The organism is Clostridium algifaecis (assembly GCF_017874415.1).
GTDB classification, from domain to species: Bacteria; Bacillota; Clostridia; order Clostridiales; family Clostridiaceae; genus Clostridium_B; species Clostridium_B algifaecis.
This window is the reverse complement of sequence record NZ_JAGGLM010000001.1, coordinates 461,374-519,044: the sequence shown is the minus strand read 5'-3', so window position 1 is coordinate 519,044 and position 57,671 is coordinate 461,374. Positions and strand designations below refer to the sequence as shown.

Genomic DNA, 57,671 nt, shown 5'->3' with positions numbered 1-57,671 from the left:
CTATGACTGGTACTCCTATTGAAAATAGACTTTCAGATCTTTGGTCACTATTTGATTTCTTAGATCCAGGACTGCTTGGAAGTGCTAAGGAGTTTACAAATTTCACAAAGAAGATGAGAGATAATAGCAGTAATTATGCAAAGCTTAGAAATATTGTTAATCCATTTATACTTAGAAGATTAAAAACAGATAAAAATGTCATATCTGATCTTCCGGAGAAGATTGAAATTAAAGAGTATGCCTCTTTAAGCAAAAAACAAATTGTTCTTTATAATAAGCTTGTAAAAGAGCTTGAGAGAAAATTAAAAACTTCAGATGGAATAGAGAGAAAAGGCCTTGTGCTTGGAAGTATAATTAAGTTTAAACAAATATGCAATCATCCTGATGAGTACTTGGGACTTAACGAATACAAACCTGATTACAGCGGTAAATTTGAGCAGCTTGAGGATATTTGTGAAAATATATACCAGAAAAGAGAAAGAGTTCTTGTATTTACGCAGTTTAAAGAAATGACAGAGCCTATAGCGGCATTTCTTGAAAAAATTTTTAAAAGGGAAGGTTTAGTTCTTCACGGAGGGACTTCTGTTAAAAAGAGAAGTGAAATGGTTGAAGCTTTTAACGGTGAGGAGTATATTCCATTCATGGTGCTTTCACTTAAAGCAGGCGGTGTTGGTTTAAATCTTACAGCAGCCAATCATGTCATTCATTTTGACAGATGGTGGAATCCGGCTGTGGAAAATCAGGCAACGGATAGAGCCTTTCGTATAGGACAGACAAAAAATGTAATGGTACATAAATTTATTACAACAGGAACCATTGAAGAAAAAATAGATTTAATGATAGAAGAAAAACAAAAATTAGCTGGTGATATAATAGGTTCATCAGGTGAAAATTGGATTACAGAGCTTGATAATAAAGAACTTATGGAATTATTTAGATTAGGTGGTGAAAAATAAATGAGTCACTATGGATTTTTTGAATATGTTCCAGTTGCTGAAAAGAAGGAGAAAGCTAAGAAAAGTCTAGAAAAGCTTAAAAAGACAAATCCAGATATTTCACCGGTTATCATTGAAGGGAAAAGTATTGCAAGTAAATGGTGGGGCAAGGCATGGAATAAAAACTTAGAAAGCTATGCTGATTTTAGCAATAGAATAGGACGAGGCAGATCATATGTAAGAAATGGAGCTGTGTTAGATTTAAAGATTAAAGAAGGAAGTGCGGAAGCTTTAGTTCAAGGCAGTGGCTCAAAACCATACAAGGTTGTAATTACTATTGATAAATTAGACAGAATTAAATGGCAAAAGATGACGGAAATTTGTAATCATAAAATTGATACTATGGAAACTTTACTTTCAGGAAAATTTCCTATGGAGTTTGAAGAGGCTTTTAGTTCTTCTAAGGATGGAATGTTTCCAACATCAAAGGAAATTCATTTTAGTTGCAGCTGCCCAGATTCGGCAATTATGTGCAAACATGTGGCAGCAGTATTATATGGAATTGGTGCGAGATTAGATGCAGATCCAATTCTGTTTTTTAAGTTAAGAGATATTAACTTCCAGGAATTACTTAAAAAATCAATGGAAGAAAAAATGAAAAATATGCTTAAGAATTCAGATAAAAAGAGTAAGCGTACTATTGATGATGCAGATGTATTTGATTTATTTGGAGTGTGAGATTGAAGCTTTTAGTTTAATATGAATATAAATAGCAATTTTAAGTGATCTGTAAATTATGAATTAAAATGTAGAATAAAGGATAAAATAATTGCCTAAGTATATTTATTTAATCATTTTATATGATATAATATTTCATGAATATTTTTACATAATCAAATATAAGGAGGAATTTTTATGAAGGCTGCATTATGGTATGGAAGAAAAGATGTAAGAGTTGAAGAAATAGAAGAACCTGAAGTTAAAAAAGGAATGGTAAAAGTTAAAGTTAAATGGTGTGGAATTTGTGGATCAGATTTACATGAATACCTTGGAGGTCCTATATTTATTCCTGTTGGAAATCCTCATCCATTAAGCGGCAATACAGCACCTGTAGTTTTAGGACACGAATTTTCAGGTGATGTTGTTGAAGTGGGCGATGGCGTATCAAAATTCAAACAGGGTGATAGAGTTATTGTAGAACCTATAGTTGCGTGTGGTAAATGTCCTGCTTGTCTGGAAGGAAAATATAATTTATGTGAATCATTAGGCTTTCATGGATTATGTGGAACAGGAGGAGGATTCGCAGAATATACTACATTCCCAGAAGAATATGTACATAAGATACCTGATACTATGTCTTATGAAGATGCAGCACTTGTTGAACCTATAACAGTTGCACTACATTCTATAAGAATAGCTAATTTTAATATTGGTGATACAGCTTTAGTACTTGGAGCAGGACCTATAGGACTTGCAACAATTCAGTGTTTAAAGGCAGCAGGGGCAAGTTTTATAGCAGTATTTCAAAGGAAATCCATAAGGCAGGAATATGCAAAAAAATTTGGTGCTGATGTAGTACTTGATCCAAATGAAGTTGATGTAGCAGCTGAAATTAAAAAAATGACAAAAGGTGTTGGAGTAGATGCCGCCTTTGAAACTACGGGTGCAAGCGTCGGATTTAATACAGGTATAGAAAGTATAAAATATGAAGGAACTATGGTAATAACTAGTATATGGGAAGACAATACAAGTTTTAATCCCAATTCTATAGTGTTTACAGAGAAAAAAATAATTGGAACTATAGCATACAGGCATGAATTCCCAGCAGCAATATCTATTTTAAACAGTGGAAGAATAAAAACTGATGGATACATAACAAAAAAAATAAAGCTGGATGATATTGTAAAAGAAGGCTTTGAAACATTAACTGGACCTGAGAAAAAGAAACAGGTTAAGATATTGGTAACTCCGGATTCAATATAAATTTTCACTAAATAGGGTACCCTGAAAAATTCAGGTACTCTATTTCAAATTTATTTTTCTAATGAGTAACAACTTAATATTTCTCCATAATATATAGTATGATAATCACTATTGCTATAACTTTGGCTGTCTATTTTTTTATTTAAGAAGTCAGGCTTTATATTTGATTTGTATAGTGTTTTACATTCAAAATATATTCCGCATCCGTCTATAATTGGAGTAGATATAGTTTCTCCTTGAATTAATTTTAAGTCGCAGTCTTTTATTTTGTCAAAGTCTCTGCCTGATTTTGATCCACAAAATGATAATGCCTTTTTTAAATTGTCATTTACAGGAACACTTACAGTAAATTCTCCTGATTTTTCTATGAATTTATGAGTGTATCTTGATTCTCTGACAAATGCGGTAAATACAGGCTTTCCCCATACGATTCCACCGGTAGCCCAACCTATTGCCATAGTGTTTATTTTATCTTCAAGTCTAGTAGTTAGAAAAGCGCTCCTTTTACCAATGTGTTTTATGGTTTTATCCAGACATTCTGTTAATTCCAAATGTACGTGATTCATATCTATAACCTCCGATCCTTATTATAAATTGTTTTATTACCAATTAATTATCATTTACGATTATATCATAAATTAACTTATTTAATCTAGAATTTTAATAAATAGATCTAAATATATAATGTTATAATAAGATAAAGACAGCATAATATTAATTTATAGGAAGTGAAAAAAATGGATATTGAATATTGTATAAAGGAAGCGGCAAATTACATATTAAAAAATACCAGATATAATCCTAAGATAGCAATAATATTAGGTTCAGGACTTGGTGAAATAGCAGATGAAATAGAAGACAGTGAAATTTATAAATACAGTGATATACCAAATTTCCCTGTATCTACAGTTGAAGGACATAAGGGATGTTTGATTATAGGAAGACTTGAAGGAAAAATTATCTTAGCCATGCAGGGAAGATTTCATTACTATGAAGGTTATAATTTGAGACAGGTTACATTTCCTATTAGAGTTATGAAATCAATTGGAATTGAAAAAATTATAGTTACAAATGCTTCAGGTGCGGTAAATTTAAATTATAGACCGGGGCAGCTTATGCTTATAAAAGATCATATAAACTTGTTGTCAGCAAACCCTCTTATAGGCAAAAATGTGGATTCATTTGGTACGCGGTTTCCTGATATGTCAAATGCATATGATATTGAACTTAGAGAAAAAGTAAAAAAAATAGCAAAAGAAAATAATATAGAATTAAAAGAAGGGGTTTATGTATGTATGAGTGGACCGAGCTATGAAACTCCTGCTGAAATAAAAATGATTCGTGTAATTGGCGGAGATGCAGTTGGCATGTCTACTGTACCTGAAGTAATAGTGGCCAATCATAGTGGAATTAAAGTTATAGGAATATCGTGTATGACAAACATGGCTGCTGGAATATTAGATAAACCTCTTGAGCATAGAGAAGTAATTGAAACTTCAAAAATTGCAAGTACAAAGTTTAAAAAACTTATAAGGTGTATTATTAAATCTTAGAAATTATTTCCACAAATCTTTGTAATACAATTCTATTTTATGTATAATAAATCTATGAGTCAATTATGTTATAGTATTAAGATTGGAAGTGAATGTTATGAATAGTATTATAAATGTTGGACTTATAGGTTATGGGATGGCAGGCCAGGTATTTCATGCACCTATAATTAGTAGTATAAAAGGTTTTAATTTGTATAAAGTTTATGAAAGAAAACAAGAAAATGTACAAAAATTAAAAAATAAATATGGAGATGTACTGTCTACTTCTGATCTGGATGATATATTTGGCGATAAAAATATTCAGCTTGTTGTTATTGCGGCACCTAATGCAGTTCATTTTGACCTTGCATCAAAAGCTTTAAAGAGTGGAAAAAATGTAGTGGTTGAAAAACCATTTACCGTAACTTCGGAACAAGCGGAAACATTAATTAAACTTGCAAAAGATAATGGAAAAATTTTAACTGTAAATCAAAATAGAAGATGGGACAGCGACTTTAGAACTGTTTGTAAAGTTATAAATAATAACTTACTGGGAAATATAGTTGAATATGAAGCTCATTTTGATAGATATAAGAATTGCTTAAGAGAAAGTACATGGAAAGAAGAACAATTTCCTGGTTCTGGAGTATTATATGATTTAGGGTCTCATCTTATAGATCAGGCACAATTTTTATTTGGACTTCCCGAGAAAATATTTTCAAATTTAAATATTCAAAGGGAAGGAGGAAAAATTGTAGATAATTTTGAAACTATTTTAGACTATAATAACTTAAAGGTTACACTTAAGGCGGGTATGCTTGTGAGAGCAAAACTTCCACACTTTATTGTATTGGGCAAAAGTGGATCTTTTATTAAATATGGAATGGATACGCAGGAACAGCTTCTAAAAGAAGGCAAAATCCCCAAGTATGTTGAAAATTGGGGAGTGGAGTCAAGAAGAAATTGGGGAACAATAAATACTGAAATAAGAGGATGCCATTTTGAAGGCAATATTGAAAGTGAAATTGGTGATTATAGAGAACTATATAAAAATGTATATAATGCAATAATGAAAAATGATGGTCTTGAAGTAACTGCTGAACAGGCTAAAAATACTATAAAAATTATTGAACTTGCAATTAAAAGTAGTAAAGAGAAAAAGTGGATTAATTTTAACTAATATAAAAAAATGAGGGGTGTTCTATATTATTAATAAAAATAAAAACAAAAATTTTAACTTGAATGATGGAATAAGAGCTTCTGAAATTAGACTTGTAGGAAATGATGGAAGTAAAATAATTAAAACTAAAGAAGCTTTAGCACTGGCTAGAGAAAATAATTTGGATTTGGTGGCTGTTTCACCTTCTGCTAAGCCTCCTGTATGTAAAATAATGGACTATAAAAAATTTGTTTATGATAAATCTAAAAAAGAAAAGGAAGCTAAGAAGAAACAAAGTATCACTCAAATAAAAGAAATAAGGTTAAGTGCAACAATTGAAGAAAATGATATAAGTATAAAGGCAAAAAATGCGAAAAAATTTATAGCCAAGGAAAACAAAGTTAAGGTATCTATGAGATTTAGAGGAAGACAGAACAATTATAAATCTTTGGGAAAAAAAGTATTTGATACATTTTTGGATAAAATGGGCGATATTGTTGTAGTTGAAAAATCTCCTAAGTTTGAAGGCAATACCATGACTATGGTGATTGGACCTAAAAAGAATTAATATTAATGTGCTAAAAAAGAGTCACAATAAAATGGGTGACTCTTTTCAAATATATTATTTATAGTATTTTTTTTGCCTTTGAATAAAATATTTTTATAAATCGTTTTGTATTTATATGAACTGGACTTTTTAAGAATTCAGGTCCTTTTTCAAGTTCAATCATTTTTTTTCTAACTTCTTCAAATTCAAAAAACTCAGAGGAATATTCCTCAAATTTAGGATTAGAATAATCTGTAAGACCTATGGAAGCAACATGATTTAGAGCTTGCATTATTGTCCTTCTGATTCTTTGTTCCGAGGCCTTAACTTCCTTTGTCAAATTATATGAAGGTGTGTTTTCACCTAGCTTTTCTTTTGCAATATCTATAAATAAATCTTTGAGCTGGGGAAAATTATCGTAATCTGAAAATTTATTCTCATTATCATATAGGTATTTCATAATAGATAATAAATCTTTGCTTCCGCTTTCACCGGGTATGCCCAATTCGTTTAAGAGAAATTCGCTGGAGGTCAATATGTTTTTATTCGAAACTTTATTTTTATGCATATCATTTAATTTCAAAAAGTCCAGAGCATCCTGAATTTTATCTATAGATTTTTCTAATTTTATTTGTTCAATTACTTTATGTATAATTCCAACTACTTCCAATCTATTTATAGGTTTTGTAATATAATATTGTATTCCGATTGAATAGGCTTTTCCTATAGTATTTTTGTCTTCTAATTGCGATATCATTATAAATTTTCCACTAAATGTATCTTTTAAATCTTTAACTATGGTAAGACCATCTTTGTTAGGCATTAAAAGATCAATTAAAAGTATATTTACATTTTTCATATTGAGTTCAGTACTATCTATAGTGCTGCCATTATCCAATTCACCTACCACATTTCCTAAATCATAGTCTTCTATTATATCGCATAACATGGATCTCACAACTTCATCATCATCTATAATAAAAAAATTCATTTTATCATCCTTTCTTTATAATTGAAGTAATAGGAAGTTTTATCTTAAATACTGTTTCATTTGAATTATTAAAATTAACTGAAATAGTGCCATTTAAACCAAGTATAAGCTTTTTAATATAAGGAAGTCCCATACCATTTGACGGTTTTCCTGATTTATCATATTTTGTAGTATATCCAGGTTTGAATATAATGTCTATCTTTTTTTTAGGTATGCCTGGACCGGTGTCATGAACATCAATTTCAATATAGTTTACATCAATTTTTTTAAAGAATATTTTTATGATACCTGTACTTTTTATAGCCTCCAAAGAATTTGAAACAAGATTGTTTATAACTGATAATAAAGTATAAACATGAAATTTAGGGAGTGAAGTATCAACTTGACTTTTAAATTCTATATCCTTTTTTAGAAGTAAGGCATATTTTTTATTTACATCAATAGCTATATTTACTATGTAATCAGCGTACATATAATCTTCATAGTTTTCAGATGACATCATTTTAGAAAGGCCGGAATAAATTCTCAGGTTGTCTTTTTTAATTTCATGTATTTCTCCAGCTATACCCAATAATTTTTCTGAAAAATTTTTAAAGTCAATGGAATCTATAGTACAATCTTGAAGCTTTTTATATAGATTATAACATTTTGTAGTTACATCTTCAGCATATGTTATAGACTTTTTGAGCTCAAAAGTTTCTTCATATAAATTAGAAATTAAAAATAACATATATTTATTTTGTTCTGACTGCTGTTTATTTTTTTCACGTACTTCATTTAATTTTATTATATTGAAGAAACCAAGAACAAAAAAACTTCTTATTATAGCTATTATAGAAATCAGTCCTAAAGTGGATATTAATATGCTGTCCTTGAGTAAGAAATGTCTTATGAATATTTCTAAAGTACATGAACAAATGTCGCTTATCACTGCAAAGAATCCTATCAATATAGGACGATTTTGAAAACTATTTATTTTTGTTATATAAAATATAAAAGAAAACGTCAGGTAATAAAAAAATGCAGGAGTATTTAACAAAAAATTATTATAAAAGTCAAAATTGTTTTGAAGCATAAAAGCTGCCATAATACGAAAAAATACTACGGAAAGTCCTGCTGATATTCCACATATTATAATTGGAATTTTCTTTATCCAGAGCATTGAAAACAGAAATATTGTAGTACTAAAACTTACACGAAAAGTATCGTGAAATGGATAAAATTTTAATTCCCCAGTTAAAGGTACGGATATTATAATTATTAGTAGTATAAATATATCATTTTTAGTTTCATTTTTATCCAAAATGTACACACTCCCTAAAATATATTATGTATATAAAAATTATATCATATAAGATACAATTAATTGATTTAATTCCGCTTTAAAATAATTAGCAAAATTATATATTTTCAGAAAAAAGATTTTAAATCAATCATATATTCTCTGAAAAAGTTTTTTAAAATTAATATTTATATTTTATAGTAGTATTTTATAGTTTTATGTAATTTTATAATTATAATAATAAATATTAGTTTATTAATTATATTATTTGAAAGATTATATGAAAAAACTTGTAAATAAAAATAAAAAATAAAAAATAAAAAATCACTATATTGAAACAGATTGATTAAAGTATTTCAATATAAATATAATTTTAGAATTTTTATAAAGAAGGGAAGTAAAAATATGAAAAAAATTAAGATCGGACTAGCTGCTCAAATTGTAGTAGGTCTAATACTTGGAGTTATAGTAGGTGCAGTATTTTATGGAAATCCTAAAATAGTAACATATCTTCAACCTTTTGGAGACATATTTTTAAGACTTATAAAGATGATAGTAATTCCTATAATTATTTCATGTCTAGTAGTTGCTGTAGCTGGTGTAGGTGATATGAAACAACTTGGAAAAATTGGACTAAAGACATTAATATATTTTGAAATAATGAGTGCAATTGCAATAGTGCTTGGATTAGCTGTAGCGAATATATTTCATCCTGGTACAGGAATAGATATGAGTGGACTTTCTAAAACTAATATAAGCAGCTATGTTAATACTGCAAAAGGTGTATCACATCATGGTTTTGCAGATACTATTGTAAACATAGTTCCGGATAATTTCTTTAATTCAGTATCAACAGGAAATATGCTTCCTATTATATTCTTTTCAGTTATGTTCGGACTTGGAGTTGCAGCTGTTGGCGAAAAAGGTAAGCCAGTATTAAAATTTGCAGAAGGTGCAGCAGAAGCAATGTTTTGGGTAACTAATCAGGTAATGAAAACTGCCCCTATTGGAGTTTTTGCTTTAATAGGAGTAACTGTATCGAAATTTGGACTGTCATCATTAATTCCTCTTGGAAAGTTGGCGGTAACTGTATATGGATCTATGATATTCTTTGTTATTGTAGTTATGGGGATAGTAGCAAAATTAGTTGGGAATAGTGTTTTTAACATAATTAGAATACTAAAATCAGAGCTTATATTAGCTTATAGTACATCAAGTTCTGAAACTGTTCTTCCAAAGATCATGGAGAAAATGGAAAAGTATGGTTCACCAGCTGCTATATCTTCTTTTGTAGTACCAACAGGATATACTTTTAATTTAGATGGATCTACATTATATGAAGCTATTGCATCTATATTCATTGCACAGATGTATGGTATACACCTATCGATTTTTGCACAAATAAATCTTGTAATAGTTCTTATGATTACATCTAAAGGAATAGCAGGGGTGCCTGGAGCATCTTTTGTAGTACTATTAGCAACACTTGGTACAGTTGGAATTCCAATAGAAGGACTTGCTTTTATAGCAGGAATAGATCGTATTTTAGATATGGCAAGAACTGTTGTAAATGTAGTTGGGAATTCATTAGCTGTTATAGTTGTTTCCAAGTGGGAAGGAAAATATGACAACGAAAAAGGAAAAGAATACTTAAAATCAATTGCAAAAAAAAACAATGAAAATTTAGATGCTGAAAAAGAAGCTGTTTAAAAGTTCATATAATAAATAAAATATATAGTGTTTAGCTAAATTATTAATTTAGTTAGGCACTATATATTTTTATATGCTATTATGATGATATAAATTATAAATTTTTAATTTATTGAGAGGAAGGTAGCAATATGACAAAATATGTTATTGGAATTGATTTGGGAGGCACTAAAATCAGCGGGGCAGCTTCTGACTTAAATGGAAATATAATTTATAAGTATACTGTACCTACCAAGGCATTTGAAGGAGAACAGGCAATAATTGAAAGAATAAATTCTCTTATAGATAATATAATTAAAAGTTCTAAGCTTATGTACAAAGATATATTGTGTATAGGAATAGGATCACCAGGACCTTTGGATTCAGAAAAAGGTGTGATTGTAACTACTCCAAATCTCCCATTCAAGAATTTTAATATAGTTAAGCCTATAAGTAAAAAATTTAAATTGCCTGTATATCTTGATAATGATGCAAATGTAGCGGCCATAGGTGAATACAAGTTTGGTGCAGGGAAGGGTACAACTAATATGGTCTTTATAACAGTGTCTACTGGAATAGGCGGCGGTGCAATATTGAATGGAAAAATATACAGGGGACATACCAGCAATGCTTTAGAAATAGGACATACTACTTTAGAAGAAGATGGACCAAAATGCAATTGTGGCAATTATGGCTGTGCAGAAACATTGGCTTCAGGTACTGCAATACAAAGAGATGCAGTAGAAGCTGTTAAAAGAGGAGATAATACAAGCCTAACTAAATATGATAAAATAACTGCAAGGGAAGTTTTTAAGGAAGCTGAAAATGATGATAAAATATCTAAGAATATAATAGACAGGGCTTTAACTTATCTTGGTATACTTGTTGCAAATATAATTAATACTTTTGATCCTGAAGTTATAGTAATAGGCGGAGGAGTTTCAAATGCAGGCAGTATTGTTTTTGATAAAGTTAATGAAGTAGCTTCAAATAGAAGTTTTAAATTATTATATGAAAATACGAAAATTGTTCACGCAAAACTAGGAACAGATGCCGGGGTTATAGGTGCAGTTGCATTAGCAATTATGGAAAGTAAAGATTTTAAATAATATAAATTTTGGAAATAATATGGATAAAATATCTAAAATTATCCATATTATTTTTTTTATATTAAAAAATTTTTAAATTTTTGTTTTTAATTTACCGCCTGTTTCTAATATAAGTTGTTTTAATTTAGCCATATCGTTAGTTAAATTGGAATTTATTACTACCTTGTAGCTGGAATTAGGAATATCTTGAAAACCTCCGCTGCTAATTGTATTAGACTTGTATGAGTTATTTGAAAATCCTCCCGAATTTATTATTGCATCTGAAAAATTATATTTATAATTGTCAAAATCTATATAGTTGTCATTTAAGTCTACAGCAGAATTATTAAAACCCTGATTTTTCAATGTTTCAACTGCATAATTGGCACTTTTTAGACCGTTGTAATAAGCTTCAATTCTCATAAAAACGCCCCATTTCTTATAAAAATATAATTACTTACAAAAGTATCTTTTGTATTTTAAATGAAAATTATTCATTAAATTATTTATATGTATATAATTTCATGAAAATTTGTTTTGGAAGTAGCCGTCTATTTTTATCTACATATTTATAATATTGAGGTGATGTATAGATGAAGATAGATGTGGTGTTCGATGGTGGTGGAGTAAAGGGGATAGGTCTTATTGGAGCGATATGCTGTTTTCAGGATCATGGATACGAATTTAATAGACTTGCAGGTACATCGGCAGGTGCAATTATAGCATCCCTTCTTGCAGTTGGATATAGCGGAGAAGAATTAAAATCAATAATGATGGAATTGGATTGTGATATGTTTTTTAAAAAGAAAAGAATATATGATATGAATATATTAAAAAAATCAATAAACTTATTTAAGGATAAAGGTATATATTCTGGAGATAATGTAGAAAATTATATAAGAAGCTTAATTTTAAAAAAATGCCAGAATAGGTTTTCTGATATAAGTAAAGATGGGGTATCTAGACTGAAAATAGTTGCATCGAATGTTACTGAAAAAGATATTATGATATTACCTGATGATTTAAATAAATATGATATAGATCCAATGAATTTTGAAATATCAAAGGCTGTGAGAATGAGCCTTAGCATACCTCTTTATTTTAAACCGGTGAAATTTTATCATGATAATGATTGCAGCTATGTAGTTGATGGAGGAATACTTAGTAATTTTCCTATATGGATATTTGATACTAAAAATACACCTATAAGACCAACTATTGGATTTAAATTGGTGGATGTCAGTAAAGAATATAAAGCATCCAAAAGAATGGATTTTATATCTTATATATTTGATATAGTTGGAACTATGATGGACAAAAATGAAGAGATATATGTAAAAGATAAAGATGCGGTCAGAACTGTTTTTATTCCAACTTTAGGAGTAAAAACCACGGAATTCAATATATCCCGTGAGATGAGAATGCAGCTCTTCAATTCCGGTTATGAGAGTGCGGAAAAGTTTTTGAAATTTTGGGATTTTGATAAATATGTGAGAGATTATTGCATATAATAATTGAATTATTTTATTATTATGGTAATGTTATATAATAGATGAAATTTATATGGTGTTTAGAATAAGGGGAGCAGATAATATGGATTTTTATATTTACAACACTATGTCGAGAAATAAAGAAAAATTTATTCCTGTAAAAAAAGGAAGAGTTGGGATGTATACTTGCGGTCCTACAGTTTATAATTATGCACATATAGGTAATTTAAGAACATATATATTTGAAGATGTTCTTAAAAAATCACTTGATTATTTTGGCTACAATGTTAAACATGTTATGAATATAACAGATGTAGGTCATCTTGAATCAGATGCCGATACTGGAGAAGACAAAATGGGACTTGGAGCAAAGCGAGAAAATAAAACAGTATGGGAAATTGCAAAATTTTATGAAGATGCTTTTTTTGAGGACTGCAGAAAACTTAATATAAAAAGACCTGATGTAGTATGCAGGGCTACGGACCATATTAACGACATGATTAATATGATAAAGATTTTAGAAAAAAAAGGATATACTTATATATCTGATGGAAATGTATATTATTCTATTGACAAATTTAATAACTATAATAAGTTAGCCAATTTAAGCATGGAAGAGCTTGAGGCTGGAAGTAGAGTTCAAGTAGATAAAAATAAGAAAAATCCGCTTGATTTTGTACTGTGGTTTACTAAATCAAAATTTAAGAACCAGATAATGCAGTGGGATTCGCCATGGGGAAGAGGATTTCCTGGGTGGCATATAGAATGTTCCTCCATGTCAATAAAATATTTGGGCGATAATATAGATATACACTGCGGAGGGGTAGATCATATTCCAGTTCATCATACAAATGAAATAGCACAGTCAGAAGGAGCACTTGGACATAAGTGGGTCAATTATTGGATGCATGGAGAATTTTTAGTACTTGACGGAGGAAAGATGTCTAAATCAAATGGAGATTTCTTAACTGTAGACAGCATTGAAAAGCATGGCTTTTCTCCGCTTGATTATAGGTATTTTTGTCTTCAATCCAGATATAGAAAGCAGCTTTTATTTAGTTTTAATGCATTGAAGGATGCGGAGATTTCTTATAAAAAACTTAAAGACAAAATAGCAAATATAATTTTGCAAATCAAAGATACGGATAAGAGTGAGATTGACGAAAAAGTTATGTCATATTATAAGGAAAAGTTTGCAAATCAAATTGGAGACGATTTAAATATGCCGAATGCTCTTACGGTTCTTCAGGAAGTAATAAAAACAGATAAACTTTCAAATATAGAAAAGAAAAATTTAATAGAAAGCTTTGATAGTGTATTATCTCTTGATCTTATAGATTCAAAAAATAATTATGAAAATTCCAAAGGCTATAAAGACTATAATAAGATAAATAAATTTATTCAGGAAAGAAATGAGGCAAGGTTAAATAAAAATTGGGATAAGGCTGATGAAATAAGAAATAAACTTAATTCTATGGGAATAGAATTAATAGATTCAAAAGGCAATACCACATGGAAAATAAAATAGCAGTTTTGTATGTAAATTATGCTGCGTAAACAGGGGGAATAATAATGAAATATAAAATTGGACAGGAAATTAAATTTGAAGAAGATTTCTTATTGCCATTGCAAAATGGCAATAAGGTTAAAGTATTAAAAGGTGATACGGCAGTTGTTGTTAGAAAAATAGATGATAATTCAGGTGAAATTTTGTATATGACAGGTAAAGCTTCAGGCAAAAGTCAGGTTATAAATATTGAAGTGGATAGCAATATAGATTCTGATTATATAGCAAAAAAAATAATGGGAGAACTCTAACAAAAAATTGAATTTAAGAATACTATTGAGTATATAAGAATACAATCATTATATAGAAATAACTATATAATTTGAGGTATATATGAAGTGGTATGGAAAACGAAATTTTATGTTTTTGCTTTTTTTTATATATATTTTTGTATTAGTCATATTTGGGTTTGTATATTGGAATATATCAAATTACTCGGGAGGGGATTTTTTTATATTTCAAAATGATATTGATACGGATATAAAAATCAACACATTTAAAAAAGAAATGAATATAAAAGCTTATAATAGAGATATTAATATGTCAATAAAAAATTTAATCGTTTCTAATGAATATGTAAGGCCAATTTTAAAATTGGATGTTTTAAATAATAACAATAAATCTATTTTTGTAGTTGACAAAACTTTGGGAAGTAATTGGGCTAATTATTACTATTCAACAAATATAAATAAAGGTATAAACTATATGAGTATATATAATATGGGCGAGGATAAAATAAATGGCAGATTTAATACATGTAAAATAAAGGTGTGCTTTTATAAATTTAAAAATGATAATTATAATATGCAAGATATACAAGCAGAATATGGTAAAGAGTTTTCGAATAACTTTTATAAAGTTGATACCTGGTATTTATGGGTAAACAATTATGAGACAATAAAGAAAAACTACTTTAAACAGAAATATTATTTTTACCCTTTAAATTTTTTCTTTCAAAAATTAATGACAAATTCAATTAGTTTTCCAGACGAAAGTCCTATAGTACTGCAGAAAGTATCAAATGGAAACTTTAAATATTCAATATGGAATTTTATATATTTTAGTGCTGTTACTATAACTACACTGGGATATGGTGATATACTTCCAAATTCGACCATGGTTCGGATTATAGTTGTAATAGAAACTATGATGGGCATTATTATAACAGGTATGCTTGCTTCATGTGCTTTTTTAAACAAAAAATAATATATAAATAAGGGAAATTTATAATTTCCCTTATTTATATATTATTGACTTTATTGCCTCTCCACCCAATATCATTCCTGCTACAGGTGGAACAAAAGATATACTTGCTGGAATTTGTCTTTTGGCAAGACATTTTCTCGAACCTCCAGAGCAAACGCAGCCTTCTTTACAGGTTACAACTTCATCTATTTTGGGTTTTAGAGGAATTTCTTCAGAATATACAACTTTTAAACTTTTTATTTCTCTTTTTCTAAGTTCATGTCTCATTACTTTAGCAAGCGGGCATATTTTTGTATCATATATGTCTGCTACTTTAAATTGAGTAGGATCCAATTTATTCCCTGTTCCCATACAACTTATTATATTTATATTATTTTTTTTACACCAGACTACAAGTGATATCTTAGACGATACTGTATCGACGGCATCAATTACATAGTCTGTATTTTCAGGTATAATTTCATGTATATTATCTTCTTTCACAAATACCTGATATGCTTTTATATTACAATTTGGATTTATATCTAAAACTCTTCTTTTTAAGACTTCAACTTTAGGTTTTCCTATGGTTTTAAAATTGGCATGTATTTGTCTATTTATATTAGTTAGACAAACAGTATCATCGTCTACAATTATTATATTTCCTACACCAGCTCTTGCTACTGCTTCCAATGCAAAACTGCCAACCCCACCAAGCCCAAATATTACTACAGTACTTTTTTTTAATTTTTCTAAGGATTCTTTACCAATCAATAGTTCAGTTCTAGAAAGTGAATGTTGTTTCATTTGCCGGTTTTCAGCTCCTTTTTATAAATAGAAAGATTATTTGCTTAGATATTAAATACAATACTATATTATAATACCATAAAGTTTGCAGCGTTTTTATAATCTATGTGATAATTATATATATATTAATATATTTTGCAAAATTAATTAATAAAGTTGTGCTTGATTGGTTAAATTAATATTAAACGCTAAAATAAAATATTAAATATTTTTTAAGATAGTTAAAATAAACTAATATTTAGATCCGTATTAGTGATATAATAATTGTAAAATATAAAAATTGTTTATTGATGTTCTTAAATAATTAATCAGAATATTTTAATATATAAGTAATGGGTTAAATTTTTTGACAATATGTGATACTATTATATAGGTTATTTTGATTTTATGTAAGTTATATTTTATTATATGGAAAGACATTAAAGAAAGGATTTTTATGATGAAAGAATTTATTTTCAATTGTACATTTGTTTTTCAAATATTTGTATTAATAATTACGCTTTATTATTTAATACTTTCTTTATTTGGGATATACAAAAAGAAAGATGATGGAGCTAAAAATTGTGCTCCTAAAAAAACTTTTGCACTTTTAGTTGCAGCCCATAATGAAGAAGTTGTTATTGAAAAAATAATAGAAAGTTTGAAAGATATTGAATATCCAAAGGATATGTATGACATTTATGTTATTGCAGACAATTGTACTGATAAAACTGCGAGTATTGCAAGAAGTTGTGGGGTAAATGTTTGTGAAAGAAAAGTACCTGATAAAAGGGGAAAAGGATACGCATTGGAATGGATGTTTAATAAAATATTTAAGATGGACAAAACATACGATGCTGTTGGTATTTTTGATGCTGATAATTTAGTATCTAAAAATTTCTTAAATGAAATGAATTATAAATTGACACAGGGATATAAGGTTGTTCAAGGCTACATAGACAGCAAAAATCCAGATGATTCGTGGATAACAGAATCATATTCTATATCTTTTTGGACAGTAAACAGACTTTTTCAACTTGGAAGGTCAAACCTGGGACTTTCAAATCAGATAGGTGGAACTGGTTTTTGTGTTGAAACATCTATACTCAAAAAATTGGGCTGGGGTGTTACATGTCTTACTGAAGATCTGGAATTTACCAGCAAACTAGTACTAAATGGATATAAAGTTGGATGGGCTCATAATGCAATTGTATATGATGAAAAACCACTTACTTTAAAACAATCATGGAATCAGAGAAAAAGATGGATGCAGGGTTTTACAGATGTAGCTTCGAGATTTTTTTTCAAACTACTTAAAAAATCAATAATAAGCAGAAGTCTTACTACATTTGATTGTGCACTTTATACAATTCAACCATTTATTACTTTACTTATGGGAATCACAGCAATAATAACACTGCTCCAAAACAGCAACAAAAATGGTTTGAATATTTTTGTAATAAATTCTTTATTTACAACTGATTTTTGGAAAACCATATGGCAGCTGTTCAGTATAGCACAATTTTTATTTACTCCATTTGTTATGCTGCTGGAAAAGAAGTTATCTAAATCGATGTTTTATGTATTTGGATTGTATTCTTTGAATGTAATAATATTATCGCATATATTTGATTCACCTACTTTTTCACAAATGATAATTTCAAATATTATTTATTTGTTGGCATTTGTAGTTGCAATAGGGGTTATTGGTAAGAAAAAATCACTTAAGCTATTCATATGGTATCTTTTGTATGGAATATATACTTTAACATGGATACCAATTACAATACAGGGCATATTGGACAAGAACAATAAAGAGTGGAGCCATACAAAGCATATTAGGCAGATAGGAATTCAGGATGTAGAATAAATGTTAAAAGTTGATTAATATTCTCGAAGCATGGGAAGGTTAATCAACTTTTTTATATGATAAATAATTTTAAGAAGGTGATAAGATGATAGAAAGGTTACAAAAATATATGGCCCATTGTGGTGTTGCTTCTAGAAGAAAATGTGAAAGTATAATAATTCAAAATAGGGTTAAAGTGAATGAGGTAATAATAAATGAACTTGGATTTAAAATTGATACTTCTAAAGATATAGTAAAAGTAGACAATAAAAGAATAAATATAGAAGAGAAAAAAGTGTATATAGCTTTAAATAAACCAGAAGGATATGTCTCTACAGTTAAAGATGAGAATAATAGAAAAACTATACTTGATATAGTAAAAGTAGACGAAAGAGTTTATCCAATAGGAAGGCTTGATTATGATACATCTGGATTAATACTTCTTACAAATGATGGCTATATATATAATAAAATAATACACCCTAGATTTGAAAAAAATAAAGTTTATATTGCAGAAATTAGAGGAATTCCTTCTTCAGAGGATATAAAAAGATTTGAAGGTGGACTGGATATAGGAGGTTACGTAACAAGTAAAGCTAGTATCAAAATAATAAATAGTTATAAAAATATGTCAAGAGTTAGGATAATAATACACGAAGGTAAAAATAGACAGATAAGAAGGATGTGCAGCTTGATAAAGCATCCTGTTATTTCACTTGAGAGAACAGAAATAGGAAAAATTAAACTGGGAAATTTAAAAAAAGGAAAATGGAGATATCTAACTAGTGATGAAATTAATTCGATATAAGTTTAATAAACATACTCATTATTATGTAAAGTAAAAAATAAAGTAAACAAATAAAATTAGATTTGAAAAATAAGCAAAATACCAACAAATGAAAGTTAAGTTGATAATATGTTCAATAGATGTTAAAATGAAATAAATATTGCAATTAGAAGAGGATATAGGAAAGGAATGAATTATATATGGAAGAAATAAATAAACTTGATCTAATGAGAACTATTCAGGTTAAATTTCCACGATTAAGTAAAGGCCAAAAGTTAATAGCTGAATACATATTAAAACACTATGATAAGGCTGCTTTTATGACTGCTGCAAAATTAGGAATAAGTGTAGGTGTAAGTGAATCAACAGTAGTTAGATTTGCAAATGAACTTGGATTTTCAGGATATCCTAAATTGCAAAAATCGCTTCAAGAACTTATAAAAAATAAATTAACTACAGTACAAAGAATTGAGCTTTCAAATGATATAGTAAGTCATGAAAGTCCGCTAAAAGGTGTACTGAAAGCCGACATGGAAAATATAAGGGTTACTCTTGAAAAAATAAACCATAAAACTTTTGATGATGTAATAAATAGTATATTTAAAGCTAAAAAAATATATATAATAGGACTCAGGAGCTCTACTGCAATTGCAGATTTCCTTGGATTTTATTTAAATCTTATATTAGACAATGTAAAAGTTGTAGGATACGGAATAAGTGATATATTTGAACAGATGATAAATTTAACCGGGAATGATTTGGTAATTGGTATAGGCTTTCCACGTTATGCTGCAAGAACTATAGAGGCTTTAGCCTTTGCTAAAAGTAGAAATGCAGAAGTTGCTGCTATAACAGATAGTTTACTTTCCCCGCTTGCGTCAGCAGCAGATTATACTTTGATTGCACAGAGTAATATGGCATCTTTTGTTGATTCACTGGTTGCTCCATTAAGTGTTATAAATGCACTTATAATTGCAGTAGGGCTTAAAGAAAAGGAAAAAATATCTTCTACTTTTGCTGATCTAGAAAATATATGGCAGGAATATCAAGTATATTCATTTAAAGAGCAAAATTAATTAAAAAACTATTTAAATTTTTTTGTATAAATGGTAGTATATTCATTGTGAGCAAATTTATTTTTAGTTCTTAATTAAACAAATAGGATTGGTGAATTCATGTCAAAAGTAATAGTAATTGGTGGTGGGCCAGCAGGAATGATGGCATCCATAGCAGCTTCCACACATAATAATACATTGTTAATAGAAAAGAACGAAAAGCTCGGTAAAAAGATGTATATATCGGGCAAGGGAAGATGTAATGTTACAAATTCAAAAGATATAAGCGAGTTTTTTGATTATATTCCAGGCAATGCTAATTTTTTATATAGTGCATTGTATACTTTTACGAATGAAGATACTATTAAATTTTTCAATGATTTAAATGTAAAACTAAAAACGGAAAGAGGAGATAGGGTTTTCCCTGTTTCAGATAAATCATCTGATATAATTAAAGCTATGGAAAAGAAGCTTCAAGAAAATAAAGTTAAGGTTTTGTTGAATTCACATGTAAAAAAGCTTTTATCTACTGATGATCATATAGAATCAGTGGAACTTTCAGATGGTTCTATTATAAAAGGTGATTATTTTATAATTGCGACAGGTGGGAAATCATATCCGCAAACTGGATCCACTGGTGAAGGTTATATTATGGCGAAAAATCTGGGACATAACATAACTAGAATAATGCCATCCCTTGTACCTATAGAAATTAAAGAAAGTTTTGTAAAAGATCTTCAAGGTCTATCATTAAAAAATGTAAGATTGGATATTAAAAATTCAAAAAATAAGATTTTATATAGTGATTTTGGAGAAATGTTATTTACTCATTTTGGAATATCAGGTCCAATAGTATTAAGTGCAAGCAGGACAGTGTCTAAATTCGATAATTTAAAAGCAGTTTTAAATTTAAAGCCAGCACTTTCTGAAGATGAATTGGATAAAAGAATACAAAGGGATTTTGAAAAGATTCCAAATAAAAGCTTTAAAAATTCTTTAGATGATCTTCTTCCAAAGAAGATGATACCGGTTATTATAAAAATATCCACTATAGATCCTGATAAAAAAGTGAATTCTGTAACAAGGGAAGAAAGAAAGAAATTAGTTGACTGTATACAAAATTTAAAATTATCTATAAAAGGACCAAGACCTATAGATGAAGCAATAATTACAGCCGGGGGAGTAGATGTAAAAGAAATAAATCCTTCTAATATGAAATCCAAGTTGGTTGATAATTTGTATTTTGCTGGTGAAGTTATTGACGTGGATGGATATACCGGAGGTTTTAATATTCAGATTGCACTATCTACAGGTTTCAGTGCTGGAAGTGAGGTTTGAAAAGAGTGATAGCATTAAGAGGAGCAACTACAGTTTCTAAAAATAGTGAAGTCGAAATAAAATATGCTTCTATTGAATTATTTTCAGAAATTATTAAAAAAAATAATATAGAACTAGAAGATATAATATCTGTTGAGATTTCTTGTACGAAAGATATAAATAAGGCTTATCCAGGTAAATTTATAAGAGAATATTTCAAATTAGATCATACAGCTATAATGCACTTTAACGAAATGGAAGTTGACAAAAGTTTAAATGGTTTTATTCCTCTTTGTATAAGATTACTTATATTAGTAGATGTAAATAAGACTAAAAAAGAATTTGTATATTTAAATAATGCAAAAAAACTTAGAAAAGATTTATTAAATAAATGATATTAAAAAATAGAGGATTTTATGATATTTTATAGAATATAAATGTTAAGCAAAATGAATTGTTATTTTCCTGTTTGAGAGGAGAGATTTAACTTTGAACATATCTGTGGCAATAGATGGACCAGCAGCAGCAGGAAAGAGTACTATAGCAAATATAATAGCAAAAAAATTTAAATTTATGTACATAAATACAGGCTCTATGTATAGGGCTGTTGCTTTGTTATGTATGAAAAATGAAGTTGATTATAAGGATATAAATCAAGTATGTGATTTAGTAAAATCTATGGATATATATTTTAAAAATGATAGGATCATAGTAAATGAGCAAGATTTGGAAGATGAGATAAGAAGTGTAGCTGTAAGTAATAATGTATCAAATTATGCAGCTATTAAGGAAGTACGTACTATACTTGTGGATATTCAGCAGAAAATGTCAGCCAAATATAATGTGGTTATGGATGGACGTGATATAGGTACGGTAGTTCTTAAAAATTCTCCTCTAAAATTTTTTTTGACTGCAAGTGCAGAGGCAAGAGCTAGAAGAAGGTATTTGGAATTAAATAATAATGGTATTTTAGTAGAATACAATAACATATTAAATGATATAATAAAAAGAGATTACATAGACTCAAATAGGAAAGAATCACCACTTAAAATGGCTCAGGATGCAATAAAAATAGATTCATCGGGTCTTTCAATAGATGATGTGGTAAAAATCATATCAGATCATATAAAAAGGTATATGGCAGAGTTGAAGGTGATATAATTATGAAAGTTGTTTTAGCAGACAATGCTGGTTTTTGTTTTGGAGTAAAAAGGGCAGTAGAAGAAGCTTTAAATTCTAAAAATAAATATAGTGAAAAAAGAATTTACACTTTGGGACCGTTAATTCACAATAATGATGTAGTAAACAGATTAAAAGAGAAGGATATATATCCTATTGAGCTTGATGATATAGATAATATAGATAAAAATAGTGTAATTATAATACGTTCTCACGGTGTATCTAAAAAAGTTTTTGACATTATTAAAGAAAAAGGTATTTCTATAGTAAATGCTACCTGTCCATACGTGTTAAACATACAAAAAAAGGTTCAAAAATATAGTAATTTAGGTTATTCTATACTTATAGTAGGAGATAAATATCATCCAGAAGTTAAAGGAATAAATGGATGGTGTAAAAATAATGCCATAATATCAAAAGATGGATCAGATTTAAGCAATCTTCCTGCTAAACTTTGTATAGTTTCTCAAACTACAGAAAAACAAATTAATTTTCAAAAGGTATTAAATGTAGTTGTGAAAAATTGCAAGGAATTTATAGCTTTTAACACTATATGCAGTTCTACAGAATCAAGACAGGAATCCGCTGATATATTATCTAAAAGAGTTGATATGATGGTAATATTAGGTGGCAAAAATAGTTCCAATACCACCAAGCTTTATGAAATATCTAAAGTCAATTGCAATAATACAATTCATGTTGAAAATTCAGGACAAATACCTGATGATATAATTCATTCTAACAAAATAAAAACTATAGGTGTTACAGCAGGAGCTTCGACACCAGATTGGATAATAAGGGAGGCAATTTTAAAAATGAGTGAAGAAAAAAGTTTAGAATCAAACGAACAATTATCTTATATGAATGAAAATGATAAACAAATAATATTAGGTGAGAAGATTACGGGAAAGGTAATATCCGTAAATGAAAAAGAGGTATTTTTAAATATAGGATATAAGTCAGATGGAATACTTCCTAAATCAGAAATAACTAAAAATGAAAACGAAAATTTAGAAGAAATAATTCACGAAGGCGATGAATTAGAAGTAAAAGTTATAAGAAGACAAAATGAAGATGGTTACGTAGTATTATCAAAATTGGAGCTGGAAAGAGAAAATGCATATAATGAACTCAAGGCTTCAAATGAAAATGGAGATATATTAAAAGTAAAGGTAAAGGAAGCTGTAAAGGGAGGACTTGTTGCGAATTATAAAGGAGCACGAGTGTTTATTCCAGCATCCCATGTTGAACTTTTTCATGTAGATGATCTTTCAGTATATGAAAATGCAGATTTCGATGTAAAAATAATAGAATTTAAAGCAGAGAGAAAAGGTACCAGAGTAGTAGGTTCAAGAAGAGATTTATTGAGACAGGAAAAAGAAAAGAAGGAAGAAGAAACATGGAGTAAACTTGAAAAAGATACAATAGTTGATGGAGAGATCAGAAGATTGACTGACTTTGGTGCATTTGTTGATGTACAAGGAGTTGATGGATTACTTCATGTATCAGAACTTTCCTGGGGAAGAGTTGGAAAACCAAGTGATGTTTTGAAAGTAGGTCAAAAATTAAAAGTTTATATACTTGATGTTGATAAAGAGAAAAAGAAGTTATCTCTTTCAATAAAAAAACTTCAAGAAAATCCATGGATAAATGTAGATGTTAAATATCCTGTGGGTAGTGTAGTCTTAGGAAAAGTAGTTAGATTTGCAAACTTTGGTGCATTTGTAGAATTGGAACCGGGTGTTGATGCACTTGTTCATATATCTCAAATAGATCACAAGAGAATAGAGAAACCTGATGATGTTCTTAAAATTGGTCAGGAAGTAAAAGCAAAAATTCTAGAAGTAAATAAAGATGATGAAAAAATAGCCTTAAGTATTAAAGAAGTAGATGAAATTTAAAATTTAATTTAATTAAAATGCGTGTGAATATTATTATACTTAATGCACGCATTTTTTATATAAATTATTATGTCGGAGAATAAGCATATGTATAAGTGTGTAAGATTAACCAAAAAAAATCTAGCTTGTTTTAAAAAATTAAATGATAAAAGAATTTATTTTAACCCTTTAAATAAAGATTTTTTTAAAAAATATTATAATTACAATTTTGGAAAACAACTTCTAATGAGACGAAAAGTGAGACTTATAAAAGATAATTTTAGATACATAGGTTATATTTGGGCTGACAGTAATTATAAAAAGGATTGTCGTATAAATGCCATAAACATTGTAAATGAAAACATGACAGATTTCCTTCCTTTTAAATATTTAATAAATTCTATTAAAAAAAATTTTACTACAACTTATCTATGTCAAAAAAAAAATGATAATTTTTTTATATTAGAATCAATTGGATTTAAAAAAAAAGAAGGAACTTTAATTTTAAAAATGAAAATTGATAAAAATATACCATTAGAATTAAATACAAAATTGGATTTTCATATATTTCAGAAAGGAATAGATGAAGGCTTGCGCTGCGATATACAAAATAGAATTTTTTATGATGAACACAGAGTGCCTTTAACTTTAGAAGATATATATTATGATGAACTTCAAAATTATTATTTTGAAAAGGGTGCAATATTTCTAAAAAAAGATAATAAATTTATTGGTTATGGACAGATTATTTTAGAAAATAATTTTATGCCTGTAATTGTAAACTTTGGAATAATTAAAGAATATAGAGGATGCGGCTATAGCAAATATCTTCTAAAATATTTATTAAAAATAAGCTATTTAAATGGCTTTAATAAAATAAAAATAAAAGTAAAAAGTTCTAACTATATAGCAGTGAATTTATACAAGTCTATGGGTTTTAAAATTGAAAGTGAAATATACAAATTTATTTTATAAGATTTTCTGTAGGTATATGGATGGACTTTAATTCAAACATACTATAATATTGTATCTGCTTGAAATATGACCTATCGCAGATACAATCAGCTCTTAATGTATTTTTATTTTTCTGTAATTCTTCAACAATTTTTACATCATACATATAAAACAACTCCTTTTAAGAAAAGCTTTCCCTTAAAAATTTTTTTTATGCAAATAAAAAATATATTATTTATGAATAAAAATATGTTTTTTACAGATCATAAATACAAAATGGAGGTAGCAAAATGAATAAAAATACAAAGATATCTATAATAGGGGCTGGATTTGTAGGCTCATCTATCGCATTTGCCATAATGAACGGTGGACTTGCATCTGAAATAATTATAGTTGATGTAAATAGAGATAAAGCGGAAGGCGAAACAATGGATTTGGCGCACGGTGCAGCTTTTGTTAAACCTGTAGATATAAGATCAGGTGATTATAAAGATACAAAAAATTCAGATATAATCATTATAACTGCAGGTGCAGCACAGAAGCAAGGAGAAACGAGGCTTGATCTAATAACTAAAAATTATAATATATTCAAATCCATAACTCCAGAAGTTGTTAAGTATAATCCCAATGCAATATTACTTGTTGTTTCAAATCCTGTAGATGTGCTTACATATATAACATATAAATTTTCAGGATTTCCTAAAGAAAGGGTTATAGGCTCAGGCACTGTTCTTGATACTTCAAGATTCAGATATATGTTGAGTGAACATTTTGAAATTGATACAAGAAATATCCATACATATATTATGGGTGAACATGGAGATTCTGAAATAGCAACGTGGAGTCTTACAAACATAGCTGGTATGGATGTTAATGAATACTGCAAAGTTTCATGCAAAAAATGTGATGGCTCTCTCAAATATGAAATCTATAAGTATGTAAAAAATGCAGCTTATGAAATTATAAAGAAAAAAGGTGCAACATATTATGCTGTATCACTAGCTGTGAGAAGAATTGTAGAAGCAATTTTGAGAGATGAAAATTCTATATTGACAACATCATCATTCTTGGATGGACAATATAATGTAAGTGATATATACATAGGAGTACCTTCTATAATAGGGTCAACAGGTGTAAAGAGAATTTTGGAAGTACCGTTAAATACTGAGGAAAAATTACAATTTCAAAATTCGGCTAAAGAACTTAAAGGATCTTTAAATTCAATTAATATTTGTATATAAGAAATTTATTAAGAGTCCTTTATATGAGTTTATTATAAAGTGACTCTTTTTTATATAATTAAGATAACAATTTAATTAATCATTTCATAAATACCTAAAAGTATAATGATGAAACCCGAAATTACAGCTGCATATTTGCCAAGTTTATTAGATAAGTATTTACTTCCTACAGTATATCCGAAGGTTATTGCAGCAATGCTTATAAATAAATTTAAAACTGTAGTAAATAGTATATTTAGACCTGCTATACTGGCGCCTATTCCAAGTCCTACATTATTTAGTGTTAGTGCTATAGCAAGATATATAGACTCTTTGATATCTATGCTTCCTGAAGTATCTTTATCTGCATTTTCAGGATTAGATAAAATATTTTCTAATTTAGATAAACTATTTTTCTCTCTATTAATGGGTATATTTTTTTTCTTGTGGAACTCTTCTAAAATTGACCATATTCCTATTAAAATCAATATAGTACTACCTGACAAGTTAGTTAAATTTGCAGGAACAAACTGTGTAATAATTTTGCCAATCTTCATGGATAATATTGTACCGATTGAGGATATCAAACCTATTAACAAATTACTTAATATTTTTATTTTGATTTTTTTAATCCCATAGGATAACCCAACAACAAAGTTATCTGTATTTACTGATAAAACAAATATTATGGTGGAAAATATCTGCATAATTATTCTCTCTCTAAAGTGATACACAATATAATATTCATTAATTATTGCTTAAGTTACATTATATAAATATTTTTAAAAAATAACTTGCTTTATATAATAAAATATGATATTGTAATAAGTGCTTAAATGAATCGTAATTAATTAACACACAGATATATTTCAATTAATACTTATAAATATATTAATATCGAAATTTTATTGGTGGATTATTACAAAGAGTTTAAGAAAATAAAATTTCGGAGGTATGCAGTATATGACTGGTACAGTTAAATGGTTTAATTCAGACAAAGGATTTGGATTTATTACAGGAGAAGATGGAAAAGATGTTTTCGCACATTTTTCCCAAATAAATAAAGACGGTTATAAGACACTTGAAGAAGGTCAGAAAGTTACTTATGATGTAGCTGAAGGACAAAAAGGACCTCAAGCAGAAAATATTACTATTCTTTAATTAGCAAATATTTTATCCCTTAGATATTATAGTCTAAGGGATTTTTATATAATAAATTTTCTTATGAAGATCTTTCATACCTTATTACTCCAAACTTAATTCACAATTAAAGTTTATTCTTTCACAATAATTTTTTTAAATATTAATAACTGTTTTTAAATAAAGTATATTTAATTTAGTAATTTAAGTTCATCTTCTTTCATTCCTTATAAAATCCTTATAATTATGAATTATCATGTAATTAAATGAGGAGGACGATTACAATGAATGATTTAATTTTAGAGACTAGAGATCTTTGTAAAAATTTCAAAGGACAAATGGCAGTGAATAACATATCACTTAAAGTCAAGAAAAATTCTATTTATGGATTGCTTGGACCAAATGGAGCAGGAAAGTCTACAACATTGAAGATGATAACCGGAATGCTGCGTTCAAGTAGTGGAGAAATTTTGTTTGATGGCCATAAGTGGAGTAGAAATGATTTAAGAAATGTTGGAGCTTTAATTGAAGGTGCACCTCTTTATGGAAATCTTACTGCAAAGGAAAATTTAAAAGTGCGTACAACAGTTTTAGGGCTGTCTGATAAGAGAATTGATGAAGTCCTTGATATAGTCGACTTGAAGAATACAGGTAAAAAAAGAGCATATCAATTTTCTATGGGAATGAAGCAGAGACTTGGAATTGCAATTGCTATTTTAAACAATCCAAAGCTTTTAATTCTAGATGAACCCACTAATGGACTAGATCCTTTTGGTATACAAGAACTTCGTGAATTGATTCGATCTTTTCCAAATCAAGGGATTACGGTAATACTGTCAAGTCACATATTAAGTGAAGTTGAGCAGGTAGCTCACGAAATTGGAATTATTTCAGGTGGAATTTTAGGATATGAGGGAGATATGAAAAAGGGAGAAGACCTTGAAAAACTATTTATAGAAGTTGCGGGAAAATATAGGAAGGAAGGTGAATAATATGGGGGCTTATTTTAAATCAGAATATTTGAAAACAAAGCATACATTTATAGGAAAGCTTATTTTTCTGGCACCAATTTTTGCAATACTTTTTCCACTGGGATTAACACCTGCGTATTTTGAAATAGATTCTTATAACTGGTGGTATTCGATGCTGCTTCCTGGAATGGTATCTTTGTTATGCACTTTAGCTGCTGTCAAAGATAAAAAAATGAAAAACATGGCAGTGCTTTCACTTCCAATAGATCTTAAAAAAGTGTGGATATCTAAAGTACTTGTATGCATGCTTATGATTGCTTTTGCTTCTATAATTCATTTAATTGGAAGTGTAATCATTGGTGATGTTTTACATTTTGGAAAACTAGGAATAATTCCAATTACAAACGCAGTATTAGGAAGCCTGGTTTTGATTGTAACTTTTTTATGGCAGATACCACTTTGCCTATTTTTAGGAAGTAAAATTGGAATGTTTCCAACAATATTAATTAATATTATTACTTACCTTATATTAGGAATAATACTTGCTGTTAAAGATGTGATGTGGATAATACCATATGCAGTTCCATCAAGGTTAATGTGTCCGATTATAAAGGTTCTCCCAAATGGGCTTCCAGCTGTTCAAGGAAGTACTACGTTCAGATCAGAGCTATTATCAAGTAGTGTTATTTTGCCTGGAATTATAATTACATTAGTTTTATTTGCCATACTTACGATTTTAACTGCAAAATGGTATGAGGGACAGGAGGCAAAGTAATATGGGAATGCTTTTTAAATTTATAAAATCAGATTTTCAAAAGATACGACGTACTTCAATAATGTGGATACATGTTGTAGTTCCTATATTAATTTCAGTGATGTTTGTAGCATACTACACAGCTTCTCCTTTAATTTCAGATAAAATAGGATTGTATATACAAGTTTTATCAATGGGATTTCCACTAATAATTGGCGTTGTATGTGCCATGACTGTAGAGCAAGAAGCTGATGCAGGAAATTTTCAGGAACTTTTGATGGCAAGACATAAAATGCTCAAGTTTTTCAGCAAATTGTGTATGTTACTAATTATGGGATTAGGTTCTCTAATTACTGCTATTGGTATTTTAGGTTTGGGATTAGAATTTTTGGCTCATGAAAATGTATTTAGTGCTGTTTTTTATGAAAAGATAATTTTAATTTTGTTGTTTTGTGAAATTTTTTCATATTTATTACATTTATTGTGCAGTTTTAGATTTGGAAGTGGAGCTTCTATAGGACTTGGAATAGTAGAAAGCTTGATTACAGCACTTATGATTACAGGACTTGGAGATATATTTTGGAAATGGTTTCCATGCAGCTGGGGCTGTAGAATACCTGGTTATTATATTACTTTAAAAATTGATAACGGTAAGAATTTATTTTTAATGAATGAATTTAAAAGTGGAATATATATTTGTCTGGCTGCAACTATTTTACTACTTTTAGTAAGTTTTTTATGGTATAACTATTTTGAGGGAAGAAGTGAAAATTAAAAGGAAGCGATATTATGGCAAATGTACTTGCAGTTGATGATGAAGAAGGTATTCTTGAAATTATAAAAGCAGCACTTTCAAGAGAAGGTCATAGTGTTACTACTGTTAGTGATTTTTCAACATTTCCTGTTGAGAAATGCATGGATTATGACTTGATTTTACTTGATGTTATGATGCCAAATATAGATGGCTTTACCCTTTGCAAGAGTATTCGTGATTTAGTAGATTGTCCTATCTTATTCTTAACTGCAAAGACTATGGAAGAAGACATTGTAAAGGGGCTTGGTATGGGCGGCGATGATTACATTACGAAGCCATTTGGAATTAATGAGCTTCGCTCAAGAGTAGCAGCACACCTTAGAAGGGAACACAGGGAAAAACACAATAGTTTTGTTGTATCTGGAGTAAAGTTCAAGCTTTCAGCAAAAGAAGCATTTGTAGAAGACAAGCTTATTCATCTGACAAAGAGCGAATATGAAATCAGTGAATTCCTTGCCATAAATCATGGACAAGTATTTTCAAAAGAAAAGATATATGAAGCCATATTTGGATTTGATGGTGAAAGTGATAGTTCAGCCATTGTCGAACATATAAAGAATATAAGGGCAAAGTTTGGTAAGGTAGGCTGTTCTCCAATTGAAACAGTTTGGGGGATTGGATACAAATGGGTTTAATAAGAGGTAAAAAAAGTTTAAAATGTATATTTATCAGGTATATTTTATACTTCGGTCTTGCAACAATTTTACTTATAACAGTATATTTATTTTTATTTACTATAATGATTGAAAACCATATTATATTACCTGCTAATTACTCTGAGCAAAAACTTGAGGAAAACAATAGCGCAATTTTGAAAGTAGATAAGGTGAATAAAAATTTAATACCTGAAGGCTGTAATTATGGTGTATATAATAAAGGAGGAAATATGCTCTATGGAAATTTTACAGTTAAACAATCTGAAGAAGCATGGACTGCTATAAAAAATAATCAAAATAATATATTTGGAGATCGTTTTTATAAGGCGTTTTATAGGAAAAAAGATATTTGTATTGTACAATATTCTATTAAGACACAATTTAATAGTCCATTGCTTAGAAAATATTTACTAAATGCAGGATCATTTGGAGTTGTTCTATTTGTGTTGCTCTTTGTAGGAGAAGTAGTTCTACTATCTGTAGTATTTGCCAGATATATTTCTAAAGAGATGAAAATCTTAATTGAAGTGTCAGATAACATAAAAAGAAAAGATCTTAACTTTGAACCAAAACATTCAAGCATTCGTGAAATTGAAGAAGTCATTGATTCTTTAAATGATATGAAAAATGCCTTAAAAGAGTCTTTAGAAAATCAGTGGGATATAGAAAAATCAAGAAAAAATCAGATTTCTGCACTGGCACATGATATAAAAACACCACTTACTATAATAAAGGGAAATGCAGAATTAATTAAAGAAAGCAGCACTGAAGCTTACAATATAAAATGCAATGATTATATTTTAAAAAGTGCAGATGAAATTCAGAAATATTTAAGATTGCTTATAGATATGACAAAGTCAGAGGATATGCTCATTTTAAAACCAGCTGAAATAGAGACTAAAGTATTTTTTAAAAAAATTGTAGATAAGGAAAAGGCCCTGACTACTGAAAAAAACCTTGAACTCATAAATAATGTGGAAAATATACCTGACTTTTTCTATGCAGACGAGGAACTTTTATACAGAGCTATTATGAATGTTATTTCAAATGCAATTGAGTATTCTCCTAAATATGGTAAACTCATCTTTAAGATTTGTGGATGTGAAAAAGTACTTGAATTTGTAATTGAAGACAGCGGAAATGGATTTTCAAAGGAAGATTTAAAATCTGCAGCAGAACAGTTTTATAGAGGAGATAAGAGTAGAAATTCAAAGAATCATTATGGCATGGGATTATTTATTACAAATTCATTTATAAAGCTGCACGGAGGCTTTATGGAACTATCTAATTCTGAAGAAATTGGCGGCGCAAGGGTAGTATTAAAAATACCGTTGGATATATCGAATAAATAATATTTATTGAGTGCATTTTAACAAAGAGTCTATGTCTCACAAAATGGCTAAAAATCATCGGAGACATAGCCCTATTTTAATTTGTTTTAGAAAAAAGTGAAATTTTGTTAAATGCTTTAACCTTTTAACATCTGGAATAGCTACTAATTGAATTTGAAGAAGAAAAGCTAAATTATCATAATAATGAATATAATTCTTTTTCCTCTTTATCCACTCTATTTGATAATAATTTAAACACTTGTTTTGTATCTTTATTAAAATTACTTACATTTTGTTCAATCTTGCTAACAGTATTATATTTTAATTTATAATTTTCATACACTTCAGTAACTTTTTTCATTTCTTCATAATATTTTTTACCAAATGTATTTAATTCTATGTTTGAACTTTTTAAAAGTTGTGGATACAAATATTTATCCTCATTTAATAAATGTATTTTAAGTTTACCGGTGATAGTATTTATACTTTTAACAATTTCATGAACATTTTGTTCTACAGTAGATTTTTCAATATTATTTAATATATAAGTAGCTAAATGCATGATTTCACTATGTTGTCTTTTAAGATTTTTAACATCCACGATAATCACCTCATCAAAAAGTATTATTTAGCGTTTTATGACAGTTAGAAGCATTTTAAACCTTTCAGGAGCTTCAAGTCCATGAGGAATATCAGAAGGCATTATTATTGTTTCACCTGCCTTAACAGTAAAAATATCATTGCCTATTGTAATTTCAGCTGTACCATCCAATATTTGAACCATAGCGTCTCCAGAAGTTACATGTGTGCTTATACCTTCTCCTTTATCCAGTGAGAATAGAGTAATATTTGCAGAAGGTATCTGGGCAATAGTTCTACTTATAACCTGGCTTTCCTGATATGATATTAAGTTTTGTAGATTAATTACCTTTGAAAATTCTATATTTTTAATTAAGCTATTCATATTTTTACCTCCTTAAATTTCTTAATCATAGTATACGTCTATTAGTGGTAAAAGTATGTAACTTATGTTACCATTTAGTAAAGCTTATGACTAAATGATTAATTAAATCCTATTTTTAGTTGTTTTATTCATCAAAAATTTATTTGTGAAAGTAATTCTAAATTTATAATATATACTTGCATTTATCGAATATATTTGATAAAATTTATTTAATAATAACAGTTATTATTAAATGAGAGAGGCGAATAAAATGGCATTTGAATGGAATGAAAAGTATAGCTTAAATATTGAGGAAATTGATAATCAGCATAAACAACTTATGGCAATAGGAAAGAAAGCATATGATATTGCAATATTAGATGATGGATATGATAGATATGATGAAATAATGACAATAATCGATGAACTTTTAGATTATACAAAATATCATTTTGAATATGAAGAAAATATGCTAAAAAAATATAACTATGGTCATATCCATGAGCAAGAAGAAGAACATGGATTTTATATATATAAAATAAATGAAGTAGCTTCTAGAGAAGACTTAGATGACAATCAAAGAAAAGTAATATTAGAGATTATAGAGTTTTTATCACAGTGGATTACTCAGCATATCATGGTAGCGGATAGACAATATGCAGTATTTTTAAAAACTGTTGATTAATTATTTGAAATCACAATTGAATAATTAGATAAAAAGTAGTAGCAACCATTTGTGTACGGGGCTACTACTTTTTTGAGATTTTTTCTATAAGAATTGTCTTTTTACCTTAACAATTTTTGAATTTAATATTATATCCCATAATATTACCACCTTAAATTATATTTTACTAAATGTGCTTATTTCCTCCATAAAGGAATTTTTTAACCTTAGTGTATACATCCTCTTCACCTATTACTAAAAAAATATCATTTTCTTTAAATATACTATTAGGTCCTGGAGAAAGTATTAAATTACCGTTTCTTCTTATTCCTACTACAGTAGCATTTGTATTTTGCCAGAATTTACTTTCGGATACAGTCTTACCTATAATACTAAGCCCCGTATATATTTTAAATTCAAATGGTATAAAAGGATTGATATTGACAAATCTATTTGAGTAATCTATAAGGTCATTGATTTTCATATCAATTTCTTTTTCTAATTTCTTTTTTTTATCTAGTAAATCTAAGATTTTATTTTTAGATGAGTTTATAGAATCCATACTCTTAAATTTATCTATAAATTGTACACATTTATCAACTGATCTAATAATAATCCCGCTGCCTCTTTTTACTTCTACTATATCCATTTCATTTAAAAGAATAATAGCTCTTCTTATAGTTTCAGGAGAAACATTATAAAGACTTGATAATGATGACCTTCCGTGAAGTTTATCACCAATAGAAAAATCACCATTTAATATTCTATTAGCTATATCAATTGCTATTTTTTGATAAACAGATTTTGCCACATATTCTGATGACATCTTAAATTTTACTTCAGGGCATATATGCCTTGAAGTAAAGCCTCCCTTCAATATATTGTCTAAAGTAGTACCTAAAAATTTTAATATTATCACTTAAGTCAACAATTAGTATAAGTTATTATTAAGACTATGTAAATAATAATTTCAAAATTTATGGTAAAGAAAAAGGCATAACAAATATAATGACAAGTAGCAACTTAAATGATATAATAAAGTTGTTACTTATTTTGAAGAGGAGGTAGTAATTTGATTAAAGTAGGATTAATAGGATTAGGGAGAACCGGGAAATGTATTGCAAACAGTATTTTAGAGCAGAATAACATGGAAATTGTGGCAGCAATATGTAGTCCTCAAAGCATAAAAAAAGGAATGAGCTTAGGTGCATTACTAGGAAATAAAGAAACTAACGTAAAAATAAGTAGTTCTGATGAATTAGAAACTACTATTTTTAAAACTAAACCCGATGTTGTAGTTGATTTTTCAAAACCATCAGCAACTATGAAAAATTCACTTATACTATCAAAGATGAAAATTAATATGATTATAGGCACTACAGGCTTTGTCAATGAGGACATAAATAAGTTACAAGATATTTGTTATAAATTTAAAAATGGTATGGTTTATGCACCAAATATAACCTTAGGTGTAAATGTAATAATGTTATTAAGTAATATTGCGGCTACTATATTAAATAATTATGATTTTCAAATTTTGGAAATTCACCATAAAGATAAAAAAGATGCACCTTCGGGTACCGCATTAAAGTTGTCACATGAAATAAAACAAGGTCTTGAGGCTTCAGGAATATATAATAAATCTGTTCCTATAAATGCAATACGTGCTGGAAGTGTGGTAGGTAAACACGAGGTTTTCATAATTGGTGATGAAGACCAAATAAAAATAAGCCACGAATCTTTTTCAAGAAAAGCTTTTTCGGCGGGAGCTATTAATGCAATAAATTATATTTATAGAAAATCAGGATATTATGAAATGAAAGATGTACTTAATTTGAAAAATATATTATCTGAATATATTAATGGCATAGGTAGTCAAGAAGTAACTAATAGATAATAATTATGAATAACTTCAGTCACTTTTTTCTTGACATTTTCAAAAGATTTATTCATACTGTATATAGACCAGTCATTATAATTTATTGTGAAAGGACTTATATTTTATGAATAGCAAAACTAATTCAAAAGAAAAGATACTTAGGGCAGCATCAAAACTTTTTCAGGTCAAAGGTTACAATGCTACGGGATTAAATGAAATTTTGAAAGAAAGCGGTGCGCCTAAAGGTTCTCTATACTACTACTTTCCAAATGGAAAAGAAGAATTAGCCTTAGCAGCTATTAAACTTTCAAGTGAATCTATCAATAATAGATTAAAAATCACATTAGATGAACATAAAGATCCTATAGAAGCTATTCAATGCCTTATCAAAAATATAATACAAGATTTAGAAAAAGGTAATAAACTTCTAGATATGTCCATAAGCCTAATTGCTTTAGAAACCTATTTATCAAGTGAGCAACTTAGAAAAACGTGCTGCGAGGCATTTGCTTGTTTACAAAAAATATATACGGAAAAATTAATTAAAAGCGGAATTTCTAGAAATACCGCAAAAGAATTAGGAAAATTTATTCAAATTTCAGTTGAAGGAGCTATTACAGTATCAGTTACTGAAAATGACTCTTCAGCCCTTTTAACAATCAGCAAGCAAATAGGAATTTTATTAAATAGTTATTTACACAAAAAATAGCTTATTTATGTAGGCTATTTCGCAGTTTATTATAGCAACCGGTCTATATAGTATTTCTAAAGGAGATTACATTTTATGAGTGAAGAAAGAATTGAAATTGAAAAAGAAGAAATTGTACATTACAATACAAAAGCTATTATGTTTGTACTACTTTTTGGGTGTTTCATAGGAATGTTTAATGAAACCATATTAAATGTAGCACTTTCAAAGCTTATGTTAGAAATGCACATTTCTGCTATAACAGCGCAGTGGCTTGCAACTGGATATGTATTAGTAGTTGGAGCTCTTGTACCAATTACGGCTTTTCTTATGCATACATTTACGACAAAGGAGCTGTATGTAAGTGCAATGACATTATTTTTACTTGGAACAGTATGTGCTGTATTATCTAATTCATTTATACTGCTCTTAATTTCAAGATTGATTCAAGCGTTAGGTGCTGGTATGCTCGTGCCTATAATGATGAGTTCAGCTCTGGTTGTAACTCCATCAGAGAAGCATGGTTCAATAATGGGTTTATGTATTTCTGTAATTACTCTTGGCCCTGCACTTGGTCCAACTGTTTCTGGATTTTTACTTCAATATTTTTCATGGCATGTGTTATTCATGTTATTGATTCCATCTATAGTTATTTGCATAATTGGTGGTCTTATGTTTCTGCAGAATACTTCTAAAATAACAAAACCTAAAATTGATTTTTTATCTATAGTATTATCATCTATAGGTTTTGCAGGAATTATATATGCAGTAAGCTCAGCAAGTACATCAAGTTTAACTTCTACTGTTGTTATTTTTGTAATTGGATTAATATCACTAATTATTTATGGAAAACGTCAATTATCCTTAAAACAGCCAATACTAGAAATAAGAGCCTTTAAGTATCCTGTATTTACAATAGGTGTATTTTTGATTATGATAATACAAATGTTTCAATTTTCAATGAACATGATAATACCACTGCTTATGCAAAATGGCCTGAAAACATCATCATTTACATCAGCGCTTGTGTTACTACCTGGAATCCTTGTCGGTGTTATATTAACTCCATTTAATGGCGCAATTTTTGATAAAAAGGGCGGCAAAATATTAATTCCAGTTGGCTTTGCAGTAATATTCGCTTTTACTTTCTTATTATCTAGATCTAAATCATCAACTTCTATATTGCAGATTACTATTATATACTGCTTAATAATGATAGGTCAGTCCATGATTATGTCACCCAGCCAAACAACTGCACTTAATCAGCTGCCACCCCAAAATACCCCGGATGGTGTTGCAATAGTAAATACTGCAATGCAGGTTGCCGGTGCATTGGGTTCAGCTTTATTTGTTGGCATTATGACAGCATTCCAAACTAGTTATCTAAAGAATTCACGTGATGCAACAAAGGCTATATTTAACGGTTTTAGTCATTCCGTTACAGTTGCAGCTGTACTTATGGCAGTTGGCTTTGTATTGTCTTTAAAGCTTGCTTCAAATAGCAAAATTCGAAAATGAAAAAAATAAAAGCTATCGTATAATATCTGATAGCTTTTTGGGGCATATTAATAAAGATAAAAATATGAAGGGAGCGTGATAATATGCCAAAAGAAAATGTGCATCAAAATGCAAATAGATTGGTAAATGAAAAATCACCATACCTGTTACAGCATGCATATAACCCGGTAGATTGGTATCCATGGTCTAAAGAAGCTTTTGATAAAGCAAAATCAGAAGATAAGCCCATATTACTTTCTATTGGGTATTCTTAGTTGGATATAAAAATCAACATGTCACTGGTGTCATGTAATGGAAAAAGAGAGTTTTGAAGACAATGAGGTCGCTGAAATTTTAAATAAGTATTTTATTTCAATTAAGGTTGACCGGGAAGAGAGGACTGACATTGACCATATTTACATGACAGTTTGTCAAGCGTTTACAGGAAGTGGAGGTTGGCCGCTTACTATTTTTATGACACCAGATAAAGAACCATTTTTTGCAGGCACTTATTTTCCTAAACATGATAAAATAGGTATGTATGGCTTTCTATCCATATTGCAAAGAGTGAGAAAAGAATGGGATGGTAATCGAGAATATCTAATAAACTCAAGTAATAAAATTTTAAATGCAATTAATGAGCCAGAAAATGTACAAAATGAAGAATTAAAATCAGATTTAATAGACAGTGCATTTTCTCAGTTTAAATCCAATTTTGATAATGATTATGGCGGTTTTGGTAATGCACCTAAATTTCCTACTCCACATAATTTATATTTTTTATTGAGATATTGGTATAAAACGAAAGAAAAATCTGCTCTTGATATAGTTGAAAAAACATTAGATTCTATGTATCGTGGAGGAATATATGATCATATTGGATATGGCTTTAGTAGGTATTCAACAGACAGAAAATGGCTTGTCCCACATTTTGAGAAGATGTTGTATGATAATGCACTTTTGGCTATAGCATACTTAGAAACTTACCAGGTTACAAAAAACTCAAGATATGCAGAAGTAGCTGAACAAATATTTACATATGTATTAAGAGATATGACTTCCAAAGAAGGTGGATTCTATTCTGCTGAAGATGCTGACTCTGAAGGTGAAGAAGGCAAATTCTATTTATGGACAGTTGACGAAGTAAAGAATATTCTTGGTGAAAAAGCTGGAGATAAATTTTGTGCATATTTTAATATAACACCTAAAGGAAATTTTGAGGGAAAAAACATTCCAAATTTAATAAAATCAAGTTTCACAGTAATAGATACAGAATTTATAAATAGAAGTAGAGAAAAGCTATTTGATATTAGAAATAAAAGAGTTCATCCATATAAGGATGATAAAATCTTAACCTCGTGGAATGGATTAATGATTGCGTCCATGGCTATTGGTGGAAGAGTTCTTTGTAATAATAACTATATTTCTGCAGCTGAAAATGCTTCAGCATTTATATATAAAAAACTTATTCGTAAAGATGGTAGACTGCTTGCAAGATATCGTGATGGAGAGGCTGCATTCCCAGCTTATATAGACGACTATGCTTTTTTAATTTGGGGATTAATTGAGCTATATGAGACTACCTTTAAGCCAGAATATCTCGAAAAAGCCATAAATTTAAACAAAGATCTTATAAAATATTTTTGGGATGATAAAAATGGAGGCTTGTTTGTTTATGGCAGTGATAGTGAACAGTTAATAACAAGACCAAAAGAAATCTATGATGGCGCAACTCCATCAGGCAATTCTGTATCAGCATTAAACTTTTTAAGATTAGCGCACTTAACTGGTATGTATGAGTTTGAGGATAAAGCTCATCAATTACTTAAAACATTTGCCAATAGTATTACTGACTATCCAAAAGGCTATTCTTTTTCTTTAATAGTACTTTTGTTTATACAATCGAAGAGTAAAGAAATTGTTATAGCTGCAGACAGAAATAATAATGAAACTAAAAAGATGATTGATATAATTAATGAGAAATTTAGGCCATTTACTATTTCTATGTTATATTCTAATGAAAATAAGAATGTAGAAAAATTAGCAGAATTTATTTCAGAATATAATTCTGTGAATGGCAGACCTACTGCATATATATGTGAAAATTATTCATGTAAGGCCCCTATAACAGATACAAAATTATTTAAACAAATATTGAAAGATGATGACTAATATATAAGATGGAGCATAAAAGCTTCATCTTTTTTTTAAGACAAGTGCCATAATAAATAAAAATATTTCTAAACCACTTTCAACAAATATGCCAATGAAAGGATATACATAAAAAGCAAAATTAATAAGTTCAATATTACTATCAAATGAAATTATACTAAGTATAAATGAAATCAAAGTTATTGGATACACAGTAGATCGATATGTAGGTAATCCTATAATTTGAGATATTCCAACACAGGAGGCCCAAATTAGATTAACTGATGTCATAAGACCGGCTTCTAGAGCAATTATAAACCAAATGATTTCTACACGATCAATTAGGTTTCCTATTTTAACCATTCGAGCAAGCATTAATCCTGGATTAAGCATATTTCCAGCCTGTTCTGCACCAAAAATGCATATAGAAAAAGTAACAAGAAGGCAAATGATAGTTGCACCTATAGATACAGAAATAAATTTAGCGATAAATCCATTTTCTATGCGATTACAAATAGGAATATACATACTCATAATGATGCAAATACCTATAAAAGCTAATATAAATATGGAACCTGAAAAAGGAGGGTAGAATCCCTGCATAAATATAGGCCTTAATCTATTTAATTTTATTTGAGGAGTGATAAGTATAAATAAAATAATAAAACTTATAAGATATATAGGACCTAGAATTTCGGACGCCCGTGCAATAACTTCTATTCCTTTTTTTACAGCATAAGCAATAAAAATATATGAGATTAAGAGCATTACTTCTGTAGGGGTATTAGGTAAAAGAGTATTATTAATTAGCATAGTTATAGATCTCATTAAAATAGAGGCTACCATTAAAAAGAAAAGTGGAAATATAATTCCAATAATTCTGCCAAAAAATTTTCCAAGTATAGTTATACTATATTGTACGAAATTTTGACCTGGAAAACGAATTCCCATGTAAGCATAAACCATAGCTAATAAAACATCAAGAAACCAAGCTAAAATTATAGACATCCAAGCATCTCTTCCTGCATGAAAGATAAGAAGTCCTGGTATCTGCAGGACTGTAAAAGAGGTAATTATACTAAAAAGCATCCAAACAAATTGGTTTGTACTTATAATCTCTTTTCTAAACAAAGCTTTTACCACCTTTTTATATAATAATTATTATCTGGATCTAAAAATTGCTTTACCAAAAGGATACAATAAGTTATTGATAATATTAATTGGAGTTGGAATTTCCAGCAATTTTTCAATTACAAGTATTATAGCAATTAATAATAAAATTACTAGTGTAGTTAATTCTTTCCATGATTTCTTTTTAATTAAAGGTATACCTTCTAAAAGAGCAATAGTTACAGCAAATATTATGGTTGACGACAGTAACATAATATAAAGCCTTCCTTTCACTTATTATCTTTCTATGAGTTTGTAGACGCCTCCTATATTTTTAATAGTTGAATTTACATTGATATTTACTTGTATATTAGGATAATATAAGTCCCAATTATTCTTAATATTTTTCCACGATTTAGGATAGTACATATTAAAATAACTTCCAAATCCAAAAATATCAGAGTTTAAATTCTTTGATTTATTAATGGCTAAAGTTATTTCATATTTGATTTTATCATTTTCAAGTTGCTCAATTTTTTTAATTATATCTTTATTCATAAAATCCGAGTTACTGTGATCTTCTGCAATGTTTGATAAAACATTTAAATTTAAGTTTATTTGCATATTTCCATTATTTATTACAGGATGTATTTTTGATGTAGCCTTAATTATTTTCAGCGAGACTATATTGTGTTCAAAAGGAACTAAAATATACCCCCCTTTTAAATTTTCATTGACAAATGCAAGACCTCTACTTTCTTGCTTCTTAAGCCAGCCAATCATTTTATATTTTTTAAATACAGCAGTATCTTTAATAGTAATTTTATTATTGGATTTTATATTTAATAGACTTATACCTGATGAATAAGCTTCGCTGCCTGGTTTGGAAAGTATCTCTATAAAATCCTTTAAATAATTGACAGTAAGATATGAATTATATTTTTCATTACTAATAGTTTCTTCTAACATTGAACCTGTATCTACATTAAGTCCTGTATTAATATTCATTATTTTATCAAGCTGGCCGCTTTTAGATATTAGAATCCTAGTTTTAAGCCTCATTTCAGGTGTTCTTTCATAAAAATCTATTACTGGTTCAATTCCTATAGATTCTACTAAATTTTCATCTAATATTATTATCTTAGTATGAGCAAAGTATATTTTTTGATGCTCACTTGAAGATATTTTCTGTATTGCTCCAGATATTGAGGAACCTTCTTCGGAGTATACATAAAAAGGGCGGTTTGAAGCATTACTAGGAGGTTGATTCCCAGATGATTGACTTTTGGGTGATAATTCCTGAATAGTTACTTTAATATTATTATTTTTAGATAATTGAACTCCAAGTAAAGTTACTACCCCTAATTTTTCAGTTTCTACTGAATCCCAGCAGCCTGTTAACGGAAGGCATATAATAATTGTTATTAAAATAGATGCTATTTTCTTCAAAAGATATCACCCTTTGTTTGTATTTGTTTAGTGAAAATTTAGTTTTGCTTTAGCTTACATAGTTTTTTTATTATGAATGATTTTAGAATTATTCTTTTTAAATACGTTAAGAGGACTACGTACAATAGTATCTTTTAAATCATTATATTTAAAGGGAGCTAATGGAGTAAGATATGGGGTACCAAAGCTTCGTATAGAACACATATGAATTAATATAAATGACAATCCAATAGCTAAACCGCAAATACCAATAATAGAAGATAAAATCATTAAAAAAAATCTAAGTACTCTTATTGGAAGAGATATATTATATTGTGGTATGCTAAATGTGGCAATACCAGTTAAAGCTACTATTATAACCATAAGAGGAGAAACTATTGAAGCTTGCACTGCTGCTTGACCTATAACAAGAGCGCCGACAATACTAACAGCCGGACCTACAGGTCTTGGAAGACGAACTCCAGCTTCACGCAAAATTTCAAATGTAATTTCCATGAGAAAAGCTTCTGCAAAGTTTGGAAGAGGCACTCCAGAACGGGCTGCTATAATACCTTCCAAGAGTTTAGTTGGTATCAGTTCTTGATGAAAATTTACGATAGCTATATAAAGTGAAGGAAGAATAAGAGCTATAATAAGTGCAAAATATCTTAATATTCTTACTAAGGTTGAAAAAACATACCTATTATAGTAATCTTCAGCAGATTGCATAAGTGAGCAAAATTCACCGGGAGCAATTAAAACTACAGGTGTATTATCAACAATTATAACTACTCTTCCTTCAAGTAAGGCAGCAGCTGCAACATCAGGTCTTTCGGTATTACGCATTTGGGGAAATATAGAGAAAGGTTTATCATTGATAAATTCCTCTATATAACTATCTGAAAGAACGACATCCGTATCTATTTTACTAATTCTTGAACGCACTTTATCTATGAGCTTAGGTGAACAAATACCTTTTATGTATCCTATACATACAGCGGTTTTAGTTATTTTTCCAACTTTTGTAGATTGAAAGATTAAATTTGGATTGTGAATTCTTTTTCTTATAAGTCCTATGTTTATACTTAACACCTCATTAAAAGAATCTCTAGGGCCTCTTACCACATTTTCAACTTCAGCCTCTGATAAAGGTCTATAATTAGAAACCTTTGTAGTTATTATATAAATCTCATTTAATCCATCTATAAAAAGAAGTACGCCTCCGGAGACAAGTCCATCAATCAATTCTTTTACGTTTTGACTTAATTTAATTTGTGCACGAGTAATAATATTTCCTAGCCGAATAGCTTTTACTACTTCATATCCGGTATGTAGTCCAGCAGCATATGAATCATTTAATAAAGGCTGTAGAATATTTGAATCTATATGATCAGCACTTGTAAGGTTATCAAAATAAAAAATTGCAGCAGAAATTATATCAGATCTTCCTAATGAAAAATTTCTAATTACTAAATCAGAGTTATCACCAAAAATTTTTTTGAATAAAGTTATATTTTTATCTAAAGAATTATATAATTTCATTTTTTTTAATTTTGATTCTGAATAATATTCTTTAAAATTACTGTCATTGAAAAAAGTCATAAATTCCTCCATACATATAATTATTAAAAATATTTTTCCCGATAAACTTGTTTATATACATGTAAACTAAAGCGGAATATTTGTTTAATTTTAAATGTAATATTTTTATTATGAGAACATAAAATATATTGTATTTAATTATTAGGAGGAAAGTATGCCAGGTGATGTATCAAAGCATACAAAATATATTGTAAATTTACCTTATCCAGAACCAATAGTAGAAAAACCAAATATACAGTATGCTAATATTCTTCTTAAAGATTATGCTGGAAGCGTTAGTGAATTTACAGCAGTTAGTTTATATGTATATCAGCATTTTGTTAGTGATGGTCAATATGATGATTATGCAAAACTTATAGGTGGAGTATCAATTGCAGAGATGAGACATCTAGAGCTATTAGGAAAAACTATCAAATTGCTTGGAATTAAACCTATTTATATTGATAATGCATGCCCACCAGGAAGATTTTGGACTCCTCGATATATAAATTTTACTGTATTTATAAGAGAAATGCTTATGGAAGATATTCAATCAGAAAAAAAAGCAATAGAAAACTATAGGTATCATATAACATTAATACAAGATAAATATATAAAACGACTTCTCGAAAGAATAATTCTTGATGAAGAACTTCATATTAAATTATTTAAAAAATTATATGAAAAGTATGCTAGTTCATAATCAAGAAAAATACAATTAGCCTATGTCCCAGAATGGCTGAAAAATCATATTGAGACATAGACTTTTTTTATTTACTTTAAAAATTAAAATTTTGGCAAATCATTTAAGTTCTTAACATTCATAACATTAGGATCAGTTAGTAAATATTCGCTTCCATCTTTACCTTTAACAACACCAACTCCATCGATTATATGTTCCTTTGCCATCATTATAGCGTGATTTAATGGAAGAGTTTCTCCATTTTCAAGTAATACATCTTTAATTTTACCATCTTTGTCTTTTTTTATCTTAACAATTTTTGAATTTTTCATCATACAATCCTCCTAAGTGCGTATATCATTTAGATATACTTTGGCAAAAAACTCAAATATTTATGCAGAATTCTTTATTTTTATTTTATGATTTTTTTAAAAATATTATATACATATCAAATATTATGTTAATTAAAAAACAAAGTAAACAAAAATAAAAATAAAAATTATAAAAGCACAATATATTTACACAAATAGTTATTAAGGATATAATAATATAGGAAAAAGAACAGGAATTGGAGAATAAACATGAATAAACAAGATAATATAAAAACGAAAAAATTTTTTATTGAAACTTGGGGATGCCAGATGAATGAAGAAGATTCAGAAAAATTATCCGGTATGCTAAAAAATATTGGATACCAGAAAACTTCTGAAAAAACTTCTGCAGATATAATAATCTTCAACACATGCTGTGTTCGAGAGAATGCAGAATTAAAAGTATATGGCAACCTTGGTATGCTTAGAAAATTAAAAGAGAAAAAGCCTGAACTTATAATAGCCATATGCGGCTGTATGATGCAGCAGGATAATATGGCACAGGATATAATAAAAAGATTTCCATTTGTTGATATAATATTTGGAACTCATAATGCATATAAATTTCCAGAATATTTAAATAGAGTAATGCAAGATGGAAAATCCATAATTGAAATACAGCAAAAAGAAGATGGTATAGTAGAAGGTGTTCCTATAGATAGGGAAAGCAGTATTAAAGCCTTTGTAACTATAATGTATGGCTGTAATAACTTTTGTTCCTACTGCATAGTTCCATATGTTAGAGGAAGAGAGAGAAGCAGAAGTCCTGAAAGTATTGAAAAAGAAATTAAAGATCTTGTAAAAAAAGGGTATAAAGAAATAACACTGCTTGGGCAGAATGTTAACTCATATGGAAAAGATCTAAAACCAAAAGTTACTTTTGCAAATCTTTTAAAAAGAATAAATAATGTAAGTGGACTTGATAGACTCAGATTTATGACACCTCATCCTAAAGATTTTACTGATGATGTAATAGATGCCATAGCTGAATGTGATAAGTTATGTGAGCAGGTTCATCTTCCTATACAATCAGGTTCTACAAGGCTTTTAAAGAAAATGAATAGAAACTATTCAAAGGAAAAATATCTTGCACTTGTAGATAAAATTAAAGACAAAATACCAGATGCTGCTATAACTACAGATATAATAGTAGGATTTCCAGGAGAAACAGAAGATGATTTCCAGGATACTTTAGATGTAGCTAAAAAAGTTCAATATGATTCTGCCTTTACGTTTATATTTTCTAAAAGGAAAGGTACCCCGGCAGATGAAATGAAAGATCAGATTCCAGATGATGTAAAACATGAGAGATTCAATAGATTGGTTGAAGTAATAAATGAATCTTCCGCTAAAAAGAATAAGCTTTATGAAGGAAGAATAGAGGAAATACTGGTAGAAGGTACAAGTAAAAATGATGAGTCCAAACTTATGGGAAGAACGAGAAGTGGAAAGTTGGTTAACTTTTTAGGAAACTCTGAAGATATAGGAAAATTGGTTAAAGTTCATATAATAAAAGCAAATTCATTCTCGCTTTATGGAGAAGAAGTAAAATAAAAATATTCACTATTATAAATAGCTCTTTTTTGAGAGCTTTTTATGTTATGAAAATTAAAAGCTATAAGGAGGACTAAAAATGGCATTAACTCCTATGATGCAGCAATACTTTGAAGTAAAAGAAAGTTATAAAGATTGTATATTGTTTTTTAGAGTAGGTGATTTCTACGAAATGTTCTTTGAAGATGCAAAATTAGCTTCAAAAGAATTGGAATTAGTGCTTACGGGAAAAGATTGCGGACTTGAGGAAAGAGCTCCTATGTGTGGAATACCATACCATGCTGCGAATACATATATAGGGAAATTAATAAGCAAGGGACATAAGATAGCTATATGTGAACAGCTTGAAGATCCTGCACTAGCCAAAGGCATAGTTAAAAGAGGAATTATAAAAGTAATAACTCCAGGTACATATACAAATTCTTCATTTTTAGATGAAAACAAAAACAATTATATAGGAAGCCTTTACATAGATAATGAAAGTAATTCTTTTTCACTTTGTTTTTCAGACGTATCAACAGGAGAATTTAATTGTACAGACGCTTCGCTTAATGCAGCTGCTATTTTAGACGAAATTTCAAAATATAATCCTAAAGAAATGCTAATTCAAAATAACATCGATATAAAAATACAAGATAGCATAAGTGAAATTTTTAAAGGCTCTTTTAGCATACTAAATAAAGATTATTATTTAGAAGAAAATACAATACCAATTTTAAAAGAACAATTCAAAGATTTAAATATTGAAAATTATAATGACACTATTATAAAATGCTGTGGTTCACTTTTAAAATATATAATAGAGACTCAAAAAACTTCACTTTCACATATAAATAAAATCGACTATTACAGTATAGTAGATTATCTATCCATAGATGCAAATTCAAGGGCAAATCTTGAACTTACGGAGAATCTAAGAGAAAAGGGAAAGAAAGCCTCTCTTCTCTGGGTAATTGATAAGACTAATACTGCTATGGGAGCACGGCAGTTAAGACGATGGGTGGAACAGCCTCTTATAAATAAAAAAATGATAGTCAGAAGACTAGATGCTGTAGAGGAACTTTTAAATAATATATCAAAACACGAAGACCTGAAGGATGCACTTAAAAATATATATGATATAGAGAGATTAGTTGGGAAAATATCTTCGAAAAGCGTAAATGCCAAAGAACTGATTTCTCTTAAAAATTCTATAGAAAAAATACCTTCTATAAAATCAATAATATCAAATTTTAATAGTGAACTATTAGTGGAACTGTACAAAAACTTAGATGAACTAAGAGACATATACAAACTTTTAGATACAGCTATATTAGAAGAACCTGCAATATCGGTAAAAGAAGGAAATATAATAAAAAAAGGATACGACAGTGAAATAGATGAACTTAAGGATATTAAAACAAACGGTAAAAATTGGATAGCCGCTCTTGAAAACAATGAGAGGGAACAAACTGGAATAAAATCACTTAAAATAGGATATAATAAAGTTTTTGGATACTACATAGAAATCACAAAAAGTAATCTGAACCTTGTACCAGAAGGTAGATATATAAGGAAACAAACTCTAACAAATGCAGAGAGATATATAACTCCAGAGCTTAAAGAAATGGAAGATAAAATATTAAAAGCAGAGGATAAACTAATAAATTTAGAATATGCTGTATTTGTAAAAGTTAGAGAAAAGATAGAACTGCACGTAAACAGGATGCAAAATACTGCAAAAATAATATCCGAGCTTGACTGTTTAAGTTCCCTTGCCACTGCAGCCTTGGAAAATAACTATTGCAAACCAGAAATAACTTCTTCAGATGAAATTTCAATTAAATCAGGAAGACATCCTGTAGTTGAAAAAATGATTAAAAAAGAAAGCTTTGTATCCAATAATACATATATGGATACTAAAGAAAATCAGATGATACTCATAACAGGACCAAATATGGCTGGTAAATCTACTTATATGAGACAGATAGCTTTAATTGTTATTATGGCTCAAATAGGAAGTTTTGTACCTGCAAGTAGTGCTAACATTTCAATTTGTGATAAGATATTTACAAGAATAGGTGCCTCAGACGATTTGGCTTCAGGAAAAAGTACCTTCATGGTTGAAATGTGGGAAGTTTCAAATATATTAAAAAATGCTACATCTAAAAGTCTCGTACTCTTAGATGAAGTTGGAAGGGGTACCAGTACATATGATGGATTAAGCATAGCCTGGGCTGTCATAGAGTATATATGTAACAGTAAAAAATTAAGGTGTAAAACTTTATTTGCCACACACTATCACGAACTTACTAAACTTGAAGGTACTATAAAGGGAATTAAAAATTATTCTGTAGCTGTAAAGGAAGTAAAGGGTACTGTCATATTTTTAAGAAAAATTGTCAAAGGCGGTGCGGATCAGTCTTATGGAATTGAAGTGGCGAAACTTGCGGGACTTCCGGATAAATTAATAAATAGAGCTAAAGATATATTAAATAGTCTTGAAATTCAAAAATCAGAATATGTTGATGTAGAATCTATAACTAAACCTTCTAAAGTAGAAACGGCACCCATGATACAGCTTGATATAAAAGATATAGAAAAGCAAAACATATTGAAGGAAATATCAAACATAGACATATTAAATATGACTCCAATGGAAGGTTTTAATAAACTCTATGATATAATAAATAAAGTAAAATCAATGTAATTAAGGGATTGATATACTATGAAGAGAATAAATTTATTGGATACAAAAACTACCAACAAAATTGCAGCAGGAGAAGTAATTGAAAGACCTTCGTCCGTAATAAAAGAACTAGTTGAAAATAGTATAGATGCAGGTGCTAAAAATATAACTATAGAAATACTTGAGGGTGGAGAAAACCTTATAAGGATAATAGATGATGGACACGGAATTCATCCCGAAGATATAAAAAAAGCATTTATGCCGCATTCTACAAGTAAAATAGAAAATATAGATGATGTATTACACATAAATACTATGGGATTCAGAGGTGAGGCTCTTGCAAGTATAGCATCTGTCTCAAAAGTTACTCTTAAAAGTAAAATAAAACAGGCAATATGCGGAAAAGAAATATCTATAACAGGTGGTAAACTTGAAAATATTAAAGATAGTGCCTGCAACGAAGGAACTACGGTTGAAGTAGAAGATTTATTTTTTAATGTACCTGCAAGAAAGAAATTTTTGAAATCTAAAAGCAGAGAAACTGCATATATATCGGATATAATAACAAGGCTTGCAATAGCAAATTCCGAAATTTCTTTCAAGTTCTTTAATAATGGTAAAAAATCCACTACAACGTTTGGCACAGGTGAACTTAAAGATGTAATACGATGTATTTATGGTAAAAATGTATATGAAAATATAATTCCCATAGAAAAACATGAAGATATAATTTCAGTTTATGGATATATAGGAAATTCGGAAATCAGCAGGGGTAGCAGAACCGCTCAAAGTATTTTTGTCAATAAAAGATATATAAAGGATAAATCTATAACTACAGCTGTAGAAAAAGCTTTCAAGTCTTTTTTGACTATAAATAAGTTCCCTTTTTTTATACTTTTTATTGATATATTTCCTGAATTTATAGATGTAAATGTTCATCCTTCTAAATTAGAAATAAAATTTAGTGACTCAAGGATGATATTCAAGGTTGTATTTGATTCTGTACATGATGCACTTAGAGAAAGCCTGAAAAATTCCTTTTCAATAGACACTGAAGATTATGATAAAATTTCAGAATCTAAAATTCAAAAAGATACTGTACAGATTCCAATTGACTTGCATTCAATGGATAAAAAAAATATTTATAGAGATGAATTTAATATAAATGAAAGCACTATATCAAGTATATCGGAACCAATTGAAAATGACTATAAAAGCAACAAAAAGCTAAATAAAAAAATTTATGATAAAGATGATTATGATAAAGAAGTTATAAATGAGGCCAAATTTCCTCCGCTCAATATAATTGGACAATTTAATAACACTTATATATTAGGGGAAGCACTCAATAATTTATATATTATAGATCAACATGCAGCTCATGAAAAAATTTTATTTGAGAAATATAAAAAAGACATACAGAAGGGCAATGTAATATCCCAATTGTTGATATCACCTGTAGTTATTGAACTCACAAATTATGATTATTCCTGTTATATGGAAAATCAGGATTTATTTAAAAGAACAGGTTTTAAAATAGAATTATTTGGAGATAATACAATAAGTATACGGGAAGTTCCTGTAATATTCGGAAAACCAGATATAAAAAATTTATTTACCGATATATTGGACAATTTAAAAAATATGGGCTCTGGAAAAACTACTGAAGTAAAATATCACCTTATAGCAACCAGGGCATGTAAAGCTGCTATAAAGGCAAATCATCCTCTATCCAGGATTGAAATGCATAATTTAATTGAAGAACTGAGATTTATTGATGATCCATTTAATTGTCCACACGGAAGACCTACTATATTAAAATTTACACTTACAGATTTAGAAAAAAAATTTAAAAGGATACAATGATAAAACTTGGAGGTTTATATGAAAGATTTATTTATACTTGCAGGTCCTACAGCTGTAGGAAAAACCGATATATCTATAAAACTTGCAAAGAAATTAAATGGTGAAATAGTATCTGCAGATTCAATGCAGATATATAAACATATGGATATAGGTTCTGCAAAAGTGACGAGAGAGGAAATGTGTGGAGTTAAACATTACATGATAGACATAGTTGAACCTTCAGAAAGTTTTAATGTAATGAGATATAAAAACATGGCACAGCATTATATAGATGAAATAGTAAAAAAACAAAAGCTCCCTATGGTTGTAGGAGGTACAGGTCTTTATATAAATTCTCTTATATTTAATTACAGCTTTACTGAGGCATGTGTGGACAAGAATTATAGAACTTATCTTCAAAATGCAGCCGTTAAAAAAGGTCGGGAATATGTACATGATCTTTTAAAAGAAGTAGATATAAAGTCTTATGAAAAGCTATACCCCAATGATTTAAAAAGAGTTATACGTGCACTGGAGGTTTATAAACTTACAGGAAAGACAATAGGTCAATTCAATAAAGAAAACAATATATATGATATACCATATAATATATACTATTTTGTACTTAATATGGATAGGGAAAAATTATATGATAGAATAAACATGAGAGTTGACATTATGATTTCAAATGGTCTTATAGATGAAGTAGTAAAACTAAAGTCTATGGGATATAATTCATCCATGCAATCTATGAAAGGTATAGGATATAAAGAGATCTTGAGTTATTTAGATGGATATATATCAATGAATGATGCTATAGATATAATTAAAAAGGGGAGCAGACACTATGCTAAAAGACAGTTGACCTGGTTTAGAAAAGATATTAGAGTAAATTGGGTTAACAAAGATAATTTTAAAAATGATGATGCTGTAGCAGATTATATAGTTGATAGATTTTATTCTATGAAAAACTTGTTTAAAAGTTAAATACTGGTATAATGTAATTATGATAAAAAATAGTTTTTGAATATGTATTAATATATTGTAAAAAATTTATATAGTATATAAAATATAAGTTACGGAGGGTGAAAAAGGTATGAGTAAAACAATTAATAATTTGCAGGACATATTTTTAAATGGTGCGAGGAAAAATAAAACACTTGTTACCCTGTACTTAACAAATGGCTTTCAAATTAAAGGAAATGTAAAAGGATTTGACAACTTCACGGTTGTGTTAGATGCTGATGGTAAACAAATGATGATATATAAACACGCAATTTCTACTATTACGCCTTCAAAGCCAATTTTATTTAATAATTTACAGGAAAGTGAATTATAGAAATGGGGATAGGCTTTTGCCTGTTCCTTTTCTTGATTATATAATTATATAAGTTTTAAAACTACAGGGAGGAAATAATCTTGCTAGAAATAACTAAAGAAAAGCTCGAAAAAACATATAAAATAAGCAATGAAGTTATAGATTTATATGAAAGGGCACTAAATGATGTAAAAAAAGAATTTGAATACTATGATGAAATAAGAGAATATAATCAGTTAAAAGTGCTTAATGCCATGCAAAAAGAGAGAATAAGCGAATCTCATTTTACAAATTCATCAGGGTATGGATATGATGATATAGGAAGGGATTCACTGGATAAAGTATATGCAGATGTATTTAATTGTGAAAGTGCTCTTGTAAGACCGCATTTTGTAAATGGAACCCATGCCCTTGGCTGCGCATTATTTGGAAACTTAAGGCCAGGAGATACCATGCTGTCCGTATGCGGTGAACCCTATGATACCTTGCATGGAATAATAGGAACAGATAATAATAAAAAAATAGGCTCACTTAAAGAATATGGGGTCAACTATGAACAAATTGACTTAAAAGAAAACGGCAAAATAGATTTTGATTCTATAGAAACACATATAAAGAATAACAAATCGATAAAGCTGGTACATATACAACGATCTACAGGATACGGATGGAGAAAGGCACTTTTAATATCTGAAATAAAGGAAATCATAGACTTTGTAAAAAATATAAATTCTGATTTAATATGTTTTGTAGACAACTGCTATGGTGAATTTATAGATACTAAAGAGCCAACAGACGTTGGAGCAGATTTAATAGCAGGTTCGCTTATAAAAAATATCGGTGGAGGAATTGCACCTACAGGTGCATATATAGCAGGAAAAGAAGAATATGTTACTCAAGCTGCTTACAGATTGACCGTACCTGGTATAGGAGGGGAGTGCGGCTCTACTTTTGGAGTAATGAGACTTCTATACGAAGGATTATTTTTAGCCCCTCATGTAGCAATAGAAGCTTTAAAGGGAGCTCTACTTTGCTCAAGAATAATGGAACTTGCCGGTTTTAACGTACTCCCTAAGTATACAGATAAAAGAAGTGATATAATACAGGCAATTAAATTTAATGATAAAGACAAACTTATAAAATTTTGCAAGGGAATTCAAAAGGGATCTCCGGTAGATTCATTTGTACAATGTGAGCCATGGGATATGCCTGGATATGAAGACCAGATCATTATGGCTGCAGGTGCATTCATTCAAGGCTCATCTATAGAATTATCAGCAGATGCCCCTATAAGAGAGCCTTACATAGCTTATCTTCAAGGCGGACTTACTTTTGACCATGCTAAAATAGGAATACTTATAGCTCTTTCTAATATTCTCAATTAGTATTGTCTGTATATGCCAACCAATTTTCCAATAATAGTGCAATTCGGTACTATTATTGGTTTCATTGTTTTATTTTCAGGCTGCAGTCTTATATGACCTTTTTCTTTGAAAAATCTCTTTAAGGTTGCTTCATTTTCAATAAGTGCTGCTACCAGTTCTCCATTTTCAGCAGAATTTGTCTTTTCAATTATAGCAAAATCGCCATCTAAAACACCTACATCAACCATACTTTCGCCGTGAACTCTCAGAATAAAAAGTTGATTGCTGCTTTTTATATAATCTATTGGAAGTGGAAAAGTATCTTCAATATTTTCTACAGCAAGAATAGGAGTACCAGCTGCTATGTTACCTATAATAGGTACATTTATCATTTCTTTTTTATTTGGCAATTCATCTACTATACCTATGGTACGTGGTTTTGCCTGATCTCTTTTTATAAGTCCTTTTTTTTCTAAATTTTCCAGGTGCATATGCACTGTAGAAGTTGATTTTAATCCTACGGCAGCACATATTTCTCTAACGGAAGGAGGATATCCTTTTTCCTTAACCTGATTTTTTATAAATTTATAAATTTGTAATTGTCTATCCTTTTTCTTCTCAGTCATAAAAACACCCCTTGATTTTTTATAATTTGAATTATAACATATATGTTGACAAATAGCAAACTTATGTTCTATACTGTAACTTGAATATAAAAAAGAGAGGAAAATACTATGAATAGAGATTACTGCATATTTGATGATAAAAAGTCCTGTAATAATTGTGGTGAGTGTGATTTATGTGATCTTGACCACAGCAAGAAATGTGATAACTGCGGAAAATGCCTTGAAATGGAAGGCTATGATATGAAAGCTATAAAAATAGACGATATTATAGAAGATAAAAAAGAAATCAAAGAATTTGAAAGTGATTCTCAATTAGCTGAGAATAAAAGTGATGGTGAAGATAAAAAAATATCAGAATCGGATATTGTTGATCTAGAAAGTCAGAATAAAATTTATGAAGATGCTTTTGATAAAGGATCTATTAAATATATAGATGATATAGACGGATTGGATGATATGTTAGAAGATGAGAAAAATTTTAAAAAAATAATGCATGAAGAATATCCAGGGCTTATAAAAATAAATAGCAGAAAAAACCAGTCTAAATAAGGCTGGTTTTTAAATTTATATTTCATCACTCAATGGGTTAGATTTAACGGCTTCTCTCAATTTTTCATCATCTACATGAGTATATATTTGAGTAGTAGATACACTCTCATGCCCCAGTATTTTTTGAAGACTTCTTATGTCTACATTTCCATATTTATACATTAAAGTTGCAGCAGTATGTCTTAATTTATGTGGTGTGTATTTTTTTACATCCAGCCCTGCTTTTTTAAGGTATTTTTTCAAAATAAGCTCCACGGATCTCTTATTTATTCTAGTATGATTTTTACTTAAAAAAAGGGCATCTTTATCTACTATTTTATTATATTCTGAATTTCTAGTTAAAAGATATTCATTTAGCGATTTCAAGCAAGCTTTGTTCAAATATATAGTTCTTTCTTTATTGCCTTTGCCTATAACAGTTAATGTATCATCTTTTATCTTTGATATATCAATTCCGCAAAGCTCTGAAAGTCTCATCCCGCAATTCAAGAATAGAGTTATCATGCAATAATCTCTTTCTTTATATTTTCCATCTATAGATTTTAAAAGGTCTCTGCTTTCCTCAAGTGATAAATAAACAGGATTTCTTTTATCTATTTTAGGAGATTCCAACTCGAGAGCTGGATTTTCATTTATAATTTTAGCTTTCCCATAAAGGTATTTAAAAAAAGACTTGAGAGAAGCTACTTTTCTGGCGCGGGCATAAGTTCCGTTGTTCCTGTAATTTTCCGCAAAAGATATGAATGCAAATAAATCACTTAAGCTTATAGATTTAACAAATTCATTGTTTATATCGCCTATAAATATATCTTGAAAATCACAATCTTCAGGAACAATACCTCTGTATAACTTTAAAAATCTAAAAAACATACTCAGATCAATTTTATAGCCAGCTATGGTATTTTTTGATTTGCCGCGTATGGTATTTAAATAATTTAAAAAGTCATTCAAGCATTTTGGTATCTTTGAATCATAAATATTTTCTAAATTGTATTTCATAATGCTATTCCCCCTATAAGAAACACGTAACTTCGCTAAATGCTTATTTAGCGAATATAATATTCTGCAAAAGTGAGCAAAAATCCTGCTTATTTATATAAATATTTTATTAACAATTTATATTAAATGTCTATTCTTGTATTGATTAAGTTTTTACACTATACAAAATATTCACTATAATTTACATTTTATTTAATTGAGCTTTATTTAAATATTTGCTGTAGTAATTTGTAAAATTCATGGTATATAATATTTATTTAAAACTCAACTGATAATATTATCAGTTGAGTTTTAAAAACTAAAAAATGACTGCCGATGACTACTGATAATTTTTAAAATTCACTTAAGCAAAAATAAGTTATCACCATATTGTGGAAAATAAGTGCACATTTATTAAATTAAAATATTTCCACAATCTGGTGATAAAACTGTTGATTCATTTTTCGCCCTTCTCCCCTTTTATTCTACTCTATAAATATAGGAAACTCCATATATAAAAATATTGTATTTTTATATAGAATTTAAAGTTAATTTATTTAAAAATGAGAAAAATAAAACGGATTTAATCATATAAAAACTAGTTTACAATATATTTAAAATTTATTTTTATAAATAAATCTATTTTGTTAATGAATATTTTTTTCATATTGAGGAAGAATATACTAGTGAATATATTTAAATGCAAAGGAGGTCTACTGCCTTTAAAATTACCTTATGGCAGTATTTTATATGATAGTTGGTATTCCAAATGGATTATTATATTATAGATATTCACCATTTATAAATACATTTTTTTCTGAGCTTGGCGCTGAAATCATAGTTTCGCCGCCTACAAACAAAAGCATACTTAATTTAGGTACTAAATATTGTGTTGATGAAGCGTGCCTTCCAATTAAAATATTTCATGGCCATGTGGCTTATATAAAAAATAAATGTGATATTATACTCATTCCTAGAGTAATGCAATTAAATAAAAAAGAATTTATATGTCCGAAATTTTGTGGGCTGCCTGAAATGATAAAAAATAATATACCTGATATGCCTAAAACTATTTCCGCCCCTATTTATACTTTTTCAAAAAAAAGTTTTAGGCCCTGGATCAAGAGCACAGGACTCATGTTTACAAAAAACTATTTAAAAATAATTTCTGCCTACAAAAAAGCTCTTAAAACCCAGGAGAATTTCAAGCCAGGAATTAAAGATTCAGGCTTTCCTATAAATGTTGCTTTAGTAGGCCATACATATAACATATATGACAATTTCGCAAATATGAATGTAATAAAAAAATTAAATAAACTTGGAATAGGCCTATTGACAACTGAGAGTTTAGAAAAAATCAAAATAGATTCTGAAGTTAAAGAACTGTTTAAAAGACCATTCTGGACATTTGCAAGAAATTGCTACGGTTTTTCAACCTACATGGCAAAGCACAAAAAAATAAATGGAATAATATACATATCCTCTTTTTCTTGTGGAATAGATTCTATAGTGATCGAGCTAATAAAAAATAAATTGGGAAACTTCCCAATGTTAATTCTCAAAATAGATGAACAAACCGGTGAAGCTGGCTTTGATACAAGAATTGAAGCTTTTTCCGATATGTTAAAAAGGAG

The 57,671-nt window shown here is 28.9% G+C and carries 57 protein-coding genes and 1 pseudogene (2 of these 58 only partly in view); 41 read left to right on the top strand and 17 right to left on the bottom strand.

Annotation, left to right across the window (positions count from 1 at the left end; translation table 11 throughout):
- The 3 genes from J2Z42_RS02615 to J2Z42_RS02605 form a co-directional block, all read left to right on the top strand.
- Positions 1-956 carry the end of a DEAD/DEAH box helicase gene (locus J2Z42_RS02615; RefSeq protein WP_245331430.1) on the top strand. 1,708 nt of this gene lie to the left of the window's left edge, so the window shows 956 of its 2,664 coding nt (coding positions 1,709-2,664); the start codon falls outside the window, past its left edge; it ends in the stop codon at positions 954-956.
- Positions 957-1,673, top strand: a complete 717-nt coding sequence (locus tag J2Z42_RS02610) for an SWIM zinc finger family protein (RefSeq protein WP_209700790.1) — start codon at positions 957-959, stop codon at positions 1,671-1,673.
- Positions 1,674-1,850: 177 nt separating this feature from the next.
- Positions 1,851-2,918: a 2,3-butanediol dehydrogenase gene (locus tag J2Z42_RS02605; RefSeq protein WP_209700789.1), complete on the top strand. Its 1,068-nt coding sequence runs from the start codon at positions 1,851-1,853 to the stop codon at positions 2,916-2,918.
- 50 nt (positions 2,919-2,968) lie between these two features.
- Here J2Z42_RS02605 and J2Z42_RS02600 read toward each other — a convergent pair whose 3' ends face one another.
- Complete coding sequence (locus J2Z42_RS02600; protein WP_209700788.1) at positions 2,969-3,484, bottom strand: flavin reductase family protein; 516 nt, start codon at positions 3,482-3,484, stop codon at positions 2,969-2,971.
- Positions 3,485-3,655: 171 nt separating this feature from the next.
- On the opposite strand from J2Z42_RS02600, the gene J2Z42_RS02595 reads away from it, so the two are divergent.
- From J2Z42_RS02595 to infC, 3 genes are all read left to right on the top strand, one after another.
- Positions 3,656-4,471, top strand: a complete 816-nt coding sequence (locus tag J2Z42_RS02595; protein WP_209700787.1) for a purine-nucleoside phosphorylase — start codon at positions 3,656-3,658, stop codon at positions 4,469-4,471.
- A gap of 97 nt (positions 4,472-4,568) precedes the next feature.
- Positions 4,569-5,630 (top strand): Gfo/Idh/MocA family oxidoreductase, encoded by a 1,062-nt coding sequence (locus tag J2Z42_RS02590; RefSeq protein WP_209700786.1) that lies wholly within the window; start codon positions 4,569-4,571, stop codon positions 5,628-5,630.
- A 25-nt stretch (positions 5,631-5,655) separates the two neighbouring features.
- Positions 5,656-6,177 carry a translation initiation factor IF-3 gene (gene infC, locus J2Z42_RS02585; protein WP_439897306.1) on the top strand — a complete coding sequence of 174 codons (522 nt, stop codon included), beginning with the start codon at positions 5,656-5,658 and terminating at the stop codon, positions 6,175-6,177.
- 58 nt (positions 6,178-6,235) lie between these two features.
- Here infC and J2Z42_RS02580 read toward each other — a convergent pair whose 3' ends face one another.
- Together J2Z42_RS02580 and J2Z42_RS02575 are read right to left on the bottom strand one after the other, a co-directional pair.
- Positions 6,236-7,147, bottom strand: a complete 912-nt coding sequence (locus tag J2Z42_RS02580; protein WP_209700784.1) for a response regulator — start codon at positions 7,145-7,147, stop codon at positions 6,236-6,238.
- Between the two features lie 4 nt (positions 7,148-7,151).
- The gene (locus J2Z42_RS02575; protein WP_209700783.1) at positions 7,152-8,450 is read right to left on the bottom strand and encodes a sensor histidine kinase; all 1,299 of its coding nucleotides are present in this window, start codon (positions 8,448-8,450) and stop codon (positions 7,152-7,154) included.
- 384 nt (positions 8,451-8,834) lie between these two features.
- On the opposite strand from J2Z42_RS02575, the gene J2Z42_RS02570 reads away from it, so the two are divergent.
- Together J2Z42_RS02570 and J2Z42_RS02565 are read left to right on the top strand one after the other, a co-directional pair.
- Positions 8,835-10,139, top strand: a complete 1,305-nt coding sequence (locus J2Z42_RS02570) for a cation:dicarboxylate symporter family transporter (protein WP_209700782.1) — start codon at positions 8,835-8,837, stop codon at positions 10,137-10,139.
- A 131-nt stretch (positions 10,140-10,270) separates the two neighbouring features.
- A complete protein-coding gene (locus tag J2Z42_RS02565; protein ID WP_209700781.1) occupies positions 10,271-11,227 on the top strand; it encodes an ROK family protein in 957 nt (318 codons plus the stop codon).
- A 72-nt stretch (positions 11,228-11,299) separates the two neighbouring features.
- Here J2Z42_RS02565 and J2Z42_RS02560 read toward each other — a convergent pair whose 3' ends face one another.
- Positions 11,300-11,629, bottom strand: coding sequence for a hypothetical protein (locus J2Z42_RS02560; protein WP_209700780.1), 330 nt, complete (start codon positions 11,627-11,629; stop codon positions 11,300-11,302).
- Between the two features lie 170 nt (positions 11,630-11,799).
- Between J2Z42_RS02560 and J2Z42_RS02555 the strand changes: the two genes are divergently transcribed.
- From J2Z42_RS02555 to J2Z42_RS02540, 4 genes are all read left to right on the top strand, one after another.
- Positions 11,800-12,717, top strand: coding sequence for a patatin-like phospholipase family protein (locus J2Z42_RS02555; protein ID WP_209700779.1), 918 nt, complete (start codon positions 11,800-11,802; stop codon positions 12,715-12,717).
- An 82-nt stretch (positions 12,718-12,799) separates the two neighbouring features.
- On the top strand, positions 12,800-14,224 hold the full coding sequence (gene cysS / locus J2Z42_RS02550) for a cysteine--tRNA ligase (protein ID WP_209700778.1): 1,425 nt from the start codon (positions 12,800-12,802) through the stop codon (positions 14,222-14,224).
- Positions 14,225-14,268: 44 nt separating this feature from the next.
- A complete protein-coding gene (locus J2Z42_RS02545) occupies positions 14,269-14,514 on the top strand; it encodes a hypothetical protein (protein WP_209700777.1) in 246 nt (81 codons plus the stop codon).
- 289 nt (positions 14,515-14,803) lie between these two features.
- Positions 14,804-15,469 carry a potassium channel family protein gene (locus J2Z42_RS02540; protein WP_245331429.1) on the top strand — a complete coding sequence of 222 codons (666 nt, stop codon included), beginning with the start codon at positions 14,804-14,806 and terminating at the stop codon, positions 15,467-15,469.
- A 30-nt stretch (positions 15,470-15,499) separates the two neighbouring features.
- Here the strand turns inward: J2Z42_RS02540 and J2Z42_RS02535 are convergent, their stop codons facing one another.
- Entirely contained in the window at positions 15,500-16,255 is a 756-nt protein-coding gene (locus tag J2Z42_RS02535; protein ID WP_209700775.1) for a tRNA threonylcarbamoyladenosine dehydratase, read from the bottom strand.
- 439 nt (positions 16,256-16,694) lie between these two features.
- On the opposite strand from J2Z42_RS02535, the gene J2Z42_RS02530 reads away from it, so the two are divergent.
- The 8 genes from J2Z42_RS02530 to J2Z42_RS02495 all read left to right on the top strand — a co-directional run bounded on the left by J2Z42_RS02530 (position 16,695) and on the right by J2Z42_RS02495 (position 25,276).
- Positions 16,695-18,104 carry a glycosyltransferase family 2 protein gene (locus J2Z42_RS02530; RefSeq protein WP_209700774.1) on the top strand — a complete coding sequence of 470 codons (1,410 nt, stop codon included), beginning with the start codon at positions 16,695-16,697 and terminating at the stop codon, positions 18,102-18,104.
- An 85-nt stretch (positions 18,105-18,189) separates the two neighbouring features.
- On the top strand, positions 18,190-18,891 hold the full coding sequence (locus J2Z42_RS02525; RefSeq protein WP_209700773.1) for a pseudouridine synthase: 702 nt from the start codon (positions 18,190-18,192) through the stop codon (positions 18,889-18,891).
- A gap of 179 nt (positions 18,892-19,070) precedes the next feature.
- Positions 19,071-19,946: a MurR/RpiR family transcriptional regulator gene (locus tag J2Z42_RS02520; RefSeq protein WP_209700772.1), complete on the top strand. Its 876-nt coding sequence runs from the start codon at positions 19,071-19,073 to the stop codon at positions 19,944-19,946.
- A 99-nt stretch (positions 19,947-20,045) separates the two neighbouring features.
- Positions 20,046-21,263 (top strand): BaiN/RdsA family NAD(P)/FAD-dependent oxidoreductase, encoded by a 1,218-nt coding sequence (locus tag J2Z42_RS02515; protein WP_209700771.1) that lies wholly within the window; start codon positions 20,046-20,048, stop codon positions 21,261-21,263.
- Between the two features lie 5 nt (positions 21,264-21,268).
- The gene (aroH, locus tag J2Z42_RS02510) at positions 21,269-21,637 is read left to right on the top strand and encodes a chorismate mutase (RefSeq protein WP_209700823.1); all 369 of its coding nucleotides are present in this window, start codon (positions 21,269-21,271) and stop codon (positions 21,635-21,637) included.
- A 94-nt stretch (positions 21,638-21,731) separates the two neighbouring features.
- A complete protein-coding gene (gene cmk, locus J2Z42_RS02505; RefSeq protein WP_209700770.1) occupies positions 21,732-22,403 on the top strand; it encodes a (d)CMP kinase in 672 nt (223 codons plus the stop codon).
- The gene (locus tag J2Z42_RS02500) at positions 22,403-24,322 is read left to right on the top strand and encodes a bifunctional 4-hydroxy-3-methylbut-2-enyl diphosphate reductase/30S ribosomal protein S1 (protein WP_342589987.1); all 1,920 of its coding nucleotides are present in this window, start codon (positions 22,403-22,405) and stop codon (positions 24,320-24,322) included. Before cmk ends, J2Z42_RS02500 begins: the two co-directional genes overlap by 1 nt.
- 87 nt (positions 24,323-24,409) lie before the next feature.
- Positions 24,410-25,276: a GNAT family N-acetyltransferase gene (locus tag J2Z42_RS02495; protein WP_209700768.1), complete on the top strand. Its 867-nt coding sequence runs from the start codon at positions 24,410-24,412 to the stop codon at positions 25,274-25,276.
- Here the strand turns inward: J2Z42_RS02495 and J2Z42_RS02490 are convergent.
- Complete coding sequence (locus J2Z42_RS02490) at positions 25,266-25,421, bottom strand: hypothetical protein (protein ID WP_209700767.1); 156 nt, start codon at positions 25,419-25,421, stop codon at positions 25,266-25,268. The two genes, J2Z42_RS02495 and J2Z42_RS02490, sit on opposite strands and share 11 nt — an antisense overlap.
- Before the next feature lie 124 nt (positions 25,422-25,545).
- Here J2Z42_RS02490 and J2Z42_RS02485 point away from each other — a divergent pair, with 124 nt between their 5' ends.
- Positions 25,546-26,496 (top strand): L-lactate dehydrogenase, encoded by a 951-nt coding sequence (locus tag J2Z42_RS02485; protein ID WP_209700766.1) that lies wholly within the window; start codon positions 25,546-25,548, stop codon positions 26,494-26,496.
- 71 nt (positions 26,497-26,567) lie between these two features.
- Here the strand turns inward: J2Z42_RS02485 and ytaF are convergent, their stop codons facing one another.
- Positions 26,568-27,182: a sporulation membrane protein YtaF gene (gene ytaF / locus J2Z42_RS02480; RefSeq protein WP_209700765.1), complete on the bottom strand. Its 615-nt coding sequence runs from the start codon at positions 27,180-27,182 to the stop codon at positions 26,568-26,570.
- A gap of 256 nt (positions 27,183-27,438) precedes the next feature.
- On the opposite strand from ytaF, the gene J2Z42_RS02475 reads away from it, so the two are divergent.
- The 6 genes from J2Z42_RS02475 (at position 27,439) to J2Z42_RS02450 (ending at position 32,162) form a co-directional block, all read left to right on the top strand.
- Positions 27,439-27,636 (top strand): cold-shock protein, encoded by a 198-nt coding sequence (locus J2Z42_RS02475; RefSeq protein ID WP_209700764.1) that lies wholly within the window; start codon positions 27,439-27,441, stop codon positions 27,634-27,636.
- A 263-nt stretch (positions 27,637-27,899) separates the two neighbouring features.
- Positions 27,900-28,607: a lantibiotic protection ABC transporter ATP-binding protein gene (locus J2Z42_RS02470; protein ID WP_209700763.1), complete on the top strand. Its 708-nt coding sequence runs from the start codon at positions 27,900-27,902 to the stop codon at positions 28,605-28,607.
- Position 28,608: 1 nt separating this feature from the next.
- A complete protein-coding gene (locus J2Z42_RS02465; RefSeq protein WP_209700762.1) occupies positions 28,609-29,361 on the top strand; it encodes a lantibiotic immunity ABC transporter MutE/EpiE family permease subunit in 753 nt (250 codons plus the stop codon).
- Position 29,362: 1 nt separating this feature from the next.
- Complete coding sequence (locus J2Z42_RS02460) at positions 29,363-30,115, top strand: lantibiotic immunity ABC transporter MutG family permease subunit (RefSeq protein ID WP_209700761.1); 753 nt, start codon at positions 29,363-29,365, stop codon at positions 30,113-30,115.
- Positions 30,116-30,129: 14 nt separating this feature from the next.
- Positions 30,130-30,789 carry a response regulator transcription factor gene (locus J2Z42_RS02455; protein ID WP_209700760.1) on the top strand — a complete coding sequence of 220 codons (660 nt, stop codon included), beginning with the start codon at positions 30,130-30,132 and terminating at the stop codon, positions 30,787-30,789.
- Positions 30,780-32,162, top strand: coding sequence for a HAMP domain-containing sensor histidine kinase (locus tag J2Z42_RS02450; protein WP_209700759.1), 1,383 nt, complete (start codon positions 30,780-30,782; stop codon positions 32,160-32,162). Before J2Z42_RS02455 ends, J2Z42_RS02450 begins: the two co-directional genes overlap by 10 nt.
- 175 nt (positions 32,163-32,337) lie before the next feature.
- On the opposite strand, the gene J2Z42_RS02445 is transcribed toward J2Z42_RS02450, so the two are convergent.
- Both J2Z42_RS02445 and J2Z42_RS02440 read right to left on the bottom strand, forming a co-directional pair.
- Entirely contained in the window at positions 32,338-32,742 is a 405-nt protein-coding gene (locus J2Z42_RS02445; protein ID WP_209700758.1) for a hemerythrin domain-containing protein, read from the bottom strand.
- Positions 32,743-32,769: 27 nt separating this feature from the next.
- Positions 32,770-33,105: a cupin domain-containing protein gene (locus J2Z42_RS02440; RefSeq protein WP_209700757.1), complete on the bottom strand. Its 336-nt coding sequence runs from the start codon at positions 33,103-33,105 to the stop codon at positions 32,770-32,772.
- A 250-nt stretch (positions 33,106-33,355) separates the two neighbouring features.
- On the opposite strand from J2Z42_RS02440, the gene J2Z42_RS02435 reads away from it, so the two are divergent.
- A complete protein-coding gene (locus J2Z42_RS02435; RefSeq protein WP_209700756.1) occupies positions 33,356-33,769 on the top strand; it encodes a bacteriohemerythrin in 414 nt (137 codons plus the stop codon).
- A 166-nt stretch (positions 33,770-33,935) separates the two neighbouring features.
- Here J2Z42_RS02435 and J2Z42_RS02430 read toward each other — a convergent pair whose 3' ends face one another.
- On the bottom strand, positions 33,936-34,574 hold the full coding sequence (locus tag J2Z42_RS02430; RefSeq protein WP_209700822.1) for a GntR family transcriptional regulator: 639 nt from the start codon (positions 34,572-34,574) through the stop codon (positions 33,936-33,938).
- Positions 34,575-34,820: 246 nt separating this feature from the next.
- On the opposite strand from J2Z42_RS02430, the gene dapB reads away from it, so the two are divergent.
- The 4 genes and pseudogenes from dapB (at position 34,821) to J2Z42_RS02405 (ending at position 39,984) form a co-directional block, all read left to right on the top strand.
- Positions 34,821-35,645 carry a 4-hydroxy-tetrahydrodipicolinate reductase gene (gene dapB, locus J2Z42_RS02425; RefSeq protein ID WP_209700755.1) on the top strand — a complete coding sequence of 275 codons (825 nt, stop codon included), beginning with the start codon at positions 34,821-34,823 and terminating at the stop codon, positions 35,643-35,645.
- Between the two features lie 106 nt (positions 35,646-35,751).
- Positions 35,752-36,336 carry a TetR/AcrR family transcriptional regulator gene (locus J2Z42_RS02420; RefSeq protein WP_209700754.1) on the top strand — a complete coding sequence of 195 codons (585 nt, stop codon included), beginning with the start codon at positions 35,752-35,754 and terminating at the stop codon, positions 36,334-36,336.
- 75 nt (positions 36,337-36,411) lie between these two features.
- A complete protein-coding gene (locus tag J2Z42_RS02415) occupies positions 36,412-37,833 on the top strand; it encodes an MDR family MFS transporter (RefSeq protein ID WP_209700753.1) in 1,422 nt (473 codons plus the stop codon).
- Positions 37,834-37,916: 83 nt separating this feature from the next.
- Positions 37,917-39,984, top strand: a pseudogene (locus tag J2Z42_RS02405) (thioredoxin domain-containing protein).
- A gap of 24 nt (positions 39,985-40,008) precedes the next feature.
- Here J2Z42_RS02405 and J2Z42_RS02400 read toward each other — a convergent pair.
- From J2Z42_RS02400 to J2Z42_RS02385, 4 genes are read right to left on the bottom strand one after another with little or no spacing between them, the layout of a single operon-like run.
- The gene (locus J2Z42_RS02400; protein WP_209700750.1) at positions 40,009-41,094 is read right to left on the bottom strand and encodes a GerAB/ArcD/ProY family transporter; all 1,086 of its coding nucleotides are present in this window, start codon (positions 41,092-41,094) and stop codon (positions 40,009-40,011) included.
- 30 nt (positions 41,095-41,124) lie between these two features.
- On the bottom strand, positions 41,125-41,346 hold the full coding sequence (locus J2Z42_RS02395) for a hypothetical protein (RefSeq protein ID WP_209700749.1): 222 nt from the start codon (positions 41,344-41,346) through the stop codon (positions 41,125-41,127).
- Between the two features lie 24 nt (positions 41,347-41,370).
- Entirely contained in the window at positions 41,371-42,522 is a 1,152-nt protein-coding gene (locus tag J2Z42_RS02390; protein ID WP_209700748.1) for a Ger(x)C family spore germination protein, read from the bottom strand.
- Between the two features lie 54 nt (positions 42,523-42,576).
- Positions 42,577-44,103, bottom strand: a complete 1,527-nt coding sequence (locus J2Z42_RS02385) for a spore germination protein (RefSeq protein WP_209700747.1) — start codon at positions 44,101-44,103, stop codon at positions 42,577-42,579.
- Positions 44,104-44,257: 154 nt separating this feature from the next.
- On the opposite strand from J2Z42_RS02385, the gene J2Z42_RS02380 reads away from it, so the two are divergent.
- A complete protein-coding gene (locus J2Z42_RS02380) occupies positions 44,258-44,785 on the top strand; it encodes a ferritin-like domain-containing protein (protein ID WP_209700746.1) in 528 nt (175 codons plus the stop codon).
- Positions 44,786-44,868: 83 nt separating this feature from the next.
- On the opposite strand, the gene J2Z42_RS02375 is transcribed toward J2Z42_RS02380, so the two are convergent.
- Positions 44,869-45,099, bottom strand: coding sequence for a DUF3892 domain-containing protein (locus J2Z42_RS02375; protein WP_245331427.1), 231 nt, complete (start codon positions 45,097-45,099; stop codon positions 44,869-44,871).
- A 246-nt stretch (positions 45,100-45,345) separates the two neighbouring features.
- Between J2Z42_RS02375 and miaB the strand changes: the two genes are divergently transcribed.
- The 6 genes from miaB to J2Z42_RS02345 all read left to right on the top strand — a co-directional run bounded on the left by miaB (position 45,346) and on the right by J2Z42_RS02345 (position 53,905).
- Positions 45,346-46,689 carry a tRNA (N6-isopentenyl adenosine(37)-C2)-methylthiotransferase MiaB gene (gene miaB / locus J2Z42_RS02370; protein WP_209700745.1) on the top strand — a complete coding sequence of 448 codons (1,344 nt, stop codon included), beginning with the start codon at positions 45,346-45,348 and terminating at the stop codon, positions 46,687-46,689.
- 79 nt (positions 46,690-46,768) lie between these two features.
- Entirely contained in the window at positions 46,769-49,378 is a 2,610-nt protein-coding gene (gene mutS / locus J2Z42_RS02365) for a DNA mismatch repair protein MutS (protein ID WP_209700744.1), read from the top strand.
- A gap of 18 nt (positions 49,379-49,396) precedes the next feature.
- Positions 49,397-51,223: a DNA mismatch repair endonuclease MutL gene (gene mutL / locus J2Z42_RS02360; RefSeq protein WP_209700743.1), complete on the top strand. Its 1,827-nt coding sequence runs from the start codon at positions 49,397-49,399 to the stop codon at positions 51,221-51,223.
- A gap of 18 nt (positions 51,224-51,241) precedes the next feature.
- Complete coding sequence (gene miaA, locus J2Z42_RS02355; RefSeq protein ID WP_209700742.1) at positions 51,242-52,189, top strand: tRNA (adenosine(37)-N6)-dimethylallyltransferase MiaA; 948 nt, start codon at positions 51,242-51,244, stop codon at positions 52,187-52,189.
- 109 nt (positions 52,190-52,298) lie between these two features.
- Positions 52,299-52,541: an RNA chaperone Hfq gene (gene hfq, locus J2Z42_RS02350; RefSeq protein ID WP_209700741.1), complete on the top strand. Its 243-nt coding sequence runs from the start codon at positions 52,299-52,301 to the stop codon at positions 52,539-52,541.
- 80 nt (positions 52,542-52,621) lie between these two features.
- Positions 52,622-53,905, top strand: a complete 1,284-nt coding sequence (locus J2Z42_RS02345) for a methionine gamma-lyase family protein (protein WP_209700740.1) — start codon at positions 52,622-52,624, stop codon at positions 53,903-53,905.
- Here the strand turns inward: J2Z42_RS02345 and lexA are convergent.
- Positions 53,902-54,510 (bottom strand): transcriptional repressor LexA, encoded by a 609-nt coding sequence (lexA, locus tag J2Z42_RS02340; protein WP_209700739.1) that lies wholly within the window; start codon positions 54,508-54,510, stop codon positions 53,902-53,904. The genes J2Z42_RS02345 and lexA overlap by 4 nt on opposite strands.
- Before the next feature lie 108 nt (positions 54,511-54,618).
- On the opposite strand from lexA, the gene J2Z42_RS02335 reads away from it, so the two are divergent.
- Positions 54,619-55,059 (top strand): hypothetical protein, encoded by a 441-nt coding sequence (locus tag J2Z42_RS02335; RefSeq protein WP_209700738.1) that lies wholly within the window; start codon positions 54,619-54,621, stop codon positions 55,057-55,059.
- Between the two features lie 15 nt (positions 55,060-55,074).
- On the opposite strand, the gene J2Z42_RS02330 is transcribed toward J2Z42_RS02335, so the two are convergent.
- Positions 55,075-56,058: a tyrosine recombinase XerC gene (locus J2Z42_RS02330; RefSeq protein WP_209700737.1), complete on the bottom strand. Its 984-nt coding sequence runs from the start codon at positions 56,056-56,058 to the stop codon at positions 55,075-55,077.
- Between the two features lie 729 nt (positions 56,059-56,787).
- On the opposite strand from J2Z42_RS02330, the gene J2Z42_RS02325 reads away from it, so the two are divergent.
- On the top strand, positions 56,788-57,671 hold the 5' portion of the coding sequence (locus J2Z42_RS02325; RefSeq protein ID WP_209700736.1) for an acyl-CoA dehydratase activase-related protein. 13 nt of this gene lie beyond the right edge of the window; the window shows 884 of its 897 coding nt (coding positions 1-884); the start codon lies at positions 56,788-56,790; the stop codon falls past the right edge of the window.

What these genes read in the sequence shown, in the direction of transcription:
- J2Z42_RS02610 (WP_209700790.1), top strand. Translation starts at nt 957, where the DNA reads ATGAGTCACTATGGATTTTTTGAATATGTTCCAGTTGCTGAAAAGAAG.
- J2Z42_RS02605 (WP_209700789.1), top strand. Translation starts at nt 1,851, where the DNA reads ATGAAGGCTGCATTATGGTATGGAAGAAAAGATGTAAGAGTTGAAGAA.
- J2Z42_RS02600 (WP_209700788.1), bottom strand. Translation starts at nt 3,484, where the DNA reads ATGAATCACGTACATTTGGAATTAACAGAATGTCTGGATAAAACCATA.
- J2Z42_RS02595 (WP_209700787.1), top strand. Translation starts at nt 3,656, where the DNA reads ATGGATATTGAATATTGTATAAAGGAAGCGGCAAATTACATATTAAAA.
- J2Z42_RS02590 (WP_209700786.1), top strand. Translation starts at nt 4,569, where the DNA reads ATGAATAGTATTATAAATGTTGGACTTATAGGTTATGGGATGGCAGGC.
- J2Z42_RS02580 (WP_209700784.1), bottom strand. Translation starts at nt 7,147, where the DNA reads ATGAATTTTTTTATTATAGATGATGATGAAGTTGTGAGATCCATGTTA.
- J2Z42_RS02570 (WP_209700782.1), top strand. Translation starts at nt 8,835, where the DNA reads ATGAAAAAAATTAAGATCGGACTAGCTGCTCAAATTGTAGTAGGTCTA.
- J2Z42_RS02565 (WP_209700781.1), top strand. Translation starts at nt 10,271, where the DNA reads ATGACAAAATATGTTATTGGAATTGATTTGGGAGGCACTAAAATCAGC.
- J2Z42_RS02560 (WP_209700780.1), bottom strand. Translation starts at nt 11,629, where the DNA reads ATGAGAATTGAAGCTTATTACAACGGTCTAAAAAGTGCCAATTATGCA.
- J2Z42_RS02555 (WP_209700779.1), top strand. Translation starts at nt 11,800, where the DNA reads ATGAAGATAGATGTGGTGTTCGATGGTGGTGGAGTAAAGGGGATAGGT.
- cysS (WP_209700778.1), top strand. Translation starts at nt 12,800, where the DNA reads ATGGATTTTTATATTTACAACACTATGTCGAGAAATAAAGAAAAATTT.
- J2Z42_RS02545 (WP_209700777.1), top strand. Translation starts at nt 14,269, where the DNA reads ATGAAATATAAAATTGGACAGGAAATTAAATTTGAAGAAGATTTCTTA.
- J2Z42_RS02540 (WP_245331429.1), top strand. Translation starts at nt 14,804, where the DNA reads ATGTCAATAAAAAATTTAATCGTTTCTAATGAATATGTAAGGCCAATT.
- J2Z42_RS02535 (WP_209700775.1), bottom strand. Translation starts at nt 16,255, where the DNA reads ATGAAACAACATTCACTTTCTAGAACTGAACTATTGATTGGTAAAGAA.
- J2Z42_RS02530 (WP_209700774.1), top strand. Translation starts at nt 16,695, where the DNA reads ATGAAAGAATTTATTTTCAATTGTACATTTGTTTTTCAAATATTTGTA.
- J2Z42_RS02525 (WP_209700773.1), top strand. Translation starts at nt 18,190, where the DNA reads ATGATAGAAAGGTTACAAAAATATATGGCCCATTGTGGTGTTGCTTCT.
- J2Z42_RS02520 (WP_209700772.1), top strand. Translation starts at nt 19,071, where the DNA reads ATGGAAGAAATAAATAAACTTGATCTAATGAGAACTATTCAGGTTAAA.
- J2Z42_RS02515 (WP_209700771.1), top strand. Translation starts at nt 20,046, where the DNA reads ATGTCAAAAGTAATAGTAATTGGTGGTGGGCCAGCAGGAATGATGGCA.
- J2Z42_RS02495 (WP_209700768.1), top strand. Translation starts at nt 24,410, where the DNA reads ATGTATAAGTGTGTAAGATTAACCAAAAAAAATCTAGCTTGTTTTAAA.
- J2Z42_RS02490 (WP_209700767.1), bottom strand. Translation starts at nt 25,421, where the DNA reads ATGTATGATGTAAAAATTGTTGAAGAATTACAGAAAAATAAAAATACA.
- J2Z42_RS02485 (WP_209700766.1), top strand. Translation starts at nt 25,546, where the DNA reads ATGAATAAAAATACAAAGATATCTATAATAGGGGCTGGATTTGTAGGC.
- ytaF (WP_209700765.1), bottom strand. Translation starts at nt 27,182, where the DNA reads ATGCAGATATTTTCCACCATAATATTTGTTTTATCAGTAAATACAGAT.
- J2Z42_RS02475 (WP_209700764.1), top strand. Translation starts at nt 27,439, where the DNA reads ATGACTGGTACAGTTAAATGGTTTAATTCAGACAAAGGATTTGGATTT.
- J2Z42_RS02470 (WP_209700763.1), top strand. Translation starts at nt 27,900, where the DNA reads ATGAATGATTTAATTTTAGAGACTAGAGATCTTTGTAAAAATTTCAAA.
- J2Z42_RS02465 (WP_209700762.1), top strand. Translation starts at nt 28,609, where the DNA reads ATGGGGGCTTATTTTAAATCAGAATATTTGAAAACAAAGCATACATTT.
- J2Z42_RS02460 (WP_209700761.1), top strand. Translation starts at nt 29,363, where the DNA reads ATGGGAATGCTTTTTAAATTTATAAAATCAGATTTTCAAAAGATACGA.
- J2Z42_RS02455 (WP_209700760.1), top strand. Translation starts at nt 30,130, where the DNA reads ATGGCAAATGTACTTGCAGTTGATGATGAAGAAGGTATTCTTGAAATT.
- J2Z42_RS02450 (WP_209700759.1), top strand. Translation starts at nt 30,780, where the DNA reads ATGGGTTTAATAAGAGGTAAAAAAAGTTTAAAATGTATATTTATCAGG.
- J2Z42_RS02440 (WP_209700757.1), bottom strand. Translation starts at nt 33,105, where the DNA reads ATGAATAGCTTAATTAAAAATATAGAATTTTCAAAGGTAATTAATCTA.
- J2Z42_RS02435 (WP_209700756.1), top strand. Translation starts at nt 33,356, where the DNA reads ATGGCATTTGAATGGAATGAAAAGTATAGCTTAAATATTGAGGAAATT.
- J2Z42_RS02430 (WP_209700822.1), bottom strand. Translation starts at nt 34,574, where the DNA reads ATGTCATCAGAATATGTGGCAAAATCTGTTTATCAAAAAATAGCAATT.
- J2Z42_RS02420 (WP_209700754.1), top strand. Translation starts at nt 35,752, where the DNA reads ATGAATAGCAAAACTAATTCAAAAGAAAAGATACTTAGGGCAGCATCA.
- J2Z42_RS02415 (WP_209700753.1), top strand. Translation starts at nt 36,412, where the DNA reads ATGAGTGAAGAAAGAATTGAAATTGAAAAAGAAGAAATTGTACATTAC.
- J2Z42_RS02395 (WP_209700749.1), bottom strand. Translation starts at nt 41,346, where the DNA reads ATGTTACTGTCGTCAACCATAATATTTGCTGTAACTATTGCTCTTTTA.
- J2Z42_RS02385 (WP_209700747.1), bottom strand. Translation starts at nt 44,103, where the DNA reads ATGACTTTTTTCAATGACAGTAATTTTAAAGAATATTATTCAGAATCA.
- J2Z42_RS02380 (WP_209700746.1), top strand. Translation starts at nt 44,258, where the DNA reads ATGCCAGGTGATGTATCAAAGCATACAAAATATATTGTAAATTTACCT.
- J2Z42_RS02375 (WP_245331427.1), bottom strand. Translation starts at nt 45,099, where the DNA reads ATGATGAAAAATTCAAAAATTGTTAAGATAAAAAAAGACAAAGATGGT.
- miaB (WP_209700745.1), top strand. Translation starts at nt 45,346, where the DNA reads ATGAATAAACAAGATAATATAAAAACGAAAAAATTTTTTATTGAAACT.
- mutS (WP_209700744.1), top strand. Translation starts at nt 46,769, where the DNA reads ATGGCATTAACTCCTATGATGCAGCAATACTTTGAAGTAAAAGAAAGT.
- mutL (WP_209700743.1), top strand. Translation starts at nt 49,397, where the DNA reads ATGAAGAGAATAAATTTATTGGATACAAAAACTACCAACAAAATTGCA.
- miaA (WP_209700742.1), top strand. Translation starts at nt 51,242, where the DNA reads ATGAAAGATTTATTTATACTTGCAGGTCCTACAGCTGTAGGAAAAACC.
- hfq (WP_209700741.1), top strand. Translation starts at nt 52,299, where the DNA reads ATGAGTAAAACAATTAATAATTTGCAGGACATATTTTTAAATGGTGCG.
- lexA (WP_209700739.1), bottom strand. Translation starts at nt 54,510, where the DNA reads ATGACTGAGAAGAAAAAGGATAGACAATTACAAATTTATAAATTTATA.
- J2Z42_RS02335 (WP_209700738.1), top strand. Translation starts at nt 54,619, where the DNA reads ATGAATAGAGATTACTGCATATTTGATGATAAAAAGTCCTGTAATAAT.
- J2Z42_RS02330 (WP_209700737.1), bottom strand. Translation starts at nt 56,058, where the DNA reads ATGAAATACAATTTAGAAAATATTTATGATTCAAAGATACCAAAATGC.